Origin of the sequence: Cerasibacillus quisquiliarum (assembly GCF_014202495.1) — a bacterium.
Classification (GTDB): domain Bacteria; phylum Bacillota; class Bacilli; order Bacillales; family Amphibacillaceae; genus Cerasibacillus; species Cerasibacillus quisquiliarum.
Window position 1 is genome coordinate 173,015 of record NZ_JACHHA010000005.1, and the last position, 47,964, is coordinate 220,978.

General features: G+C 35.5%; 41 protein-coding genes, 3 pseudogenes and 2 riboswitches. Of the genes and pseudogenes, 16 read left to right on the forward strand and 28 right to left on the reverse strand.

Translation table 11 applies throughout. From position 1 onward, the window contains the following. Positions 1–395: 395 nt before the first annotated feature. Positions 396–950 carry a beta-class carbonic anhydrase gene (locus HNQ35_RS08000; RefSeq protein WP_146936302.1) on the forward strand — a complete coding sequence of 185 codons (555 nt, stop codon included), beginning with the start codon at positions 396–398 and terminating at the stop codon, positions 948–950. A gap of 793 nt (positions 951–1,743) precedes the next feature. On the opposite strand, the gene murG is transcribed toward HNQ35_RS08000, so the two are convergent. Then, entirely contained in the window at positions 1,744–2,817 is a 1,074-nt protein-coding gene (gene murG, locus HNQ35_RS08005; protein WP_146936304.1) for an undecaprenyldiphospho-muramoylpentapeptide beta-N-acetylglucosaminyltransferase, read from the reverse strand. A 122-nt stretch (positions 2,818–2,939) separates the two neighbouring features. Here murG and HNQ35_RS08010 point away from each other — a divergent pair, with 122 nt between their 5' ends. Further along, positions 2,940–4,307, forward strand: a complete 1,368-nt coding sequence (locus HNQ35_RS08010) for an MATE family efflux transporter (RefSeq protein WP_146936306.1) — start codon at positions 2,940–2,942, stop codon at positions 4,305–4,307. Between the two features lie 45 nt (positions 4,308–4,352). On the opposite strand, the gene odhB is transcribed toward HNQ35_RS08010, so the two are convergent. From odhB to HNQ35_RS08045, 7 genes are all read right to left on the reverse strand, one after another. Then, positions 4,353–5,594: a 2-oxoglutarate dehydrogenase complex dihydrolipoyllysine-residue succinyltransferase gene (gene odhB / locus HNQ35_RS08015; RefSeq protein ID WP_146936308.1), complete on the reverse strand. Its 1,242-nt coding sequence runs from the start codon at positions 5,592–5,594 to the stop codon at positions 4,353–4,355. Next, positions 5,591–8,440: a 2-oxoglutarate dehydrogenase E1 component gene (locus HNQ35_RS08020; protein WP_146936310.1), complete on the reverse strand. Its 2,850-nt coding sequence runs from the start codon at positions 8,438–8,440 to the stop codon at positions 5,591–5,593. The genes odhB and HNQ35_RS08020 overlap by 4 nt, the downstream gene beginning before the upstream one ends. A gap of 526 nt (positions 8,441–8,966) precedes the next feature. Beyond that, positions 8,967–9,440: a tRNA (uridine(34)/cytosine(34)/5-carboxymethylaminomethyluridine(34)-2'-O)-methyltransferase TrmL gene (trmL, locus tag HNQ35_RS08025; RefSeq protein WP_146936312.1), complete on the reverse strand. Its 474-nt coding sequence runs from the start codon at positions 9,438–9,440 to the stop codon at positions 8,967–8,969. 48 nt (positions 9,441–9,488) lie between these two features. Then, complete coding sequence (locus HNQ35_RS08030) at positions 9,489–10,364, reverse strand: amidase domain-containing protein (RefSeq protein WP_146936314.1); 876 nt, start codon at positions 10,362–10,364, stop codon at positions 9,489–9,491. A 54-nt stretch (positions 10,365–10,418) separates the two neighbouring features. Further along, positions 10,419–10,949, reverse strand: a complete 531-nt coding sequence (locus tag HNQ35_RS08035) for a methylated-DNA--[protein]-cysteine S-methyltransferase (protein ID WP_146936316.1) — start codon at positions 10,947–10,949, stop codon at positions 10,419–10,421. 42 nt (positions 10,950–10,991) lie between these two features. Then, positions 10,992–12,128, reverse strand: a complete 1,137-nt coding sequence (gene queG, locus HNQ35_RS08040; RefSeq protein ID WP_146936318.1) for a tRNA epoxyqueuosine(34) reductase QueG — start codon at positions 12,126–12,128, stop codon at positions 10,992–10,994. A 101-nt stretch (positions 12,129–12,229) separates the two neighbouring features. Further along, the gene (locus tag HNQ35_RS08045) at positions 12,230–12,919 is read right to left on the reverse strand and encodes a Crp/Fnr family transcriptional regulator (protein ID WP_146936321.1); all 690 of its coding nucleotides are present in this window, start codon (positions 12,917–12,919) and stop codon (positions 12,230–12,232) included. Between the two features lie 261 nt (positions 12,920–13,180). On the opposite strand from HNQ35_RS08045, the gene dat reads away from it, so the two are divergent. Beyond that, the gene (dat, locus tag HNQ35_RS08050) at positions 13,181–14,050 is read left to right on the forward strand and encodes a D-amino-acid transaminase (RefSeq protein ID WP_146936323.1); all 870 of its coding nucleotides are present in this window, start codon (positions 13,181–13,183) and stop codon (positions 14,048–14,050) included. Between the two features lie 29 nt (positions 14,051–14,079). Here the strand turns inward: dat and HNQ35_RS14240 are convergent. Beyond that, positions 14,080–14,385: pseudogene (locus HNQ35_RS14240) on the reverse strand (IS5/IS1182 family transposase); the annotation flags it as partial. 589 nt (positions 14,386–14,974) lie between these two features. Here HNQ35_RS14240 and HNQ35_RS08055 point away from each other — a divergent pair. Beyond that, positions 14,975–16,966 carry a S9 family peptidase gene (locus tag HNQ35_RS08055; RefSeq protein WP_221261449.1) on the forward strand — a complete coding sequence of 664 codons (1,992 nt, stop codon included), beginning with the start codon at positions 14,975–14,977 and terminating at the stop codon, positions 16,964–16,966. Positions 16,967–17,124: 158 nt separating this feature from the next. Here HNQ35_RS08055 and HNQ35_RS14580 read toward each other — a convergent pair. The 4 genes and pseudogenes from HNQ35_RS14580 to HNQ35_RS08070 form a co-directional block, all read right to left on the reverse strand. Next, a pseudogene (locus tag HNQ35_RS14580) lies at positions 17,125–17,315 on the reverse strand (hypothetical protein); the annotation flags it as partial. A 377-nt stretch (positions 17,316–17,692) separates the two neighbouring features. Next, entirely contained in the window at positions 17,693–18,646 is a 954-nt protein-coding gene (locus HNQ35_RS08060) for an alpha/beta hydrolase (RefSeq protein WP_246118054.1), read from the reverse strand. A gap of 113 nt (positions 18,647–18,759) precedes the next feature. Next, entirely contained in the window at positions 18,760–21,030 is a 2,271-nt protein-coding gene (locus HNQ35_RS08065; RefSeq protein ID WP_146936329.1) for a YhgE/Pip domain-containing protein, read from the reverse strand. Positions 21,031–21,366: 336 nt separating this feature from the next. Next, the gene (locus HNQ35_RS08070) at positions 21,367–22,194 is read right to left on the reverse strand and encodes a cytochrome c oxidase assembly protein (protein ID WP_170226612.1); all 828 of its coding nucleotides are present in this window, start codon (positions 22,192–22,194) and stop codon (positions 21,367–21,369) included. A gap of 403 nt (positions 22,195–22,597) precedes the next feature. On the opposite strand from HNQ35_RS08070, the gene HNQ35_RS08075 reads away from it, so the two are divergent. Next, a complete protein-coding gene (locus HNQ35_RS08075; RefSeq protein ID WP_246118055.1) occupies positions 22,598–23,278 on the forward strand; it encodes a pentapeptide repeat-containing protein in 681 nt (226 codons plus the stop codon). A gap of 152 nt (positions 23,279–23,430) precedes the next feature. Next, positions 23,431–23,475, forward strand: a riboswitch (PreQ1 riboswitch). 9 nt (positions 23,476–23,484) lie between these two features. Then, positions 23,485–23,973 (forward strand): QueT transporter family protein, encoded by a 489-nt coding sequence (locus HNQ35_RS08080; protein WP_146936335.1) that lies wholly within the window; start codon positions 23,485–23,487, stop codon positions 23,971–23,973. Positions 23,974–24,696: 723 nt separating this feature from the next. Here HNQ35_RS08080 and HNQ35_RS08090 read toward each other — a convergent pair. From HNQ35_RS08090 to HNQ35_RS08105, 4 genes are all read right to left on the reverse strand, one after another. Then, the gene (locus HNQ35_RS08090; protein WP_146936337.1) at positions 24,697–25,479 is read right to left on the reverse strand and encodes a sulfite exporter TauE/SafE family protein; all 783 of its coding nucleotides are present in this window, start codon (positions 25,477–25,479) and stop codon (positions 24,697–24,699) included. Between the two features lie 66 nt (positions 25,480–25,545). Then, positions 25,546–26,676 carry an MBL fold metallo-hydrolase gene (locus HNQ35_RS08095; RefSeq protein WP_146936339.1) on the reverse strand — a complete coding sequence of 377 codons (1,131 nt, stop codon included), beginning with the start codon at positions 26,674–26,676 and terminating at the stop codon, positions 25,546–25,548. Between the two features lie 21 nt (positions 26,677–26,697). Then, positions 26,698–27,021 (reverse strand): rhodanese-like domain-containing protein, encoded by a 324-nt coding sequence (locus HNQ35_RS08100; protein ID WP_146936341.1) that lies wholly within the window; start codon positions 27,019–27,021, stop codon positions 26,698–26,700. 232 nt (positions 27,022–27,253) lie between these two features. Further along, positions 27,254–27,601, reverse strand: coding sequence for a winged helix-turn-helix transcriptional regulator (locus HNQ35_RS08105; RefSeq protein WP_146936343.1), 348 nt, complete (start codon positions 27,599–27,601; stop codon positions 27,254–27,256). Between the two features lie 133 nt (positions 27,602–27,734). On the opposite strand from HNQ35_RS08105, the gene HNQ35_RS08110 reads away from it, so the two are divergent. Next, the gene (locus HNQ35_RS08110) at positions 27,735–28,073 is read left to right on the forward strand and encodes a DoxX family protein (RefSeq protein WP_146936345.1); all 339 of its coding nucleotides are present in this window, start codon (positions 27,735–27,737) and stop codon (positions 28,071–28,073) included. A 357-nt stretch (positions 28,074–28,430) separates the two neighbouring features. Here the strand turns inward: HNQ35_RS08110 and HNQ35_RS08115 are convergent, their stop codons facing one another. After that, the gene (locus HNQ35_RS08115) at positions 28,431–29,894 is read right to left on the reverse strand and encodes a sodium/proline symporter (protein ID WP_146936348.1); all 1,464 of its coding nucleotides are present in this window, start codon (positions 29,892–29,894) and stop codon (positions 28,431–28,433) included. A 109-nt stretch (positions 29,895–30,003) separates the two neighbouring features. Then, positions 30,004–30,939 carry a nucleoside hydrolase gene (locus tag HNQ35_RS08120; RefSeq protein ID WP_146936350.1) on the reverse strand — a complete coding sequence of 312 codons (936 nt, stop codon included), beginning with the start codon at positions 30,937–30,939 and terminating at the stop codon, positions 30,004–30,006. A gap of 271 nt (positions 30,940–31,210) precedes the next feature. Between HNQ35_RS08120 and HNQ35_RS08125 the strand changes: the two genes are divergently transcribed. The 5 genes from HNQ35_RS08125 to serA all read left to right on the forward strand — a co-directional run bounded on the left by HNQ35_RS08125 (position 31,211) and on the right by serA (position 36,710). Beyond that, entirely contained in the window at positions 31,211–32,539 is a 1,329-nt protein-coding gene (locus tag HNQ35_RS08125; RefSeq protein WP_146936352.1) for a cytochrome ubiquinol oxidase subunit I, read from the forward strand. A gap of 24 nt (positions 32,540–32,563) precedes the next feature. Further along, on the forward strand, positions 32,564–33,589 hold the full coding sequence (locus HNQ35_RS08130) for a cytochrome d ubiquinol oxidase subunit II (protein WP_146936354.1): 1,026 nt from the start codon (positions 32,564–32,566) through the stop codon (positions 33,587–33,589). Positions 33,590–33,606: 17 nt separating this feature from the next. Further along, positions 33,607–33,714, forward strand: a complete 108-nt coding sequence (cydS, locus tag HNQ35_RS14505) for a cytochrome bd oxidase small subunit CydS family protein (RefSeq protein WP_371862296.1) — start codon at positions 33,607–33,609, stop codon at positions 33,712–33,714. 225 nt (positions 33,715–33,939) lie between these two features. Further along, a complete protein-coding gene (locus HNQ35_RS08135; RefSeq protein WP_146936356.1) occupies positions 33,940–35,088 on the forward strand; it encodes a pyridoxal-phosphate-dependent aminotransferase family protein in 1,149 nt (382 codons plus the stop codon). 35 nt (positions 35,089–35,123) lie between these two features. Next, positions 35,124–36,710 (forward strand): phosphoglycerate dehydrogenase, encoded by a 1,587-nt coding sequence (serA, locus tag HNQ35_RS08140; RefSeq protein WP_146936358.1) that lies wholly within the window; start codon positions 35,124–35,126, stop codon positions 36,708–36,710. 101 nt (positions 36,711–36,811) lie between these two features. On the opposite strand, the gene HNQ35_RS08145 is transcribed toward serA, so the two are convergent. The 3 genes from HNQ35_RS08145 to HNQ35_RS08155 are packed head-to-tail and all read right to left on the reverse strand — an operon-like array spanning position 36,812 to position 39,579. Next, the gene (locus HNQ35_RS08145) at positions 36,812–37,594 is read right to left on the reverse strand and encodes an HAD family hydrolase (RefSeq protein ID WP_146936360.1); all 783 of its coding nucleotides are present in this window, start codon (positions 37,592–37,594) and stop codon (positions 36,812–36,814) included. A 34-nt stretch (positions 37,595–37,628) separates the two neighbouring features. Further along, on the reverse strand, positions 37,629–38,336 hold the full coding sequence (locus HNQ35_RS08150) for a CBS domain-containing protein (RefSeq protein ID WP_146936362.1): 708 nt from the start codon (positions 38,334–38,336) through the stop codon (positions 37,629–37,631). A 28-nt stretch (positions 38,337–38,364) separates the two neighbouring features. Beyond that, positions 38,365–39,579 carry an RtcB family protein gene (locus HNQ35_RS08155; protein ID WP_146936364.1) on the reverse strand — a complete coding sequence of 405 codons (1,215 nt, stop codon included), beginning with the start codon at positions 39,577–39,579 and terminating at the stop codon, positions 38,365–38,367. 125 nt (positions 39,580–39,704) lie between these two features. On the opposite strand from HNQ35_RS08155, the gene HNQ35_RS08160 reads away from it, so the two are divergent. The 4 genes and pseudogenes from HNQ35_RS08160 to HNQ35_RS14245 all read left to right on the forward strand — a co-directional run. After that, entirely contained in the window at positions 39,705–41,096 is a 1,392-nt protein-coding gene (locus tag HNQ35_RS08160; RefSeq protein WP_146936366.1) for an NAD-dependent succinate-semialdehyde dehydrogenase, read from the forward strand. A 137-nt stretch (positions 41,097–41,233) separates the two neighbouring features. Beyond that, a complete protein-coding gene (locus tag HNQ35_RS08165) occupies positions 41,234–41,458 on the forward strand; it encodes a DUF2642 domain-containing protein (RefSeq protein ID WP_146936368.1) in 225 nt (74 codons plus the stop codon). 28 nt (positions 41,459–41,486) lie between these two features. Continuing rightward, a complete protein-coding gene (locus HNQ35_RS08170; RefSeq protein ID WP_146936370.1) occupies positions 41,487–42,380 on the forward strand; it encodes a manganese catalase family protein in 894 nt (297 codons plus the stop codon). Positions 42,381–43,258: 878 nt separating this feature from the next. After that, positions 43,259–43,499: pseudogene (locus tag HNQ35_RS14245) on the forward strand (IS5/IS1182 family transposase); the annotation flags it as partial. An 8-nt stretch (positions 43,500–43,507) separates the two neighbouring features. Here HNQ35_RS14245 and HNQ35_RS08175 read toward each other — a convergent pair. The 6 genes from HNQ35_RS08175 to HNQ35_RS08200 all read right to left on the reverse strand — a co-directional run. Next, entirely contained in the window at positions 43,508–44,239 is a 732-nt protein-coding gene (locus HNQ35_RS08175) for an ABC transporter ATP-binding protein (RefSeq protein ID WP_146938847.1), read from the reverse strand. Continuing rightward, positions 44,220–45,005, reverse strand: coding sequence for an ABC transporter permease (locus HNQ35_RS08180; RefSeq protein ID WP_146938848.1), 786 nt, complete (start codon positions 45,003–45,005; stop codon positions 44,220–44,222). Before HNQ35_RS08180 ends, HNQ35_RS08175 begins: the two co-directional genes overlap by 20 nt. Before the next feature lies 1 nt (position 45,006). Next, positions 45,007–45,297: a thiamine-binding protein gene (locus HNQ35_RS08185; RefSeq protein WP_146938849.1), complete on the reverse strand. Its 291-nt coding sequence runs from the start codon at positions 45,295–45,297 to the stop codon at positions 45,007–45,009. A gap of 14 nt (positions 45,298–45,311) precedes the next feature. After that, positions 45,312–46,322 (reverse strand): ABC transporter substrate-binding protein, encoded by a 1,011-nt coding sequence (locus HNQ35_RS08190; protein ID WP_146938850.1) that lies wholly within the window; start codon positions 46,320–46,322, stop codon positions 45,312–45,314. A 93-nt stretch (positions 46,323–46,415) separates the two neighbouring features. Continuing rightward, positions 46,416–46,526: riboswitch (TPP riboswitch) on the reverse strand. A 61-nt stretch (positions 46,527–46,587) separates the two neighbouring features. After that, positions 46,588–47,262 carry an ABC transporter ATP-binding protein gene (locus HNQ35_RS08195; protein WP_146938851.1) on the reverse strand — a complete coding sequence of 225 codons (675 nt, stop codon included), beginning with the start codon at positions 47,260–47,262 and terminating at the stop codon, positions 46,588–46,590. After that, on the reverse strand, positions 47,237–47,964 hold a 728-nt coding region (locus HNQ35_RS08200; RefSeq protein WP_183330132.1), incomplete at its 5' end, for a hypothetical protein. The genes HNQ35_RS08200 and HNQ35_RS08195, both read right to left, overlap by 26 nt.

The window sequence follows — 47,964 nt, forward strand, 5'->3', positions numbered from 1 at the left end:
GGTCACAGATGTATGAAACCGAGCATCATAAAAAAGCAGTCACCCACTCTATCTTGCTGGTATTTTTTATAAAATTATTCGTTTCATATCGTAGTACAATCATCTGTATAACCTTCTTTCTAAAAACTTATGTCATAATATGCATTTTAATATATATTTTCTAAAATGACAATCGTTTTTAAAAAATTATTATAAAGAAAGAATGTTCACGATATATGTTTTTCTTATTGGTTTTCACTATGGTGAAATAGTATAATAAAAGAACTAAGTTACTAATTAATCAGTGGCGACTTCTAGGATTTCAAGTAATTTTCAAGAAAATGTTTACCTGCAGTGGAAAATAACACGTCCCATTAAAAATCATAGGTAAAAAGACTATACGAGGGGGAGTACTAATGGTACATTTAGACGATATGCTGGCATATAATGAAAAATTTGTAGCTGGAAAAAAATACATACCTTATGAAACGAATAGCCGACCTAATAAAGAGATGGTCATCTTGACTTGTATGGAATCACGTTTAATCGAATTACTTTTAAGAGCGTTAAATCTTAAAAATGGCGATGTGAAAATGTTAAAAAATGCTGGTGCAATGATTAGAAAACCTTATGATACAATTATGAAAAGTATTCTCGTAGCGATATATGAACTTGGCGCTAAAGAAGTTGTAGTTATTGGTCATTATGACTGTGGCATGTCTCAAACAATTCCATCCGAATTAAAAGAAAAAATGATCGTGAATGGAATTAAACAGGAAACTATTCAAACAATTGAACGTTCTGGCATCGATTTTGAAGAAGAGTTTAGTGGGTTTGAGAGTGTTGAAGATTCTGTTAAGCAAAGCGTCTCTATTATTCGCCATCATCCATTACTTCCTGAATACGTTAAAGTCCACGGACTTGTCATTGATCCAAAAACAGGAAAAGTTGATGTCATAACACGTGAATAATTCTTTATAAATTATATGTTATGTAACATGGTGTCATTGGATGAAGCAATTATAACCATACGAGAAGCTATACATCTTTCAAATTTAGAGCATTATATTTTATTAAGAAATATGTTATGTCGTTTCATCCGAACGCTTATAAAAAATAGACTTATTTAGCACTGGGTGATCCTATTAGATGCCGTCTAAAATAAACAGCATATTATTGAACAAGCTCTCATTCAAAAATAATGAGAAATTATATTAACATATAATCTTATAAAACATGTAAGAATTAAAAAAGCGGCCTTAGACTCTTACATAAGATCTAAAACCGCTTAAATCATTTATTCACTGTCTACTTGACAGAGGACACTCTGTTTCATTTACTTAAACAACAACTACTTATATCCTTAAATCATGGATACTGAATGTGTGGTTGCATCCCAAGATGAATATATTCATGATATTATTCCTATCGCACTTCGACAATATTTATCAACGTAATGCCGATTACTATTGATGACTATTTTCCATCGATACCGTTACAACCCCCATCATGTTCAGCTTCAGTCACGTTTCAGTCTAGTCAACTAGATTTGAGATGATATTAATATTTATAACCATATTAAATAAACGGGGCGCTTTCTGATAAAATTAAGGTTATTAAATAACCACTATTAGATATGTGCTCTTGTTTAAAAATAATATATGACTATAAAATAAACATTTTAGCATTAATCTTATATAGCTATTACATGGGATTAAACACCTATAAACTCCTTCACATATGATTATAATAAACTTTTTTCTTTTATTTTTTTGCCTGTTCTTTAATAATCTCAATCACTCGGTCACGTGATTCACGACTACGGTATGATGCTTGATGATCTTTTATAATCGGTGCTTCTTTTTGGAGCTTTAATAAACCAGTTAGTAATGTTTCTTCTGTTAAGTCTTCTTCTTCTAATACATGCGCAAAATGTTTCTTTTTAAATGAAGCCGCATTAATAATCTGATCACCACGACTCGCTTGTCTAGAAAGTGGAATGAGTAACATTGGAATTTGTAAAGCAAGAAATTCAAAGATTGCATTTGCACCAGCACGTGACAACACAAAGTCAGTAATAGCTAATAAATGATTTAATTCTTCATTAACATATTCATATTGAACATAACCATCTGCTTTTATTGTGTGGTCCTTTTTCCCGTTTCCACATATATGTATGATTTGAAAATGCTCTAATAATTCATTTAAACTTTGTCTAACAATTGTATTTATTTTTTCTGAGCCTCCGCTACCACCCATAATGAGTAATATCGGTTTTTCCTTTGTAAATCCTGTTAATGTATATCCTTTTGCTTTATGACCTTTAAAGAGTTCATCACGAATAACAGCACCTACATATTCACTCTTCTTATCTGGTAAATAATCCATCGTTTCGGAGAATGTAGCTAAAACCTTATTAGCAAAAGGAAAAGCTAGCTTATTTGCTAATCCTGGCGTATAATCAGATTCATGAATAACAGTTGGAACACGGCGTAAACGAGAAGCAAAGATAACCGGTACCGAAACAAAACCACCTTTAGAAAAGATAATATTCGGCTTAAGCTTCCCTATAATCCGCCATGCTTCATATGTTCCTTTTAGTACTTTAAATGGATCTTTAAAATTTTCAATTGACATATAACGTCTCAATTTCCCTGTTGAAATTGGATAATAAGTGACGTCTTCTAACGGTTCTATTAACTGACGTTCAATCCCATTAATCGAACCGATATAATCAATTTCCCAACCTTCTTGTTGGAAAACGGGAATCAATGCTAAATTAACAATGACATGCCCTGCTGTTCCACCACCAGTAAATATAATTCGTTTCTTTTTCATAACACGTTTCTCCTCTTCTTGATACACTAAATATATATTATACCTATTTTCTTAAGAGATTTGTAATCCTTTTCTCTTATAAATCTATCGTAACAAATACAAGTTGGAAAAGGGAGATCTTCATGCATGAAACAACAACATTGAAAGAAAAAGTAAAATTATTCGGCTATATCTTAATTCCAATATTAATTACACAACTTAGTATGTACTTAATGAATTTCTTTGATACGATTATGTCTGGTAAAGCTGGAGCTGTTGATTTAGCAGGAGTTGCGATCGGTTCTAGTCTCTGGGTTCCGATTTTCACAGGAATCAATGGGATTCTACTTGCAGTTACACCGATCATCGCTCAGTTAGTCGGAGCAAATAAAGAAAACGATATTCCTAAAAAAATGCAACAAGCACTATATTTAGCCATCACTTTAGCCATCATTGTCATTATAGGTGTCGGAGTATGTATTAATCCCATCCTACAAATGATGGATCTTGAAGAAGGAGTTCGATATACAGCTAAGTATTATTTAATATCATTACTAACAGGCATCATTCCTTTATTTATTTTTAACACGTTGCGAAATTTTATAGATGCCCATGGAAAAACGAGGATTTCCATGGTTATTATTTTAATTTCATTACCTTTAAATGTTGTATTTAACTATATTTTTATTTTTGGTAAGTTTGGTGTGCCAAGGTTCGGAGGAATTGGTTCTGGAATTGCAACAGCCATCACTTATTGGCTCGTATGCATCATTGCAATTGGTACAACGATTAAAGTTAAGCCTTTTAAACAATACCATATATTAGAAAACTGGCAACGACCATCCTTTATTGAATGGGGAAGGCAATTAAAAATAGGTGTACCGATTGGCTTTGCATTGTTTTTTGAAACGAGTATTTTCTCTGCCGTTACTCTGTTTATGAGTACCTATAATACACAAACAATTGCCGCACATACAGCAGCAATGAACTTTGCCTCTTTATTATATATGATACCTTTAAGTGTTGGTATGACTCTTACAATTGCAATCGGCTATGAAGTTGGTGCAAAGCGCTTCAAGCATGCACGTACCTATGGATATATAGGAATAAGCGGTGGTATTTTTATCGCTATATTTGCTGGTCTGATATTATATATATTTAATGATCCCGTTGCAAGGCTTTACCATACCGATCCAGCTGTCATAGAATTAACAAAGCAATTTATTTACTATGCCATCATTTTCCAATTTGCTGACGCTTTTGGAGCACCACTCCAAGGAGCACTTCGTGGTTATAAAGATGTCAATATGACACTTATTATGGCGTTTATTTCTTATTGGATTATTGGTTTACCTAGTGGTTGGTTATTAGCTCATTACACATCATTGGAGCCATTTGGCTATTGGGTTGGTATTATTATTGGTTTAAGTGCAGGTGCTATCACTTTATTCGGACGCCTCTTATATATCCAAAATAAAATGGCTATTAAACATAAGAAGATGAATGCGTAAGCAAAAAGCTTCGGCTCACCTTAATGTGGACCGAAGCTTTGATTATTACCCTTCTAATAATAGGTCATATGGATCTTCAAGCATTTCTTTAATACGTACTAAGAAGCGTACTGCTTCACTACCATCAACAATACGGTGGTCATATGATAATGCAAGATACATCATTGGACGTACTTCAATGGAATCATCTGGCATAACAACTGGACGTTTTTGGATAGAATGCATACCTAGTATTCCTACTTGTGGCGCATTTAAGATTGGTGTAGACATCATTGATCCAAATACACCGCCATTTGTAATGGTAAATGATCCGCCTTGTAATTCACTTAAACTTAATTTATTATCACGTGCTTTTGCAGCTAATCGTTTAATTTCTTTTTCCACCCCTGCAAAATCTAGGCGATCTGCATCGCGAACAACTGGAACAACTAACCCTTCTTTAGCTGCAACAGCAATCCCGATATCATAAAACTGTTTAATAACGAGTTCGTCACCTTGGATTTCCGCATTGAGAAGTGGGAATTCTTTCAATGCACCGACAACTGCTTTTGTAAAGAACGACATAAAACCTAATTTCACACCATGTTTTTCAACAAATTTTTCTTGACGTTCTTTACGGAGTTTCATAATATTTGTTAAATCAACTTCATTAAATGTCGTTAACATCGCTGCTGTATGTTGCACATCAACAAGTCGTTTTGCAATTGTCATACGACGGCGAGACATTTTTTCACGAATCACTGGTTTGTCAAATTCTGTCTTTTCCGCTTTTGCAGGCGCTTTTTTAGCAGATGCTTTAGGCTGAGTATCTGCTTTATGTGCTGCCTCCACATCTTCTGGGCGAATACGGCCAAGTGGGTCACGTGGACTTACTTTGGATAAATCAATATTTAACTCACGAGCACGCTTTCTAGCAGCTGGTGTCGCAATGACATCAAGCTTATCAGCTTCTTCTGCTTGTTCTTCTTGAACCGTTTCTTCTTGTTTCGGCTCTTCTGCTTTCACTTCTTCTTTCGGAGCTGCTTCTTTAGCAGGAGCTGCACCAGCTTCAGCACTTTCATCTACTTTAGCAATCACATCTCCTACTTCTACGTCTTCACCTTCTGGAACTAAAATTTCTGTGATGACCCCTGCATAGTCAGTATTAACTTCAACATTAACTTTATCTGTTTCAAGCTCAAGTACAGGGTCACCCTTCTCGACACGATCGCCTTCTTTGACAAGCCATTCAGATATAGTACCTTCAGTAATCGACTCAGCTAACTCTGGAACGATAATTTCCTTCATTTGGATTCTCCTCCTATAGTTGGGTTAATTGCTTGTTGTACAACTTGGTTTTGTTCTAATTTATGAATATTTGGATCACCAACAGATGGTGAAGAACGCTCAGGACGACCAACATAGCGCAAGATTTGTTTATCTTGTAATAATTCACGTAAATATTCGCTTACAAAACTCCAAGCTCCCATATTCTTTGGTTCTTCTTGAACCCATACAATCTCTTCAAGATTAGGTAACTGTTTCAATTCTTTTTCTAGTTCTTTCTTAGGGAACGGATAAATTTGTTCTAAACGAAGCGCGCGTAACCAATCAAATTTCTCATCAGAACGCTCTATTTCTTGCTCAATATCAACCATTACCTTACCACTACCAATTAAAAGACGCTTTGCATTTTTCTTACTTACTTTAAGGTTCGGCTGATTACGTAACGCTTCAAACTTACCGTTTACAAACTCCTCAGCTGGTGATGCAATGCGCTGATTACGCAGCAGACTTTTCGGTGTCATTAAAATTAATGGACGAGCTTGTTCTGTTCCTTTTAATGCAGCTTGACGACGCATTAGGTGGAAGAATTGTGCTGTTGATGTCACATTAGCAACAATCCAATTATTTTCAGCTGATAACTGTAAATAACGCTCTAACCGTGCACTTGAGTGTTCTGGTCCTTGTCCTTCATATCCATGTGGAAGTAACATGACCATATTAGAAATGTCTCCCCACTTTGCACGTGCTGATGAAATGAATTGGTCAAAAATAACTTGTGCCACGTTAGCAAAGTCACCGAATTGTGCTTCCCAAATAACAAGTGTTTCTGGAGATTGTATACTATATCCATATTCAAATCCGAGAACACCTGCTTCAGATAATGGGCTATTTCCTATATCAAATGAAGCTTTTGCTTCCGCTAGTCCGTGCATTGGACAATACGTTTCACCTGTCTCAGCATCATGTAAGACGAGATGACGATGTGCAAATGTACCACGTTCAGAATCCTGTCCCATAAGACGGATTGGAATACCATCTTGCAAGATTGAAGCATATGTCAACGCCTCAGCTGCTCCCCAATCGGCTTTATTCCCTTCATCAAGTGCTTTTTTACGACGCTTTAATATACGATTCAAGCCTTTGAATTGATTAAACCCTTCTGGGCGTTCTAGTAATCCTTCATTTAAAGCACGTAATGTTTCTAGTGGTACAGAAGTATCAATCTCTTCTAAATCAGCTTGTAATGCAGCAGGTACTTTTGGCTCTTCAGCAACAACTTCATTTTCTTTCATATTGTCATAAATCTCACGTAGCCCAGACTCTATTTCATCTTTCATTTGGATAAACTGCTCTTCTGTAATGATTCCCTCATTTGATAGCTTTTCAGCGAAAATGGTTGCGACTGTTGGGTGTTCGTCTATCGCTTTATAAAGAGTTGGCTGTGTTGCTCTTGGTTCGTCCATTTCATTATGACCGTAACGACGATATCCGACTAAATCAATTAAGAAGTCTTTATTAAATTTCTGACGATAATCATATGCTAGTTTAATCGCTGATAAACAAGCTACTGGATCATCAGCGTTGACATGAATAATCGGAATTTCAAAGCCTTTTGCTAAATCACTAGCATAGCGTGTTGAACGGCCGTCTTGTTGATTAGTTGTGTAACCAACTAAGTTATTAGCGATAATATGAATGCTCCCACCAGTTGAATAATGTGGTAAATTACTTAAGTTTAAAGTCTCTGCGACAATTCCTTCTCCTATAAATGCTGCATCTCCATGAATAAGGACTGGAATCGCTTTATTCATATCTTGCTTTGAATAACCACGTTCAGACCTGTCTTCTTGGGCTGCACGTGCAAAACCGTTAACAACTGGATTAACAAATTCCAAATGTGATGGATTATGAGCCATTATGATACGTGTTGTCGTTTCATCGCCATTTTCTACATCTCTGACAGCACCGAAATGGTATTTCACATCACCACTCCAGCCATAGTTAATCCCTTTAGAACCTTCTGATGGAACAAGTTCTTTGTCTGGTGAATGATGGAATTCAGAAAAAATGACATCCATTGGCTTACCTAGGACATGTGCTAAGACACTTAGGCGACCACGATGTGCCATTCCCATCATAATATTTTCAATCTTATCTTCTGCAGCATATTTAACAATGCGATCAAGCATTGGAACCATAGCTTCTAAACCTTCAATTGAAAAGCGCTTTTGTCCGACAAATGTTTTTTGTAAAAAGTCTTCAAAACCTTCGACTTGTGCTAATCTTTTTAGAAGTTGTTCTTTTTCTTCTTGAGATAATTGCACTTGATTTTTTCGTGTTTCAATCTGATCAAGTAACCATTGACGTTCTTCGTCACTATTAACATGGTCATATTCATATGTTATTGTACCAGAATATATTTTTTTCAATTCTGTAACGACATCTAATCCATGACGCACGTGATTAGGTGCTTCTTCCCAAAGGAATTGAGCTGGAATATTTCTTAAATCTGTGTCTGTTAAATTATAATAACTCGGATCGACTAAATGTGATTTGCGATCTTTTTCACGTAAAACCGGGTATATATCTGCTTCTAAATTTCCATAACGACGAATCGCTTCAACAAGCTTCATTGCAGCTGTTATTTTCTTAATATCGCTATGAGATGGAGCTTTTGTAATTTGTCCGTCTTGTTCATCATGTTGCCTCCACACTGGGGCTCCGTATTGGTCAAATAATTCTTTAATAGATGGATCGACGAGCTCCGCATTTTCTAAATATAGTTCATACTGTTCTTCAATATACCCCATGTTTGGGCCATGAAACCTTTCCCAGAATCTTAGCGTAGATTCTTCACTTTGTGCCACATCCTATACCCCCATTAGAAGTTAACTTTCTCCGTAGCTATACGGCTTTCATACTCCACAGTCTATTATAGATATAGAGTGCTTCTTCATCAACTAATATACCTTATTTCATTAATCGATACAATCATTACAAAAGTTAGATTTCTATTTGTTTTGTTACTTCACAAATCATTTTGTATAAGATAAGGTATTTTACGTTGAAAACAATAAAAAAGCGTTTGAAAATTTTTCTGATTTATGGGATAGAATCCTTTTCCATTTTAACCGTCTTAATTCACAATTCACTAATTTTCCGTTATAATAGAGTATGAATCAAATGGTTTAATATTGCTCATCATAAGTTTTAAGGACGAATACATATCGACATAAGGAGGCATTTGCAATGAAAATTTCGCTTATTTTAGGAGTTGTAGCTGTGTTTTTAATTTCTATTTTTTCAGCTGGATATGAAGCAAAACCAGGAGTTCCGAAAGATAACCAATAAAAAAAGCCGCCATAGTCTAGTCGTCATGGCGGCTTTTTTCATTTATTTTACACCTGGAAAGCCTTGTTGTCGTAACACTTCATAAACAATAATGGCAGCCGTATTCGATAGATTGAGTGAGCGCACTTGATCATTCATATGAATACGCAAGCATCTGTCTTCTTTTCCAACAAGCAATTCTTTCGGTATTCCTTTTGATTCCTTACCAAAAACAAAAAACAACTCATTATTAGAGTCACTATAATCATAATCCGTGTAATACTTTGTTCCGAAGTTTTCAATATAATAAAACTGACCGTTCGGATAAGCACGATACAATTCATCAATCGATTGATGCTCCACAACGTCAACACGGTCCCAATAATCTAGACCTGCGCGTCGGACCATTTTATCTTCTAATGAAAATCCAAGTGGATGAATCAAATGAAGTGTCGTATCTGTTGCTAAACATGTTCTCGCAATATTTCCCGTGTTTGCAGGGATTTCTGGCTGATAGAGCACAACATGTAAGCCCACTTCTCATTACTCCCTTACTTTTATAATCATTTAAACGATATTATTATATCATGATTCTGTAAGATGAAAAAACTTATATTTAATTTGTGGTGTCCACGCGGTAGAGTCTTCATACGACCAATAGCGATGACGACTATTGATAGTATGTGCATTAACAAGAGGCATATTGTAAGCATCTTTTTTGACGACTATCGTCGTATGATCCCACCTACCGTCCCCTTGAAAATCGTAACATATGACATCACCTGGAATTAATTGTTCAGGTGATGACTTTTCAATCCCTCTAATTCCTTGAGATGCACCACTTAAATACCAGCGCATACTATGTGCTACAGCCCAACTATAACTCCAATTATCATGACTGTACCACCAGCCTTGATTTCTAACAGGTTCTCCCCACATCGGTGCACCACCAGCATACAAACATTGAGATACATAATTTGTGCAATCTACATCAAATTGACGAAAATCAGGATGATAACTATTCCACCACCTTTCTGCATATTGAACAGCTTTTAATCGATCATATGAATAAAAACGAATCCTATCTTTCTGATTTTTTCTATTATGTATTAAATCTAATGACGGTTGTTTTTCATCTGTAATAGATAAATGACTCAATAGTGGTTCATGAATCGTTTTCCCGCTCTTTTTCCTAACATAACGATACGGAATAACAAGCTCCTCAGCATAAATCAATTCATGTTGCTTAATTAAAAAGACAATATGTAATAAATAATGTAGAGATATATGATAAGCATCAATTAAGCGGCGATAAATATGTGCTTTTCCATTTATTTTAATGATGTCAGCCTTCCGCTCTTTATATGATTGCCTTTTACGTATAAGCCAATTCGGCATACACGCTTCCCGATTGGACTGCGAAGATAAAATATCCTTCCAATACTTTTCCCATATATACATAAAAATCTCCCTCCATTTATATCATATGGAGAGAGATTCAGATATATCATATTTTTATATCTTTTTTAACATCTTTTGTTCATGTTGCAATAAATAGCGTTTTCTTTCAACTCCACTATCATAACCGACTAATTTCCCGTTTTTACCAACTACCCGGTGACATGGTATAACAATTGATAGTGGATTCTTGTTTAATGCGCGACCAACAGCTCGACTGCCTTGTGGTCGACCAATCATTTTAGCGATATCCTGATATGACAATGTTTGGCCATATGCAACCTCTTTTGTGAGTGTCTCCCAAACTTGTTTTTGAAATGGTGTACCGTAGACTTTCCACTCAAATGAAAAGGCTAATCTTTCACCAGAAAAATATTCATTTAACTGTTCAATGACTTCATGACATGTTTCTGGATAATGAAGAAACACAGCGTTCTCAATATAACGTTCTGTCCAATTCTGAAGTTGTAATTCAAGTTCCTCAAATGTACCATAATCGATACGAAGGACTGTGTTCCCATCATTTATGATTAACATGGGGCCGACCGGCGTATCGATGTCTGCAAAGTATAATGTTGTTTGTTCCACAAAAGCCCCTCATTTCGTTCGAAAATCATATCGTCTATAAACTTAGTCGTTTCTTCTAAATTGTAGACCTTTTTCCATCTCATAAATAACACGTTCATCTGTTTCGTAGGCAATCGCTTCTTCTATTGCCGCAAAAGCCTCTTCTGTGCCAATCTTACCTAATGTCCAGGCAGCGGTTCCGCGTATCTCAGGTCGAACATCTTCACGCATAACTTCAATTAAATCTTTTACAGCGGTTTTATCTTTGAAATGCGCTAATGCAAGGATCGCATTTCGCTGAATTGGCTTTTTACCACGCCATGACCCTGACATGGAACCGAATTTCTCACGAAAAGTTCGATTAGATATTTTTAATAATGGTTTTAAAAGTGGTTTTGCCACTTCAGGATCCGGTTCAAATTCAGTCTGGTGATGAAAATCAACATGGCGATTTCTCGGACATACTTGTTGACATGTATCACAACCGTATAATCGATTACCGATTTTGTCGCGGAATTCATCGGGCAAAAACGTTTTTGTTTGTGTTAAAAAGGCGATACATCGCTGTGCATTAAGTTGTCCACCTTGGACAAGTGCTCCAGTTGGACAAGCATCAAGACATTTACGACAATCACCGCAACTATCTTCTATTGGTTTATCTGGTGTAAACGGAATATTCGTAATGAGTTCACCTAAATAAACATATGAACCAAATTCTGGTGTAATGATTGAGCAGTTCTTACCACTAAATCCGATGCCTGCTCGCTCAGCCACCGCACGATCTGATAATTCCCCAGTGTCAACCATCGATTTAGTAACCGCATCAGGGACTTTCTCTTTAATATAGTTCGCTAACTTTTCAAGTCGTTCTCTTAAAACGACATGATAATCCACTCCCCATGATGCACGACAAAAAATACCTCGGCGGTTTTCCTTTGTTCCACGAGGTGCATTTTTCATACGTGATGGATAGGCAACTGCAATAGCAATGATGGATTGTGCTTCAGGTACAAGTCTTCTTGGTTCTGTTCGTTCTTCAATCGTTCCTTTTTCAAAACCTGACTGATAGCCTAATTCTTGTTGTCGTCTGAGTCGTTCTTTTAACTCAGTAAAGACATCAGCTGTCGTAAAGCCTATTTTATCAATCCCAATTTGTTTACTATACTGAATGACTTCTTTTTTCAATATGCTGATATCCATATAGGACAACCTCCTAGCACTTACCATCTTACGAAACAATTGAGAAGTTATCAATAGTATATCATTCTTCATTTACATTGTATGAACGATACGATTTCATTTTATAGCACACAATTTTTTACCGCACACGTTTCACAAGCTAATAATTGTGTCAAATAATCTATATCTTGAATAACATATTGTTTATTTATATTTGTAACGATTCCGTTTTCCTTCCATTTATTAACTATACGGCTAACTGTTTCTCTCGATACCCCGATATGTTTACTAACATCCTTTAATTTAATTGGCTCAGTAATTGAAATTCCCTCTGACGAAATTACCCCATACATATTAGAATAGCGAATAAAGATTGATGCAATTGCCCCTTCTGTTCCGAAGGCGAGGTAATCTCGTATTTTTGCCTTACTAATTTCAAGTTCTTCAGTTAACCATTTTGTAAATTCTAAACCTATTTTACCATTTTGTTTTATCAAGGACTCGATATCTTCCTTTTGTAATACATATAATTTGCACCGCTTTGTCGCTTTTGCCGTATTTGTATATTTTGTTCCAGTAAATACACCTGTTTCTCCAAATGCATCTTGTTTACGTCGAATAAATATCGTTATTTCTTTATCATCACTAATATTTTTAAAAATACGGACTTCTCCTGATTCAATAAAATATAAATGATGTGCTGGATCTCCTTCTTTATAGACCGTGTCACCTTTTTCAACGATATATATTTTACTCTTCAGTATAATTTTATCTCGATCGGCTGGTTCAAATCGTTGAAGTAATGCAACCAATTATTTCGCCACCCTTCTACCTTCTACTTCAACTATATCACCGATAAGTATAACCATATATAACAACTTTTCGAATTTTATTTAGTCACAGACATCATCATCTGTGGAATACAATATAACGAGTATATTTACATTCCATATGTATCCGTATATAATAGCCTATAAAAGTAGCCATGTTTTAGGAAGTCGTATGAAGCTTGCTTTCACCTAGTTTAAGAAAGCCTCATATTGACGACAGAGAAAATAAAGGGGGAATCAACGATGGGAGTGTATCCTGTAGTCTTATCACAAGCTAAATTTGTACATCGCGACAGTCTTAAATATCCATTTGAAGAGCGCGGACTACAATTTGGTGACGGAATCTATGAAGTGATTCGAATTTATCATGGAAAATATTATTTGTTAATGGAACATGTCGAACGGCTTTATCAATCTGCTGAAGCAATTAAACTTAATTTACCTTACCCCAAACATGAATTGATTGAGCTATTGGATGATTTATTACAAAGAAATAATATGACAGAAAATGGGAAAGTATATTTACAAGTCACACGTGGATCAGCACCACGCGATCATGTCTTTCCACAAAATGTTACTGCAAATATATATGCCTATATTAGTAAACAGGAACGGCCTCTGGAGCAGCTTAAACATGGTGTTTGTGTTATAACGGAACGTGATATCCGTTGGGAAAAATGTTATATAAAAAGCTTAAACTTACTTCCTAATGTTTTAGCAAAACAAACAGCTAACGAAAAAGGATGCTATGAAGCGATTCTCCATAAAGATGGCCTTGTAACAGAGTGCAGCTCTTCTAATGTATATCTCGTAAAAAACGGACAAATTTATACACATCCTATAACAGAAAATATTTTACACGGCTGTGTGAGAATGGCTGTCGAAAGATTTAGTAGCGAATTAAATATTCCATTTATTGAAAAAGCTTTCACATTAGATGATATAAAAACCGCCGATGAAATGTTTCTAACAAGTAGCACATCGGAAGTACTACCAATTGTAAAAGTTGATAATATTCAAATTGCCGACGGAAAGCCAGGACCAATTAGCAAAAGACTTCAAGCAGCATACGAAAAAGATGCATTAATCCAAATAGAAACTGTGGGCCAATAAATTTAATATAATAAGACGAAAACCAGTGTTTAAAATCTTTTGTAAATAAGATTCAACAAATCAATATAAATGGAAGAGGCTGGGACAAAACCAGTCTTAAATGAGAAAAATTGCGGAATCAACATTAAAACGTTGTTTCCGCAATTTCTTTTTTGTTTCGGATTGTTAGGATTATTATTATTTTGGATTTTGGCGGTATACTTTCTTAAGTTTACCGCCATTAAGGCAAATGCTCATTCATTTTCTACTTTCGTTTTTTCTCTGACCGAAAATTGAGAGAATGACAAATTAGCCTTCAGGAATCCAAAAACTGGTTCAACATTTAATTTTGTTTTTTATATTTTTCATAATCAATTAGATGATAAAATACAAAAAATCCATACTGGGAACGAGTAAAGTTCTCTACTCCACATGATTACGCCTAAATCTTAGAATCCATGCGGAGTAGGTAGTTCCACCCCTCATGGTTACACGCAAATCTTCAAAACCATGCAGAGTGGTTAGCTCTACCCCTCATGGTTACGCTCAAATCTTAGAATCCATGCATAGTAGCTAGCTCTACTCCACATGATTACACGCAAATCTTTAAAACCATGCAGAGTAGTCCTTTCTACTCAACATAATTTCATCCAAAAGTTCAAACGATAGTGAATAATTCCAGACAATAGTATAAACAAACCTCAGCTTGCTCTATTGATCATTCACGTACTGTCATGATCATTAGGAGAAGGAGACTGGGACATAAAGAAAAGTGAACAAAAAAATAGTTTTTTCATCATCAGAGGTTTTGTCCCAGCTTCTTTTTCTTATGAGACACAGTTATATTCTTGCTTATTTTATCTAGGAGATTGATTCGTTAATCGAAATAGTTTAAAATAATAAAACATTGTTTCATATATTTATATTTTTGAAAGGGGAATTCTAATGTCTAAACGTTCAGTACAAGTCGATGATTTTACTTCACTACAAGTTTTAAGCGATCCACAGTTTGCTATGAATGGTCAAGATTTCTTCTATGTATCTACTACGATTAAAGATAAGAAAAATTATGAATCTCATATTTATCGATACAATCAACAAAAACAATCACAATGGACATACGGACATCATCAAGATAGTCATCCACGCGTTTCACCTGATGGAACAAGACTTGTTTTCCAATCCAATCGATCGGGAACAAACCAAATATGGCTCATGTCACTATTAGGTGGTGAAGCAGAACAACTGACGACATTAACTCATGGGGCAACCAATCCAGAATGGTCAAAAGATGGAAAGACGATATTCTTCTCGGCGCTTCTAGACAATGATGATGATGTTCAATCACAAAGAGAACTAACTAAAGAGGAAAAAGAAAAAAAACAAAACGAGAAAAAGAAACAGCCACTCATTGTAAATCGCCTAAAGTATAAATCAGATGCACGAGGTTTCCATGATGATAAATCAATGCAAATTTTAGCGTATGATTTACAAACAAAACAAATCACGCCATTAACTTGTGGTGGACACCATCATTATTTTCAAGATGTATCACCAGATGGTAACACCGTGCTATTTACTGCTAACTTAAATGAAAATGAAGACGAAGAACTTTATCTTGATCTGTATACACTCCATATTCCAACAAGGAAGATAACGAAAATTAATCAGCAAAAGGGTAGTTTTTATCAAGCAGCCTTTTCACCAACTGGCAAATATATCGCTTGTTTCGGACATGACTTTAAATATATGGGAGCCACATTAACTGACCTATATATCTTTGATCTAAATAATCAGACCGAAACATGTCTGAGCTATCAATGGGACATCCAATTAGGGGATGCTATGATAGGTGATACCCGTTTAGGCGCTTCACAGACTGGACCTGTTTGGAATAAAGATGAAACAGCATTATATTTTATCGCAACAGATCATGGTGCAACCGGTTTGTATAAATCAGACTTAAACGGTCATTTAGAACCAATCTATCATAATCACTCACATGTATTTGGATTTTCTTATGACTCGAAATCTGATGCATTTATCTTCGGAATGAGCACACCAACTGATCCAGGAAATTTTTACTATATAAAAGAGAATGGAAAGATGAAGCAGCTAACAGATGCGAACAAGGATTATTTAAATCGTGTCACATTATCTGAACCTGAAGAGATACAGTTTACAACATCAGATGGCTGGCCGATTCAAGGGTGGTTACTTAGACCGTACGGATTTAAAGAGGGTAAGAAATATCCATTAGTCCTTGAAGTACATGGGGGACCACACGCGATGTATGGGCAAACATATTTTCATGAGCTACAACTCCTTGCAGCTAAAGGTTATGTCGTTCTTTACACGAATCCGCGCGGCAGCCATGGCTATGGTCAAAAGTTCGTCGATGCTTGTCGTGGAGATTACGGTGGGAAAGATTACAGGGATTTGATGGAAGCAGTCGATTATGCACTTAAAAGTTATTCTTTCATCGATGAAACAAGAATGGGCGTAACTGGTGGTAGTTATGGTGGATTTATGACAAATTGGATTGTAAGCCATACGAATCGATTTAAAGCTGCCGTTACACAACGTTCCATCAGCAATTGGCTTAGCTTTTATGGCGTTAGTGATATCGGCTTCTTCTTTACAAAATGGGAACACGGCTATAATTTACTTGAAAACCCAGAGAAACTATGGGATTTTTCACCGCTAAAATACGCAAAAAATGTGGAGACACCATTACTTATATTACATGGTGAACAAGATTTACGTTGTCCTATTGAACAAGCTGAACAACTGTTTATTACTTTAAAACATTTAAAAAAGGAAGTCGAATTTGTTCGCTTTCCAGGTGCTAATCATGAATTAAGTCGTAGTGGGGAACCACAATTGCGCATTGAACGACTAAATCATATTTGCCGTTGGTTTGAAAAGCATTTATAATCCATAAGGCGTATGACTAGAGTCTAAGACAAAATCTTTTATCAAAGAAAGAGAACGACGTACATATACATCTTTTAAATATACGTCGTTTTTAGTGAAAAACTGATAAAGCCTCCGACGCCAGAACATGACGATTATTACCGACCTTTTGCTCACGATTAAAAATGTGTGCATAAATCACTTACTGAAACCTTTAAAGGACAAAGAAAGGGATCGGACAAAAGAGTTTTAAATGAGAAAAATTGCGGAAACATTTCAATGTTGTTTCCGCAATTTCTTTTCTGTTTCGGATTTTGGCGATATATTTTCTTAAGTTTAACACCATTAATGCAAATGCGATATCATTTTCTTGAAGTTTCACTTACAAATCCATACCAACAGATGCTTTTTTATGGCTGAATTTTGTCTCAGTCTCTTTGTTATATTCTATTAAATGATAAAATATACAAAAGTCCAAATTGACAACGAGTAAAGTTCTCTACACCACATGGTTAAGCGTAAATCTTTAAAACCATGCAGACTAGATAGCACCACTCCACATGGTTGAGCATAAATCTCCGAAGCCATGCAGAACAGATAGCTCTAATGATCATTCACGTACGGTCATGATCATTAGAAGAAGGAGACTGGGACAGAAGGACAAAGTGAACAACAATAGCTTTTTCATCTTTCAGAGGTTTTGTCCCAACCGCTTATCAATTCATTCCTTAAATTCTTATATATGAATCAATCGTTTACATACTTGCTTAAAAATGTTTGTATGTTTTGTATATACGATTCTTTTTCTAATACAAAAGCTTCACCATGATTAGCATGTGGAACAGTCCACACGATATGTGGGCTAGATGTATGTTCTGCCAACTCTCGTGTCATATCAGTTGGTACGAATGTATCATTTTCTCCATGAATATATAAAATGGGTACTTGAGCTTTTGTTACTTGTTTCAATGCTGATGCTTCTTTCAATGTATAATCAGCTTTTATATCCGTTATAACACTTGTTAAGTCTAGTAAAGGAAAAGCAGGTAAATGAAACATTCGATCCATTTGGTATTCGAACAATTGATATACATCAGAATACGGACTATCAGCAATCATTGCTTTTACTTGTGGTGGGAGTGTTTCACCACTAGCCATTAAGACGGTCGCTGCCCCCATTGATAATCCATGATAAATAATGTCCGTATCTTCCCCTAGTTTATCAATTAATAGATCCGTCCAACCGATTAAATCAAGCCGATCGTGCCATCCAAACCCATAATAAGCCCCTTCACTCTCTCCATGACCTCTTAAATCAGGCATAAAAATATGATATCCTAATTGTTCATAATAGTATTGACCAAACAATCCCATCTGTTTTCCATGACCTAAATAACCATGTGCAAAGATGACTAATTTATTTGTTGGTTGTTTCGCTTCTAGAAAATAACCTTTAAGCTTTAAGTCATCAAAGGATGTCAGCGTCATATCTTGGAACGATTGTTTTTGTACCCAGTTGCGCCAATCACCTGCTATAAACTCTTCCATCGCTTGGGCGGAAACCTCTAAATCCTCGTTTCCTTCAAGAAACTTCTTTTCCCCTCTTTGAATAGCTAAATAGTAGAAGTAATAACTTGAACTAATAAGTATAATAAATACAATACATCCTAATATAAATAAGCGTTTTCCCCAGATTTTCACAATTAACACTCTCCCCATATCTGTTATTCTATTATAGCAGTAAATGAATAATCATTGAGATGGGAGTTTTTTGAAATGAAAAAGCTGGAAACAACACCGTTTCCAGCTTTTTATTATGGAAATAGACCAGATTCCTGAGATTTCTTCTTTAATTCACGTGAATGTTTATTAATCGGCTCTTTTAAAAATGCTCCAAAAACAAGCGCTAATACAGCAAAAACAGCTAAAAATAACATATCATGTATGACACGCTCCCAAACGATACCACCAATCGCTTCCCGCATAAGACCAACCGCATACGTAAATGGTAAGAATGGGTGAATCTTTTGGAAGAATTCTGGTAATAAAACGACGGGATATGTGCCACCAGATCCTGCAATTTGGAGTACAAGCATAACGATTGCCCCTGCTTTTCCGATATCACCTAATACGGAAACAAGTGTATAAATAATTGTCATAAAAACGAGACTTGTATATAAGCCGAATACGACAAACATAACTGGATTCTCTGCCTGCACACCGATTGGATATAAATCTCCTACAGTTACAATTAAAGTTTGTAACAATGAAATAGACCAAAAAGTATATAACCGACCAAAATATGCTTCCCGAAACGTATAACTCTCAATTCGCTCTCCTTCTGTTGTCACAACAGAAATAAGTAGTAAACCACCAACCCAAATAGCTAAAACAGTATAAAACGGTGTCATTCCTGTACCATAATTTTCGATAGGAAATACTTTGTTTTCATGAAGAACGACTGGTTCAGCGAAGAAGCTTTGCTCAGCTTCGGGATCATTTTGTAATAACTCAATAATGTCAGCCAAGTCTGCTTCCTCGTTTAACTTTCTTAGTCGATTCGCTAAATCAGTTACTTTTTTATTAATTGCAGGAAAGCGGTTCATTGCTTCGTTTAAACCATCTTTTCCTTCTTTTAATTCTTTCTTCACTTTACTCAACATTTGATTCACTTCAGGAAGTGTCGCTTGTACGTCATTAATCACCGTTTCTGCCTTATTTAATGTTTGATGACCTTGTTTTAACACTTGATTCACTTTGGGCTCTACTTTTTCTGTAAAGTCTTTCGAAAAGGTGTTAAGGTGTTGATTCGCATCTTTTGTTAATTGGTGAACCGTAGATAAGGTCTTTTCTAGTTGTGGTTTTTCTGAATTCATATCATCTTGTAAGTGCTTAACATGTATTTGCATTTGTTGTAACTGATTTTTAAATTTTTTAAAATCCTCAATGATTTCATCTATCGATAGTTGATCTTTTGTTTGTAACAAATCAATAATCTGTTCAATCGTTTTCGATTCTTGTGATCCTTTACTAAACTGTTCTTTTAAAGCTGTTAAGTCTTTTTCAAGAGCCGTATGTTGTTCTCGTAAATGTTGTTCTGTTTCACTTTTCGTTTCAAGAATTTGAATCAAACTATCTAACTTTTCCATACCATCTGAAAGTTGTTCATCAATAGATTGTGTTTTTTCTTTAACCTTTTTTAAGTCAATCGGCTTTTCTGTTATCTTTTCAAAATAATGATTTAATTGGTCTACTTCTTTTTGAACGTCTTGAACCATATTCGTGATAGTTGGAGTTAATGTCTGCCAATGCTCATCAACGGTGTGTAATGTTGTTTTTGCATTTTTTATTTTTTGAAGGCTTTCTTTAGTTATTCTATCGATCTCTGGTAAAGCCGCCTCAGCTTTTCCAAGCATTTTATCAGCTTGTTCAGCATCTGAATATGTCTGATCGAGCTTCTTTTTAATAGACGGCATCTTCTCTTCTAGTGTAAAAACATATTCTTCAAATTGTTTGATATTTGGTAAGTCCTTCTCAAGCTCTATGCCAATCTCGTTAAAAATGTCAAAAATTACACCGTTCACCGTGGAAACGAATTGACTACTAATATTTTCCGCAATCACACTGGCACCTTTTCCAGTAATCTTAGGAGCAATAGCATTAATTTTCTCATTCACATAATAATCAATATGGGCCTTCTCAGGTTGATCTGATACAACCGACCCTAATTTTTCTGACAAATCTTTCGGAATGATAATGACCGCATATAAATCACCATATTCCAACTCATCTAATGCTTCTTCTCGCTTTAGAAAATGCCAATCGAAAGATTCGTTCTTTTTTAATGTAGCGATTAGTTCTCCACCGACATCGATATCGTTTTCCCGAATAGTTGCTCCTTCATCTTCATTAACAACTCCAACAGGAATTTGGTCTGTTTGACTATATGGGTCCCATGATGCTTTGATATTAAACCAAGCATATAAAGACGGTAAGACAATTAGTCCACCTATGACAACTGCTACAACCCAGTTGGTCATAATGTTTTTCCAATCTTCTAAAAAAATATGCCAACTATTTTTCATATAAACCGTCCTTTTATTTAATTCTTTTTAATAAGCATGCCTTATTTTGCCATATTTATCAATCATAATTACAAAATAAATAGGATGAGCGCTTCTTATGACACTTATATTTATTAAAACATGATTCTTTTAAAATAATACAAACTCAGATCAGTAGCATTAAACTGTTTTTAAATGAACGAATTCAGTTATGAAACAAGCTTGTTCTCTTAATTGTTCTCAGTATAATCAACAATGAATGTTAATTGAACACTTTTTAATGAATGACTAAAGTCATTTTCGCACAAAAAAAAGCACTCTTATGCGGCTAAAGAGTGCTTAAAATATTATGTTTCATTATTCTCTATTCAATCGGGGTTCAATTATGGAAACAAGAATCATCGTTATCACAAAGATTATCACTTCACCAATTAATAATATTTTTCCACCTAATTGTTGCTCCATATGAGGTTTATTCGGTAACAATGTTTCATAAAATGAAGCTGGTAAAGGTTCTTCATCTGGTGGGAAACAAGCTTCTAATGCCTCAACGAAAACTCCTAAATCTGAATATGTTTGATATAAATTATCTGTTGAAAACATTAGAAATAAACTGACGGGAACGAGTGCAATCATGCTAGCTCCTAAGTAAATTATTTTTTGTTTTTGATTTAAGCGAATCCGTGTAACAACTGGAATCCAAAATAAAATAGCCAAAAAGAATAAGCCAAACATATAAAAATAGTTTACATAAATATCCATTCTACCTGCATCAAAAACTGAAGGTAAATGGAACAGACTAATTGCTAATAAAAATATAATGAATACGAAATACGGATTTGTTAAGATTTGGGCAATTTTTTTAGCAATAGGAAATTTCATGACACGGTGGATAATTTCGGTTTTAAATCCAATAATTAATAAAGGCGGTGCTACTAAAAAGAATAGTAAAAGCTGAATAATATGGGTACTAAATTGAATTCGAGCAACGATATTTAATGGACTGCCAATTGCAATATATGCTACCGCTACACCAACAATAAATACGACCGATTTCCACCATGTATGGTTCTTTCCATTCGGTAAAATAAATAAATATAAAATAATTGTAAAAAATGCAAGTAGTAAAATACCACCATTCCAAACAGATGAGACATGTAGTTCATCTAATAATAATTTAATCAATCGAGTTTCCCCCTTACCTATCCAAACACATACTTGTAATCTTAGTGTAGCTTAAAATATGTAAGAGAAAGGGGATTAAATATAACAAAATCATGAAACTTATAAAAAAAATGAGCTTCTGTCACAAATTGGACTTGAATATGACTATCAGCTACCCTAATGAAAATATTAAAACGCTAAAAACCATCATGTGAATATACCCAAAAAGAGGGTTACTAACAGATAATAAGTCATCAAGTTAGATTAAAAAATATCTACAAAACAAAATAATCCACAACTAAAACTGAACCATGTCATGTCCATTAATCTCTTTTCTTTATACAATTATTATATTATACTAGATACAACAAAAAAGACAGATAATTAAGTATATTAAGTTATAAATATGAAAGTAGGCGTAAATGTGCAAAAACCAAGACTTCCACACGATTTACCTATACAAACATTTAAACGAATAGATGATCCATATTATTCTTTATGTATGTTCAAAAGTGAAAGCATTTGCGATGAAACGATTCAACCAATTTATTTTCATCAAGTCGTCTTTAAACATGTTTCTTTCAATAATGTAGTGTTTTCTAATATTGATCTCATGGATGTCATTTTTGACCACTGTGATTTATCAAATGTGGATTTTAGTGGCGGTATCATTCACCGTGTCCATTTTAAAAACTGCAAAATGCTTGGGATGAATTTATCTGAAACAACATTTCATCATGTTAGAGTAGAATCATGTCAAGCTAATCTCAGTGCCTTTGGATTTTCTCGTTTAAAACATGTTGTATTTGACGAATGTTTCTTAGAACAAAGTGACTTCTATGAATGTACGTTTAATAAAGTAGAATATCACCAATGTCAATTAAACGAAGCAAACTTTGCAAATACGTCATTAAATGGCGTTGATTTAAGCACGAATTCTTTTGAGAGGTTAACAGTGAGTTTACCGGAATTAAGCGGATGTACCGTTTCATCAGAACAAGCAATTGGTTTTGCAAAATTGATTGGTTTAAAGATAAAGGAGGATGCATCATACATGAATAAAGAAAGTGGTCGAGACATAACTAGCATCCAACAATTAGATTGATATAAACGCTTGTAAACTGAATCGATAGACTATACTTAAGAGGATTTCTTGTCGTACGATTTATATGTATTTGATATTCATAAAAAGATCATCATCCGCTTGAACTTTTGACATATACATTATAATTCGATTATACTTATTTATTGTGAATAATCACCGTGGTTCGAAACCATCCCACGTAAAAAAACTAAGGGAGAGAATAGAATATGAAATCAAAAACACTTGTAACAAATGCACTTGTGGCCGCACTTTACTTCGCTGTAACGGCACTTGTAGCGCCATTTGGATTCCTAAATATCCAACTTCGGCTGTCCGAATTATTTAATCATCTCATTGTTTTTAACAAGAAGTATTTCTTCGGAATTATACTCGGTGTCTTTATTGCTAATTTAATTTTGTCACCGACAAAGGCAGATCTTGTATTCGGTGTCCTCCACACAGCGCTTTCTTTAGGAATGACAATGTTATTTGCTCAATTTGTTAAAAACAAAGTAAAACTTATGTTCATTAATACCATCGTTTTCTCATTTAATATGTTTATCATTGCATACATGTTAAAAGTATTTGTAGGATTGAAAGATGGTTTTCTCATTCTATGGTCTACATTAGCACTAAGTGAATTTGTGACGATGGGATTAGCCATATTTATCGTTTACTATATTAATAAACGACTCAAACTAGAACAATTTGTATAAACAAAGCATCCAATAAGTCCAGAACAGACTTATGGATGCTTTTTTATATGAAGCACTTACTTTATTTTCTTATCATTTATGTCATAAAAAACAGAATTCACTTAACGTCCAAGTGAATTCTGTTATATTAATTAAACAAGCCACATTTGCCGTATAAACGAGTAAAAAAAGTTTTAAACCACCACTTCGACCAAGTGGGTGTTCGCAGAAGCTTTCCTGCCTTCCGCTCAATCACGGCACGGCATTAGAGCTTCGATTTAAAACTCCCTATACTAACAATAGAGGTTAAAACTTATTTATATACGTACAATGTAGCTAACTGTATTGTACGGCATTTAAATTACAAAATCAATATTTTTTAAGTGCTAAAAATAACCATTCATCTAACAACGCATATTTTTAAACTAACTGACTCAAGCGAACTTATTCATCATGATTTTTATTTCGAGCTTTCTATTTGTTAATCATTTATTTAGATAAGACACTTCTCTTTCGGTCAAATTACTTACTAAATATCACGTCTTAATTTTAGAAATCTCTCTTGTCAATATGCTCATGATTCTCTTAAAGTAAAGCAGTGACCATTTTTTATCAACTTTTTACTTAATAATTTGTTCGTTTGGAAATATATTTAAAACGGACAAGGATTTTCAGAGTGATTTGGGCTAATATAAAATTGGCGATGAAAATGAAGCCTTTATAGTTAATGACAAAATAGATCATTTAAATGATTTCGACCCAAATTTTTATCGCAGTTGCTAAAATTAATAGAGCAAGTATCGATTGTAAAATCTTTGTATTCATTTTTTGTCCTGCTTTTGCTCCTAAAGGCGCAGCTATGAGGCTTGCTACAATCATAATAAGAGCTGGAACATAAAGTATTTGTCCTGTTAATACTTTTCCAGTTGTCGATCCAATTGATGAAATAAATGTGATAGCCAAAGACGATGCAATAGTCATACGAGTTGGAATCTTTAGAACAACTAACATAATAGGAACAAGAATAAATGCACCTGCTGCACCGACAATACCAGCTCCAACACCAACAATAAAAGCGAATAAAGCGGCTAACCATTTATTAAAAGTAACCTCATCTAACGGAATATGATCAATTCCTTTTTTAGGTACAAACATCATGATAGCTGCAATTGTAGCTAACACACCGTAAACGAAGTTAATAACTGTTTCTGTTAGAAATTGAGAGCCATAACCACCAATAAAGCTACCTATTAAAATACTAATTCCCATATAGAATATGAGTGATTTATTTAAATAACCACCTTTTCTATAAGCCCAAACACCACCGATCGTAGCAAAAAATACTTGAATCGCACTAATACCTGAAACTTCATGTGCTGAAAGTGTCTGAAGTCCTAATAGAGCAGGAACATATAAGAGAAGGGGATATTTAATAATTGATCCTCCTATGCCTACCATACCTGAAATAAACGAACCAATGAAACCAATTAAAAAAATAACAACAACAAATAGTAAACTATACTCCATCCTGTCATCCCCTAAAATAGAGAGGGACCTCCCAATTGGAAGTCCCCTTTAATTTTAATACATCCATTAACCTTCAACAGCACAACGGTTGGGACCAGATTCCATTTCGCGTTGTTTTTCTAATTCGGGATATATTTTTCCCATATTTGTTTGACGAATATCTTGATATGCATTTGGTTGTGGTGGGAGATTTTCTGTTACTAATTTGCGAAATGCTTCTTCATCTTCAACATTAAGACCTGAATTAGTTACAAATAGGTCTCCTAAACGAGCATAGACTGAACCATCTTGATTTAATTCTTCAATAAAGGAAAAATGTGCTGGTAAAACAACGAGATCATCTGACAACTCTTTATAACGGGTATAAAGTGTATGACGTAAATCATTAACCCAATCCGTAGCCTTACCAGCTAAATCTGGTCGTCCTATTGATTTAACGAATAAAATATCACCTGTTAATAAATACTGATCGTCAATAATTAATGAGGTACTTCCAATTGTATGCCCTGGTGAGTAAATTGGTTGAACTTTTACGGTTGTATTTCCAACATAAATATCCTTTCCTTCTTCTAACGCCTCGTATTCATAAGTCACTTCAGTCGCATCCTTCGGTGGGAGATAGTAAGTTCCACCAGTTTGCTCTGCTAACTTTCGACCACCTGAAATGTGATCAGCATGTAGATGTGTATCAATAAGGTGTTTAATCGTTACATGTTTGTCGTTTGCAAAAGCTATAAATGTCTCAGTCATACGTACTGGATCAACAATTGCTGCTTCACCACTTGATTCAATAAAATAAGATAGACATCCTTTACCTAAGCGAACAAATTGATAAAGTGTTCCACCGTCTTTTAAATCACCAATTTTGACTGGCTCTAAATGTTCACTCCATGCCTTCATACCACCTTCTAAATTATATACATTTGTATACCCAGATTCTTCCAACTTTGCTGTAATTTCCGAAGATGTTCCCCCCTTGGCACAAACAACAACAACCTCTTCATCTTTCTCAAGACGACCATCTAGCTTTTCCAAATTTTCTACTAAACTGTAATACGGTTCATTAATATGTCTAACAGTTACTCCTTCAATTTTCCAATTATTAAAGTTTTCCTGAGAACGAATATCAAGAACAAGCAAATCCTCATTGTTAATAATCTTTTTTGCTAATTGACTAGCCGTAATAATCGTTGACATTCATCTTTCCCCACTTTCATCTTATTTTTCGACCCCATTTTCTATTGGTCCGTCCCAAGCAATCATACCTGGCACAATATTGAATACATGTTTGAAACCATAATGCATAAGCAGATGAGCTGCATAATCACTACGGTTTCCAGTTCGACAAATAATATAAATTTCCTTATCTTTCGGTAATTTAGATAGACTGGATTCTAATTGACCTAAAGGAATATGAACTGATTTAGGGACATGAGCATATGCATATTCATGGTCCTCTCGAACATCTAAAACAAATAAATCAGGTTGCTTTTTATATTTTTGCTTAAATGTCTCTATTGAAATAATATAATCTTGTGTCATGACATCTCTTCTCTCTACATAATATTAATTTAAATGTACACATTAATATGCGCGCGCATAATTTTAAATTAAATACATATAGGGGTATATTTTAGGGCGTAGAAAAGTTACCACTATTAGTAACTTGTTTACGATATTAAAGCAGTTTGGTTTATTTGTCAACAAAAAAACACCCCAAAAGTTAAATTTTTCACTTTAACTTTTGGGGTGCAGTACCGATCGTTTTTTTTATTTATCCTTCTGCAATATCAATATTATGTTCTACCATGTATTTTTTATGGGTTGTTCCCCACTCTTGCATCGATTGCAAGAGTGGAATAATTTCCTTACCATATTCTGTTAGAGAATATTCAACCTTTGGAGGAACTTGTGGATAAACTTTTCGATTAACAATTTGATGATGTTCTAATTCACGCAATTGTGATGTGAGCATTTTTTGTGTGATCTTAGGAATCGCTCTTTTCAATTCATTAAAACGCAACGTTCCCTTCTCCATGAGATGAAATAAAATAATTGGTTTCCACTTACCAACCAATGCTTCAATTGCAACCTCAACACCATGACAAGTCTTATCTTGCATCAATACCACCTCTCGTCCCAATAGTATCCTTTATGATACTATAACACTTTTAAGTGCCTACTTACAAAAATATACTATTTATTGCATAATAGTTATGAGGTAATTACAACTAAAATAAAGGAGCGATTTATTTATGCACATTGTTGCAATTATACTACAAATCATACTAGGGTTAGGATTTATTATGTTTGGAGTCATGAAATTTACCTCAAAAGAAATGGTAGAAGGTTTTAACCATTTTGGCTTACCACAATGGTTAAGAGTCGTGACTGGTTTATTAGAATTACTTGGTGCAGCTGCATTGTTAATCGGAATTTGGGTGCCAGCACTTGCAGTAATCGGAGGAGTCGGTTTAGCGATTATTATGTTTTTTGCTGCACTCACTCATATCCGAGCGAAAGATCCAATCCAACAAGCATTTATGCCTGCATTATTACTCATTTTATCAGCTGTTGTAGCTATACTAAACTAAGTAACAAACGGCCTTTACTCCTTATTGAAAAGAGAAAGGCCGTTTGTTCTATTTTGAACACCACTTTTATGATTATCAATGTTTTTTAAATTCCTTGACAATGTGTTAAGGTATTGCCTGATGATTTATCAAAGCAAATTAGGCGGCTTCATAATATAGCAGTGATATGAGTCATAAAGGGTTCAATGATATATTAGTCAGTGATAAATAGATAAAGTTCACTCACATTGGCCTATTCAAAGTGAAAATTAAGCTTTGAATGGTAATGATTACACCATTAATAAAGAAGATCCACCCCCTAGAAAGACGAGATGTTTATATGAATCGTTAATACTCGTCATGTCATACGCATATTTTTTATCCATTTTGTCCTATGCCTAAATCTTTTTTCTCATGGTTACGATTTGGATACAATAAACTAAATATCACACCAAAAATACTAGCAATGAAAAATGTCGTAAATCGAGACGTTATCATTTCATCCAATGGTGTACTAATCCAAATAACAGTAAATACAAAACCTGAAATAATCGTAGCAATTAATCCCACGCTAGAATAACGTTTCCAGAAAAACGTTAGAAGGATTGCCGGTGATAATGTTCCACCTACGCCTGCCCAAGCCCAACTGACAACAAGGTACAATAACGAATCAGAGAATAACGCAATAAACATACCTGTTACTCCTGCAAAAAACACCGTCATTCTTGAAATAAGTAGTAACTGTCGATCAGAAATATTCAACCCTAATGTTTTATGAATAATATCTTCACTTACTGAACTCGTAACGACCATTAATTGCGAATTTGCTGTTGTAATAATTGCTGCCATTATGCCAGCCAATAAAAGTCCAGAAATCCACGGTGGCATTAAATCAATAATCATTTGTGGTAAAACCGTCTCCACATCGGTAAAAGAATCTTGTTTATACATCGCAATAGCCGCTAATCCGATTAAAAATGCTCCTGTATAAGCAAGTAATGTCCAAATAACAGCTATCCAAATACCTTGTTTAGCTTCTTTTTCATTTTTCATCGCCATAAACCGTGCACTTAATTGTGGTTGACCGCCTAGATAACCAAAAAACCATGAAAAATGATTGAAAAACAAAACACCAATGGCAAAACCTGTCGCCCCACCTAACCAAGCATCAAATGACGGTCCAGCCATCGTTAGAGAATCAGCAATGGACAAATCATTTGACCAAATATAAATGAGAGCAACAATTGGTAGAACACATAACGTTACTAGCATCATAATACTTTGAATCATATCTGTCCAAACGACAGAAATAAATCCACCAAATAAAGCTGTCGCGATAATAACGAGTGTTGCAATCATAATACCAGCAGTCTCATTTATCCCAAAAGTCGTCAAAAATAATTTACCTGCTCCTGCTAATTGTGCTCCTACATAAAATACGAAAAAGCTAGCAATCAAAACCGTCGTTAACCAACGAATGATTTTTGCTTTATCACCGAATTTTGTTGCTAAATAATCAGGTAATGTAAGAACATGGTATTTTTCTCTTTCTTTCATAAATTTTCTAGATAAAAATACCCATGCAAAAATAATTCCAGAGGCTATCCCAGCTGCCACCCAGATGCCTGACAAACCAGTTGCAAAAACAAAACCTGTATACCCTAATAATAGCCAAGCTGATTCCCCTGTCGCCCGTTCAGAAAAAGCTAATGCCCAACCTGGTAGCTTCTTTCCACCTAAAATAAACACATCATGACTCATCTTCGTTCGACTCGTAAAATAACCTACTACAATTATCAATAAGAAATACAAAATAAACTCCGTCAATACAACATAATCCATTTATCTCCCCCCCTTTATGTAATCGCTTACATTATATGATATCAAAAACACCTATTATTCATATGTTTGAATAAAAGGTGTTTTATACTTAATACCGAAAATAGTAAAACTATTTTCTCTGACCTAATGTTTCTAAAAACAATGTTACGAAGCGCTCCGCATCTACATCAAGACATACTTCCATATTCGGGTCTTGTTGTAAGAGATTGCGAAAATCACAAATCGTCTGTCCATAGCTTAAATCACTTTTCGTTTCAACATCGACATAGTGGGATGCTGTTTTTACAAGTGTTGGATCAAGAACAATGCCAACTGTTAATGGATCATGTAAAGCACAGCCATCCATTCCAAGTGTTTCTTTACTATAACTCCTATAAATTTCTGTACTTTTTAATACAAAATCATAGTACCGTGTTCCTTTTAACTGTTCGATATGTTCACGTGTCAAAAATGTTTGTGTCGTCACATCAAGACCGACTAATTTTAAACGAAATCCTGCATGAAAAACAACCTTTGCCGCCTCTGCGTCAGCAAAAATATTAAATTCAGAAGTCGGCAATGTATTACCGTAACCCGCTTTAGAAACGAGCCCACCCATAACAACCACCTCTTTAACAAGGTTTGGTAATTCTGGTTCTTTATTAAGAGCTAATGCTAAGTTTGTTAATGGTCCGACCATAATTAATGTTACTTCACCAGGATACTTTTTTACTTGTTCAATCATAAAGTCTGGTGCAGATAACTCTGGTTCTTCTTCACTAACTATCACTTCATCTAAAGCACCACCAATTCCATCAGAACCGTGTACGGCATATTCATGATGTGATGCTCTAACAAGTGGGCGACTCGCCCCACGATATACTTTCCAATCTTCTTTTCCCATGAGTTTAAAGATTTTTTTCGTATTGTGCATCACTTGATCGATTGAAACGTTGCCATTAACAGCCGTAACCCCTAAACAATCTAATTTTCCACTTTCAGCTGCAAATATGATCGCTAAAGCATCATCAATCCCTGTATCAACATCAATAATCACTTTGTTCATATATATGTCTCCCTTACTATCATGATACATCTTCTCTATTTTAACCCGTCTATATGAAAAATGATAGTTGAAATGTTTTTCACGTATTTGGGTACGCTAAATGATAATAAAACAATATGAAAAAGAGGTTATAAAATGTACAAAAATCAAGAAAAGCGATTAATATGGTTATCATTTATTGTAGCCTTCATTATGTTTATATCGATAATCGGAAAATTTATTAATTCATAATCGATATATATTTATTTTATCATAGAAAGGAATGCTAATTGTGATTAATGAAGATGCTGTTTATTACAGTCGAATATTAACTGAATTGACCCTGTCATTCCATATTATATACGCAACAATAGGAGTCGGAATTCCGCTTTTTATTATGATTGCACAATGGATAGGTATTAGAAAAAATGATGAACATTATATATTACTCGCCAGAAGATGGACGCGAGGGTACGCCATTACAGTAGCAGTAGGTGTTGTAACAGGTACAGCTATTGGTTTGCTCCTTTCATTGCTTTGGCCTAAGTTTATGGAAGTAGCGGGACATATTATTGCACTTCCTTTGTTCATGGAAACTTTCGCTTTCTTTTTTGAGGCTATCTTTCTAGGTATTTATCTCTATACTTGGGACCGGTTTGCCAATCAATTTAAACATCTACTATTACTCATCCCAGTTGCCATTGGTTCATCAGTTTCTGCTGTCTTTATTACAACTGTTAACGCTTTTATGAATTCACCGCGGGGATTCGATTTAGTAAATGGAGAGTTAATGAATGCCAACCCAATTGTTGCGATGTTTAACCCTTCCATGCCTACAAAAGTATCCCATGTCGTAGCGACAGCATTTATGACGTCCGCTTTTATCTTAGCATCCATTGCAGCCTATCGAATCTTACGTGGCTCTAAACATGTATACCATCGAAAAGCACTCCATTTAACATTAACAACCGGACTTATTTTTTCCGTCTCCTCGTTAATTATTGGAGATTTATCAGGGAAGTATTTGGCTCAGTATCAACCAGAAAAATTAGCTGCTGCTGAATGGCATTTTGAAACACAAAAAGAAGCTCCACTTCTCTTATTAGGCTTTTTGTCTGATGACGGTGATGTTCGTTTTAGTATAAAAATACCATATGCTTTAAGTATTCTTGCGCATGGAAGCCCAACTGCAGAAGTTACTGGACTTGATCGAATTCCAAAAGATGAAAGACCGCCACTCTACATCCATTACCTATTTAATATTATGGTTGGGATTGGCACACTCTTAATTATCGTGCCACTGTTATATTGGATTGGTATAAAAAGAAAATGGACTTGGATTAAAAACAAAACATTTATGTGGTTACTCGTACTCGGTGGCCCACTTAGTATGATAGCGATTGAAGCTGGTTGGTGGCTTAATGAAGTCGGACGTCAACCATGGGTGCTATATGGAGTCATGCGAACAGCTGAAGGTGCAACAACAAGTGAACAAGTTGATCTTATGCTTTGGATGTTTTCCGCACTCTATATGATGTTAGGAATTGGTTCAGTCATTGTATTAACACGAATGTTCAATAAAAATCCAATTGAACGTGAACTAAAAGAACGGTACACATAACATTTTAAAGGACGGTGCTTAATCATGGACTTAGAAATCATCGGTATTCTCGTTTTATGGACATTTTTATTTGGCTATACGATGATTGCTTCTATTGATTTTGGAGCTGGTTTTTTCAATGCTTATAGTGAATTCACTGGAAAAGAACATATTTTATCGTCAATTATTCAACGCTATTTATCACCGGTTTGGGAAGTAACGAATGTTTTCTTAGTTTTCTTTTTTGTCGGGATTGTTGGTTTTTTTCCGAGGACAGCCTTTTATTATGGAACAACCTTGCTCGTACCTGTCGGAATTGCCATCATATTATTAGGAATACGTGGGGCTTATTATGCCTTTGCAACATATGGAAAAACGAAACAAAAGCGATACACCTTCCTTTATGGTGCATCTGGATTACTACTACCTGCTTCGCTTTCAATTGTTTTTACAATTTCTGAGGGTGGATTTGTTTCCATCAATCACGGCGAACCCCGATTAGATTATTGGGCATTATTCACAAGTCCATTAACATGGGGGATCGTTATCTTAAGTATTACAGCGCTTCTCTACATTTCAGCTGTTTTTTTAACATGGTACGCTGACCAAGCAAAAGATAAACGAGCAAGTCAATTATTAAGAACATATGCATTGACATGGGCTTTTCCAACGATTATTGCTGCTGTTGGAATTATTTATATATTACGTTCACACAATCCGATACATTATGAGAATTTATTACAACTTTGGTGGATGTTCGCTATATCGTTTATTTTCTTCCTTGGCACTGTTTGGCTACTTATTCGAAAAATAAACTATGGTTTAGCATTTACTTTACTAGTTGCTCAGTTTGCTTTTGCTTTTTACGGCTATGGATTCGCACATTATCCATATCTACTTTATCCACACTTAACCATTTACGATAGTTTTACAAATAAAGCAATGGCCATTTCACTAATAAGTGCATTTATTGCAGGACTTGCTCTCCTAATTCCTTCATTATATTTATTACTCAAACTCTTTCTGTTTAATAAAGATTATGTTCATGGTCAAGCAAGTCGTCACTATTAACAATATGAGGTGATATTATGACTGAATTTCTCATTTTTATTGCTCCATTTATTGTTTTAATTGTCTCCATTGTTTTAGCTTTTATTGTAGCATTTAAAGACCCCATTCACTTTGACGAAGAATAATACAGCAATCATGAATGCTGTATTTTCTTTTGCCTATTATCATTTGCCATCACACTATTTGTTTCTATGTAACACACATTTTTTAGTAATGTTTACGCAAGTTTACCATTTTAATCAAATGATCACAAAAATTGCATCATAACAGTTATACTATTATTATGATGATATCAATAAAGATAAACATTTTCGAATAAACATTCAATCTATTGGAGGAGAATGACAATCATGTTACCTGATCAACAATTTTTACGAATTCCTGGTCCGACACCGATTCCACCAAGTGTGGAACGTGCAATGAGTCGTCCAATGATTGGACACCGTAATCCTGAAACTGCCGAACTTTTAGAAAAGATTAAGCCTGGCTTACGAGCCATTTTTGGTACAAAACAAGACGTTTTAATCTTGGCTGGAAGTGGAACTGCTGGGCTAGAAGCAGCTGTTACCAATGCTGTAAAACCGAATGAAGAAGCCCTTGTCATTGTAACAGGTGCATTTGGCGATCGCTTTCATAAAATATGTCAAGCACACGAAATTAAAGCGCATCGCCTAGATATCGATTGGGGAGAGGCCGCTTCTCCAGATCAAGTGAAGACATATCTTGAAAAACACCCGCAAATTAAAGCCGTCTTTATGACATATTGCGAGACATCAACAGGTGTATTAAATCCGATCGCACATATTGCAGAAGTTGTTAAACAATATTCTGATGCACTTACAATAGTAGATGGTGTATCATGTGTAGGTGCTGTCGAAACAAAAATGGATGAATGGGGCATCGATCTATTTATAACTGGTTCTCAAAAAGCATTGATGCTTCCACCAGGATTGACGTTTTTAGTAGCAAGCGATCGTGCCTGGAAAGTAATGTCAGAAAATGAACGTCCTAGGTTCTATTTTGATTTACAAACTTATCGCGATAAATTAGCTCAAAACTCAACACCTTATACACCTGCATTATCACTTCTATTCGGCCTAGAGCAAGTATTGAACTTAATGAACGAAGAAGGCCTGGATGAAGTGTACAAACGTCATCTACTGATGAAAAATATGACTCGTCATGCATTTAAAGCGCTCGATCTACCACTCTTAACAAGTGACAAAGACGCTTCGCCAACTGTTACAGCTGTAAAACCTGTTGATTTTTCTGCAGATGATTTACGACAAATTGCTAAAAAAGAATTTGGCATGTCACTAGCTGGTGGACAGCAACATCTAAAAGGGAAAATATTCCGCGTCGGTCATATGGGTTACTCATCACCTGCTGATGTTTTACAATATATTAGTATTATTGAATTAGCATTAACAAAAGTTGGAAAAAGTATTGAACTTGGTAAAGGTGTTCAAGCCGCACAAGAAGTTTATTTAAAACAATAAAGTATAAAATGATATTTTTTTCAGGAGGATTTAACTTGACTTATCACATACTTATTGCAGACCCACTAAGTGATGATGGTATTCAACCATTACAAGAACAAGAAGATATGCTCATTGATATGAAGACAGATTTAACAAGTAATGAATTACTAGAACAAATTGGGAAATATGACGCCCTTCTCGTTAGAAGTCAAACACAGGTAACACGGGAAATTATTGAAGCGGCGAAAAAATTAAAAATTATTGCACGTGCTGGTGTTGGAGTCGATAATATCGACCTTAACGCCGCTACTGAGAATGGCATTATTGTCGTTAATGCTCCGAATGCAAATACGAATTCAGCTGCCGAACATACAATTGCTATGATGATGTCATTATCACGTAAGATTCCACAAGCATATTTATCACTTAAAGGTAAAAAATGGGAAAGAAGTAAATACGTAGGTGTCGAATTAAAGGGAAAAACTCTCGGAATTATTGGACTCGGACGTATTGGCACAGAAGTTGCCTATCGAGCGAAAGGTCAACGAATGAACGTCATTGCCTATGACCCATTTTTCACGAAAGAAAAAGCAGAGAAAATGGGGATTAGCTATGGAACGTTAGAAGAGGTACTACAGACTGCTGACTTTATCACTGTTCATACACCATTATTAAAAAATACGAAACATCTATTAAATAAAGAAGCATTCGCTATGATGAAAGACGGTGTACACATCATTAACTGTGCACGTGGTGGTATTATTGACGAGAAAGCATTGTATGATGCAATCGTTTCAAATAAAGTAGCTGGCGCTGCTCTTGATGTATTCGAAGAAGAACCTGCCATTGATAACCGGTTACTTGAATTACCTGAAGTGATTGCCACACCACATCTTGGTGCAAGCACAGTTGAAGCTCAAGAAAATGTAGCGATCGATGTAAGTCATGATGTCGTCAGCTTTTTACATGAAGGTGTCGTACAAAATCCTGTAAACTTACCTTCTGTTCCGAAAGAAATAATGAGTAAAATTGAACCGTACTTCTATCTTGCAGAAAAGCTTGGTAAATTTTTGAGTTATTTAACTGACGAAGTCATTGATGAAGTAAATATTTATTATTCAGGTGAACTTGCGAACATGGAAGTTGCTCCTTTAACACGTAATACAGTTAAAGGCCTCTTAAAACGTTATTTAGGTATTCATGTCAATGATGTCAATGCTTTATACTTAGCTGAACGCAAAGGCATTGCCGTCCATGAAAACAAAACATCCCTTACAAAAGGCTTTACAAACTTATTAACAATTGAGATCACATCTAAATCAGGCAAACGCAGTGTGGCTGGTACATTATTAAATGGTTTAGGTGCAAGAATTGTAAAAGTTGATCATTATCGTGTTGATGTCACACCAGAAGGGCATATCGTCTTTATTTATCACCATGACCAGCCAGGTGTTATCGGTAAAATGGGGAATTTATTAGGAGAACATGATATCAACATTGCTACGATGCAAGTTGACCGAGCGGATGCCGGTGGAGATGCGATCATGCTATTGAAAGTTGATAAGCCTGTTAAGAAAAAAACATTAGACGCTTTACAACAACTTAATGAAATTAAATCTGTTAAAGCGATTAATTTATAAAAACGAACAAAAACGCAGTGAGCCTAATATGGCTCACTGCGTTTTTTAATGTTTTAAAATACTTCGCCGATCGCGTCATACATCTTTTAAACATAAGATGTTTATAAGCGCTCAATAATGGGTAATAACTCTTTCAATCTAGAAATTTCATACGTTGACTTGACATCATCTCGTTTTTTATCATGATGATTAATCCATACCGACGGCATATCCATCTTTGAAGCTCCTAAAATATCAGTCATTGGATTGTCTCCTACCATTAACGCTTCATCCGGATCAACATCTAATAAATTTAACAGATGTTCGAAAATTTCCTCACTCGGTTTTCCTTTGCCAAAATCCCCTGAAATAACAATTTGATCAAAATATGGGACCAATTCTTTTGAAAAAGATAATTTTTCATGTTGTAAATGTGGTGATCCATTTGTCAATAAAGCGAGCTTATACTTCCCTTTTAAAGCATCCAAAACTGGCAATGTATCTTCATACAAATAAATATGTTGACGCCTTTCTTTCGGAAATGTTTCAGCTAATTTTTGTCCTAACGCTTCATCATGAACACCTAGTTTTGCCAATCCTTTTGTCCATGCATCTTTACGATATTCAGGCACGATTTGTCGCAGTGCTTCAAAATCTTCGCCTTCATCTTTAAATTCTCCCCAAAAAGCCTCAAAAACACCGATTCCTATATTTTTTACAAATGGATATGTTTCATACGTTGGATAAAGTTGTTTCGCTTCCTCTCTCACAACTTCTTCTAAACGTTCTGGATTAATATGACATTCTTCTTTAGCCAGATGGCATGTCTCTTCAAATGCTTTTTTGACGCTTTTTTCATCCCAAAGCAATGTATCATCTAAATCAAAAATAATCGCTTTAATCATTTATGTGACTCTCCCTATATTGTATATCAATTATTTATTGACTATTTGCTGCCGTATCAATAATATCTCTCGGTGTAATGATGCCTAGTAATGATTCATTTGCATGACCGTTTTCAGTTATTAATAATGCATCTATCCGTTTTCCTTTTCCAATCACACTTTTAAAGCGGTCTTCTGCTTCATACACTGTTGCTGTTTTTTTAATAAAGCCAGATGTATGGGGCTCTTGAAATACCATGACTTCTCCGACAGTCGTATAACTTAGTGATTTAAAGTCATGACTCATTTGATTAGCTAGCCAATGTGCCAATCCTTTTTCAGATAGGACACCGATAAATTGATTTCCCTGATAGATTGGAAACTTAGATAAATCTTTAGTCTTTATGATATATAATAAACTTGATAATGGATCTGATTCCTGGAAAACATAAACTTTTCGTTTAAACATCGGGTAGACCAATTGCGGCTTTGTAATTTCTCGTTCTATCCATTCAATTTGTTCAACAACGGATAAATGTGGCTCCGCTATGGCATAATCAAAATCAACACGATTATGGACAATGGCATTTCTTAGCTGGGCAAATTCTAATAAATCATCACGATAGCGTTTTAATACAGGATGATATTTACTCGTTATTTTTACCAGTCGGGAAAAACCGAGATCATTCTTATCAACCATTGTCTTTAATACTTTTTCAATTTTATTAAATGCTATAATAAAACGGTCTGAGTTTTTGACCATTACTGAGCCTCCGTCCGAAAACATATCATTAATCCATTAAAACTCCGATTGGCTTTAACACATGTAAGATATCAATTGTCCCTTCATGTGCTTGGAGAACATCTTTTAGCTTACGATAAACAAATGGACTTTCGTCAGTACCACCACCACGTAATTCAACACCATATTTACGAACAGCTTGTTGCATATCTTGCTCGGAAATAACGCCTCCTTTACGCTTTTTTGTCCGCCAATTCATACGTCCTGCGGCTTTTGTACGGCTCATAATTCGTCCCGCACCATGAACCGTGCTATAAAAAGCTTGACGGCTCTTTTCCGAATCCACACCTTGCAATATGACCGAAATATCCCCCATACTTCCACCTACAAACCCGAGTTGACCTGGTAGAGCAGGTGTTGCTCCTTTTCTAACAACGATATATTCTTTTCCAAAATGTGTTTCTTTCCACGCATAATTATGGTGATTATGCACTTCCTGAACGATTTTAGCACCAAGAATATGAGCTACTTGATTAATCACGATATCTCGACCAGCATAAGCATAACGACCTGCTAATTCCATCGCTGAAAAATAAAGCTTCCCAAGTTCACTATCCATATCAAGTAAAGTTGGCGGTTGTTCCATAGATTCACGTGGTGCTGGATCTAAAAACTTTAGTCCCTTAGCCAAGTTTAAAAAACCTGTTGCAGTCCGGTGACCAAGACCACGGCTTCCGAAATGATTCCCGATCCACACGTCTTCTGTCTTTTCATCTATTAATATATCAACATAATGATTACCCGAACCAGCCGAGCCCAATTGTTCTCTTGCCATTGCTTTTAATTGATCATGTTCATGTTGACCTAACTCTTTATAAACATCCCATGCCGAATCGTTAAAGATATCATGGTCTCCCCATTTCGAATTAGCCCCCACACCAACTCCAAAAGGAATCGCCGCTTCAACTTCATCCATAATTTCGGGTATATGTGATTTTACATCATCATATTTTAAGTTCGTCTTAACTGCTTTGTTTCCACATGCGATATCGTAGCCAACTCCTGAAGGTGCTACTTGATTGTCATATACAATAACACCCCCAACGGGTTGGCTATATCCATAATGACCATCAGCACACATGACACCACCTACGACCTGACCAACTTTTAAACAATTCTCAAATTGTCTTAACGTGTTCGCATCATGTTCTCCGAAGATAACCTTTTCCACCGTTTCTGACCCCCTCTTCTCTAAATATATCATAGCAAGTTTTAATCACTTTGAATAGTCGTTCAAAGTGGAGGTAAACATATTAAACGAAAAAATAAATATCGCATGATAAACTGGAATAAGAGATAGAAGATAATCTATAAAAGGAGCGATTCATCATGGCAAAGATACAAATTAAGAACCCCGCCACTGGGGAAATCGTTGATGAAATTAAGTCACATACTGAAGAAGAGATACATTTAGCTCTTGAAAAAGGTAATCAAGCGTTTAAATCATGGTCACAAGTAAATGCCCATGAACGTTCACGCTTACTAAAAGTGTGGGCAAATAAGATTCAAGACGAAAAACAAGACATCGCTCGTTTAATGACGATGGAAAACGGAAAACCTCTTCATGAATCACTCGGAGAAGTTGACTATGCTACAAGTTATATTGATTGGTATGCCGAAGAGGCAAAACGTATTTATGGACGTACGATTCCATCTCACACGGAAACGAAACGAATTATCATATCAAAACAACCAATCGGTCTTGTCGCAGCGATAACACCTTGGAACTTTCCAGCAGCAATGATGACACGTAAAGCCGCTCCAGCATTAGCAGCTGGTTGTACATTTATCGTTAAACCAGCTATTGAAACACCATTAACAACGATGCGACTTATCAAATTGGCACATGACAGTGGCATACCAAAAGATGTCATCCAATATGTGAATGGACGTGGCAAACAAATTGGTGACATCTTTACAAAGAGCCCACTCGTTCGGAAAATAACCTTTACGGGCTCAACACCTGTTGGAAAATCATTGATTAAACAAAGTGCTCATACAGTTAAAAATGTCACAATGGAGTTAGGTGGACATGCGCCACTTATTATTCACGAAGATGCTGATATCGATTTAGCTGTGGAGCAAACAATAGCTTCAAAATTTCGTAATGCTGGACAAACTTGTGTCTGTGCCAATCGCCTTATTGTCCATGAAAAAATCAGTGACGCTTTCTCCAAAAAACTAACTGACCATGTAAGCAAACTGAAAGTCGGTAATGGACTTAACAAAGAAACGGATATAGGACCTATCATTAACAAAAAAAGTTTTGAAAAAATTTCTCAACAAATTAAAGATGCTATTCATAAAGGGGCAACTGTCCTAACAGGTAATAACTATCATGTGAATGAAGAGAAAGGATACTATTACGTTTATCCAACGGTCTTACAAGGAGTCACTGATAAGATGATAATAATGCAAGAAGAAACGTTCGGTCCAGTCGCACCAATTACTACATATGAAACACTTGAAGAAGCTGTTCATATTGCCAACAATACACCATTCGGTTTAGCCGCTTATTTCTTTACGAATGATTATCGCATCGGCACATATTTCCACGACCATTTAGATTTTGGAATCATTGGTTGGAATGATGGGGCACCATCTGCCGCACACGTCCCATTTGGTGGTATGAAAGAAAGTGGACTCGGTCGTGAAGGTGGTATCGAAGGAATCGAACCGTATTTAGAAACAAAATATTTATCAATTGGGAATGTGCAATAAATATCATCATACATTTACAAAAGGTATGGAAGTCACTTAACTTCCATACCTTTTTTCATATTCATCTTTTATAAAAGCACATTCGCCTATTCCTAGACATATGATATGACGACAATCTTTGTTAGGAGTGATTAAAAGTGGAACAAGAAAGACAATCTGTCCAATTTACTCATCCATTTGATCCTTATTTTTATCGTTCATTAAATCATCTTCAAGGAAAAAACGTCGCCATTCAAACAGTGAGAAACCCGATTCAAGGTATATTAAAAACAATTACACCAGACCATGTTGTGCTTGAAGTAAGTGGTGTTAATTTTTACATTAGAAATCAAATGATTGTATGGGTCACACGTGCTAAATAGCGACTGCTTAAAGAAAGGAGTGAACAACATGTTTAAACGTGTAAACAAGTTATTAATTGAACTTCCTGAACCAGAATACGGTGATGCCAATGCAGCGGCTGCTGTACAAGAATTACTCGGTGGAAAGTTCGGAGAAATGTCGACTTTAAATAACTATATGTTTCAATCATTTAATTTTCGTGGAAAACGAAGATTAAAACCTTTTTACGACCTTGTTGCAAGCATAACTGCTGAGGAATTTGGTCATGTTGAGTTAGTATCTAATACAATCAATCTCATTCAAAAAGGGACAACATTTGAAGCGGATCCTGATTTAACACCTATGCATAATGCGAAGGATAAACGTAATACACATGCGTTTATAGCAAATGCACAGACAGCTATTCCAGGAGATTCAATGGGGCATCCCTGGAATGGGAGCTATGTCTTTTCTAGTGGTAATTTACTATTAGATTTACTACACAACTTCTTTTTAGAATGTGGTGCACGTACGCATAAGATGCGCGTATACGAAATGACCGATCATCCAACTGCTCGTGAAATGATTGGTTATTTACTCGTTAGAGGTGGCGTCCATATACTGGCATATGCTAAAGCGATTGAAATCATAACAGGTGTTAATGTAACTAAAATGCTTCCAATCCCAGACTTAGATAATCGAAAGTTTGATCATGCACGGAAATTTGAAGACCAAGGGGTTGGAAATGTCTTATTTACTTGGAATGATTCAGGAGATTATGCCGACATACGAAAAATATGGAAAGGTACCAATCCCGAAACTGGCGAGCGCCTTATTGTTAAAGAAGGGACACCTAAAGGAGCACCTATTCCTGATTTAGATGAGTTACCAGAAGAATTCGCTCCAGGTATTGGTCCAGAAGAATATAAACAGATTGCGAAGCGTTTAATGGAAAACATATAATTAAGCAATAAAACGAGGGTGGGGCAAAACCTCTGAAAAATGGAAAAACTATTCTTGTTCACTTTTTCCTTATGTCCCAGTCTCCTTCTCCTAATCATAATGACAGTACGTGAATTATCAATAGAGCGAGCTGTTCTGCATGGATTCGAAGATTTATGCGTAACCATGCGGAGTGGAACTAACTACTCTGCATGGATTCGGAAGATTTATGCTTAACCATGCGGAGTGGAGCTAACTACTCTGCGTGGATTCGAAGATTTATGCTTAACCATGCGGAGTGGAACTATCTACTCTGCATAGATTCGAAGATTTATGCGTAACCATGCGGAGTGGAACTATCTACTCTGCATGGATTCGAAGATTTATGCTTAACCATGCGGAGTGGAACTATCTACTCTGCATAGATTCGAAGATTTATGCGTAACCATGCGGAGTGGAGCTATCTACTCTGCATGGATTCGAAGATTTATGCTTAACCATGCGGAGTGGAGCTATCTACTCTGCATGGATTCGAAGCTTTATGCTTAACCATGCGGAGAGGAGCTAACTACTCTGCATGGATTCGAAGATTTATGCTTAACCATGCGGAGTGGAACTATCTACTCTGCGTGGATTCGAAGATTTATGCTTAACCATGCGGAGTGGAACTATCTACTCTGCATGGATTCGAAGATTTATGCTTAACCATTCGGAGTGGAGCTAACTACTCTGCATGGATTCGGAAGATTTATGCTTAACCATGCGAAGTGGAACTATCTACTCTGCATGGATTCAAAGATTTATGCTTAACTATGAGAAGTAGAGAACTTTACCCGCTTCCAATTTGGATTTTTTGTATTTTATTATCTAATAGATTTTAACAAATATAAAAAACGTAAATAGATGTTGAACCAGTTTTTGGATTCCTGAAGGCTAATTTGTCATTATCTCAATTTTCGGTCAGAGGAAAATCGAAAGTAGAAAATGAATGAGCATTTGCATTAATGGCGGTAGACTTAAGAAGTATACCGCCAAAATTCGAAACAAAAAAGAAATTGTGGAAACAACATTTCAATGTTGATTCCGCAATTTTTCTCATTTAAAACTGGTTTTGTCCCAGCCCCTTTCTCTTATGATTAATTGAGACCTTATTTCTGCATTTTCTCATACACTTTCTTTTTAAAGTGTAAAAATTCCTCTGTTAACAATAGTCCTTCATGGCGTGGACGTGGAAAAGGAATAACGAATTCGTGTTTAACAGTCGCTGGACGTTCAGACAAGATAATAATCCGATCAGATAAAAAAATCGCTTCTTCAATATTATGCGTCACAAATAAGATTGAGCGGCGATATTCACTCCAAACATCCATTAACCACTTCTGCATATCAAGGCGCGTAAATTCATCAAGAGCAGAAAACGGTTCATCAAGACACATGAATTTTTGCGGACTAAGTAATGCACGTATAAAAGAGACACGCTGTTGCATTCCACCTGACAGCTCATGTGGATAATGATGTTCATAACCTTTAAGTCCTGCACGTTCAATCATTTGTAGAGCTATTTTTGTATCATATGGACCTTGAAGTTCAGCACCAAGGACAACATTTTTTAAAATATTTCGCCACGGAAGTAGTGCTGGTGATTGTGGCATATAACTTATCGAACCACGACGTCCATTTATTTTTACTTCATTTAAATAAATATCTCCATTATCCGGAAGACTAATGCCACCAATTAAACGAAACAATGTGCTTTTACCACTACCAGACGGACCAAGTATTGATACGAATTCGCCATCATTTACAGTTAAGGATAGGTTCTTTAATACAGCATGATTTCCGAATGATTTATTGATTTGTTTAATGATTAAATGACTCATGGGCATTCCCTTCTTCTATTGGTTTCCAACGGACGAGCTTTTTTTCAATATAAACGATAAGACTAAAGAATAATAAACTTAGAATAATGACTAAGATGATAGCGACAAATACCCGATCTGTCCGAAAAGAAGACGATGCGAGTGTCATATAAACACCAATCCCTTTATTCGCACCTAACCATTCAGAAATAACTGCTCCCATAACACTATATGTCGCCGATATTTTTAAACCAGAAAAAACAGCTGGTAAGGCATGTGGCCATTCAAGTTTCTTAAAAATTTGCAACTTAGAAGCACCTGCCATTTGCATATAGTGAAGCAAATCGCGATTCGTCTGTCTAAAACCGTCTAATGCAGCAATTGTAATTGGAAAAAAGCATACAAGTGTAATAATAATTACTTTCGGTAACATCCCGAAGCCAAACCAAATAATAAGTAAGGGGGCAGAAACAATAACCGGAATATTTTGCGATATAATGAGTACAGGATAAAAAGCGTCTCGCATAAATGGAATTAGGTACAATAATATAGCGACAATAATGCCGATACTTGATCCGACTAAAAATCCAACAACCGCTAATTGCACGGTTGATGAAATATGTTTAGAATACTGACCCCAACCATTTATCGCTTCATTCCATATATCGCTTGGTGGTGGTAAGAGCCATGTTGGTATTTCGAATGCTTGACAAGCGACTTCCCAAACGATGATGAAAAGGATGATGACCGATACTGGTCGCCATCCTTTTTTAATTAATTGTTTCATATTATCGATACTTCTCCGTTAATTTATCCATAGAAGCACCATTTGGTTCATATAAAATTTTCACTTGTGAAATAACATTCGAACTACCCAGTTCCACCATTCTTTCATTCATTCGTTCAACGATTGCTAACAATTCACTTAAATTTCCTTCCATCGTTGTCTCAAGTGGATTCACTTGATATTTAACACCAGATTTTTCAATGACCTCAATAGCGCTATCAACATATGGAATGACATCTTCATCATTTTTCGTCTTTGGTATAATTTGTATACTAACAAGTGCGTTTGCCATGATGGTCACCTCTTTTATTTTGGTAAAAATTCATTTGTAAATGCTTTTTCACTATCTAATTCTTTATCAAGTAAATCATTTTCTAGCATCCATTCTGCATAGTTTTCCCATACTTCTAGTTTTTGTTCGCCCCAACGGTCGGCATCATCTTGATATTTATCTTTTAGCCACTCTTGACTAGCTTTTACTAATTCCGCGTCAAGATCTGGTACCGCATCAATTAAAATATTTGCCGCTGCTTCAGGGTTTTCTATTGCAAATTCATACCCTTTCGATACAGCACTTAAAAACTTTTCTACGGTTTCTGGATTTTTTTCAATTTGTTCTTCACTTGTAGCAAGTACAGGTGTGTAATAATCAAGCTTATCCGAGAAATCGGTTAAATAGAGCATCTCTAATTCTTCCTCACGAAGTTCTGCTTCAATTCCAGTCCAACCATAGAAAATCCAAGCAAAATCAATATCACGTTTAACAGCAGTGAAATAATCCGCTGTACCGATATTAACGATATTTAACTTATCCATATCTCCACCGTCTTGTTTCATCAATGTTGATAAGACAGCTTCTTCTACAGGGGAACCCCAGCCACCATATGTCTTTCCTTCAAAATCTTTCGGTGATTTTATATTTTTATCAACTGGTGCAGCAAAGCCAGATGTATTATGTTGAATGATGGCTGCAATCGAAACGAGTGGAATATCTTGAACTCTTGCTTCTGTAATACTCTCTTGGTTACTAATTCCAAAATCAGCTTGTCCCGATGCGATCAATTGGTCAGCTCCAGCTTCACCTGGTAACATGATCTCTACGTCTAAGCCTTCTTCTTGAAAGTAACCTTTTTCCTTAGCGACATATAGACCTGTATGATTTGTATTCGGTGTCCAATCTAAAACAACTTTTACTTCTGTTAACTCGTCTTTCTTATCTGTTGTTGGATCGTCAGATGTTTTTCCGTTTGTATCATTATTACCACAAGCTGTCATAATAAATAATACAATGATAAGTATAGCAAATAGTCTCTTCATGTAAATCTCCCTTTTTCGATTCAATCGTAGAGAGTCGTTTCCGTTCATTAAAAAACCCCTAGATAATCTAGGGGCATGAACACATATATGGACATAATGGTGTCACATGTTCCCTTCGCTGGTATTAACCAGATCAGGTTCAAAGAGTTCGTATCTTACGGATACAATCTCAACCAGCAAACACTGGTACCCCTACATTGAATCTTATTATTGTTTTCATCATAACTATGCCATATCGGTGATTAAATTTCAAGATGAAGCTTCTTCAATTCATGATACGATTCACAATTTCGCCATTTCTTAGTTCAAATTGAAAGTCACCATATTTTGTCAATTCTAAATCATGTGTGACAAGGACAATCGTTGCGCCTTTTTTATGGATATCTTGTAAAATTCCCATCATCTGATCACGATTTTTAAGGTCAAGATTTCCTGTTGGTTCATCACATAATATGAGCTGTGGGTCATTCATTAAGGCCCTAGCAATGGCTGTTCGTTGTTTTTCTCCACCAGATAATTGTGATGGCATATGATTTTTCCTATTATTAAGACCGACCATGTCAAGCAGTGTTTCGGCCTTTTCCTTAACATTAGCTTTCGCTTCGTATGGTAATAAAGGAATCATCACATTCGTAAGCACATCGAACTGATTGAACAATTGAAAGTCCTGAAAAATATAGCCGATATATTTCCGACGAAAAGAGCGACGTTCTGCTTCAAGTGCTGTCATCGCATCAAGTTCGCCAATTATCACTTGTCCATGATCAGCCTGCTCAATAGCTGATAAAAGCCTTAATAATGTTGTTTTACCAGAACCAGATGGACCAGTTATCGTAAGCCAACTCCCAGATTCAATGGTTAAATCAATATCTTTTAAAACGTTAATTGTTTCGACACCTGTTTCATACGATTTATTAACATGATGAAGCTTGATGTCCAATTGTAGCGCCTCCTTTTACTTCTGTTCGATGTAAGGTATAAATCGCCCCCCCAAGAGTCACAGCCAAAATGAGTAAAAATCCAATGATACCTGATATAAATGTTATTAGCGTCATCTCAATAAATATAAACATAATGATAAAGCTTACCATCCACCCGAAACCTATCGATAATCCAGCCCATATAAGTACTTCTTTTATAAAATAGTTCCGGATTGCTTTTTTCTCCCAACCGAGATATAGAAAAAGCTTAATTTCTAACTGACGTGTTTCCCACATACGACTAAGTGATTGATAGACTGTCGTTAAACTTAACACATATAACAAGACGATAACGAGGTAAAACAACCCCTCAACTTCTCCATGTACATAAGCACCGAGTCTTGTGAGTGTCGTATTTGCGACCGTTTGTATTAGGAAGAATGGTAGAAAACATGTCAAAAGCGTCATTAGAAACAACTGAATACATGCGGCAATAATGCTTGATTTATAAAAATAAATATTTTGCATAACGACCGTTTTACCTTGTTTCTTAGGACGTCGTATTTTCTTTTTCTGTACGAAGCTGGCTAATACAAGTAAAAGTAGAAAGATAATACTCATCACAGATGATAAAATAAGTGGTAACCAGTCATTGATATACATACCATAAACGGTAAAGCCAATCATCACGAGAGTAATAGGAATGCCTAACATCGTTATCC

Excerpts from the sequence above, each read along its gene's own strand:
- HNQ35_RS08000 (WP_146936302.1), top strand. The coding sequence starts at position 396 with ATGGTACATTTAGACGATATGCTGGCATATAATGAAAAATTTGTAGCT.
- murG (WP_146936304.1), bottom strand. The coding sequence starts at position 2,817 with ATGAAAAAGAAACGAATTATATTTACTGGTGGTGGAACAGCAGGGCAT.
- HNQ35_RS08010 (WP_146936306.1), top strand. The coding sequence starts at position 2,940 with ATGCATGAAACAACAACATTGAAAGAAAAAGTAAAATTATTCGGCTAT.
- odhB (WP_146936308.1), bottom strand. The coding sequence starts at position 5,594 with ATGAAGGAAATTATCGTTCCAGAGTTAGCTGAGTCGATTACTGAAGGT.
- HNQ35_RS08030 (WP_146936314.1), bottom strand. The coding sequence starts at position 10,364 with ATGTATATATGGGAAAAGTATTGGAAGGATATTTTATCTTCGCAGTCC.
- queG (WP_146936318.1), bottom strand. The coding sequence starts at position 12,128 with ATGGATATCAGCATATTGAAAAAAGAAGTCATTCAGTATAGTAAACAA.
- dat (WP_146936323.1), top strand. The coding sequence starts at position 13,181 with ATGGGAGTGTATCCTGTAGTCTTATCACAAGCTAAATTTGTACATCGC.
- HNQ35_RS08055 (WP_221261449.1), top strand. The coding sequence starts at position 14,975 with ATGTCTAAACGTTCAGTACAAGTCGATGATTTTACTTCACTACAAGTT.
- HNQ35_RS08065 (WP_146936329.1), bottom strand. The coding sequence starts at position 21,030 with ATGAAAAATAGTTGGCATATTTTTTTAGAAGATTGGAAAAACATTATG.
- HNQ35_RS08080 (WP_146936335.1), top strand. The coding sequence starts at position 23,485 with ATGAAATCAAAAACACTTGTAACAAATGCACTTGTGGCCGCACTTTAC.
- HNQ35_RS08090 (WP_146936337.1), bottom strand. The coding sequence starts at position 25,479 with ATGGAGTATAGTTTACTATTTGTTGTTGTTATTTTTTTAATTGGTTTC.
- HNQ35_RS08095 (WP_146936339.1), bottom strand. The coding sequence starts at position 26,676 with ATGTCAACGATTATTACGGCTAGTCAATTAGCAAAAAAGATTATTAAC.
- HNQ35_RS08100 (WP_146936341.1), bottom strand. The coding sequence starts at position 27,021 with ATGACACAAGATTATATTATTTCAATAGAGACATTTAAGCAAAAATAT.
- HNQ35_RS08105 (WP_146936343.1), bottom strand. The coding sequence starts at position 27,601 with ATGCAAGATAAGACTTGTCATGGTGTTGAGGTTGCAATTGAAGCATTG.
- HNQ35_RS08110 (WP_146936345.1), top strand. The coding sequence starts at position 27,735 with ATGCACATTGTTGCAATTATACTACAAATCATACTAGGGTTAGGATTT.
- HNQ35_RS08115 (WP_146936348.1), bottom strand. The coding sequence starts at position 29,894 with ATGGATTATGTTGTATTGACGGAGTTTATTTTGTATTTCTTATTGATA.
- HNQ35_RS08120 (WP_146936350.1), bottom strand. The coding sequence starts at position 30,939 with ATGAACAAAGTGATTATTGATGTTGATACAGGGATTGATGATGCTTTA.
- HNQ35_RS08130 (WP_146936354.1), top strand. The coding sequence starts at position 32,564 with ATGGACTTAGAAATCATCGGTATTCTCGTTTTATGGACATTTTTATTT.
- cydS (WP_371862296.1), top strand. The coding sequence starts at position 33,607 with ATGACTGAATTTCTCATTTTTATTGCTCCATTTATTGTTTTAATTGTC.
- HNQ35_RS08135 (WP_146936356.1), top strand. The coding sequence starts at position 33,940 with ATGTTACCTGATCAACAATTTTTACGAATTCCTGGTCCGACACCGATT.
- HNQ35_RS08145 (WP_146936360.1), bottom strand. The coding sequence starts at position 37,594 with ATGATTAAAGCGATTATTTTTGATTTAGATGATACATTGCTTTGGGAT.
- HNQ35_RS08150 (WP_146936362.1), bottom strand. The coding sequence starts at position 38,336 with ATGGTCAAAAACTCAGACCGTTTTATTATAGCATTTAATAAAATTGAA.
- HNQ35_RS08155 (WP_146936364.1), bottom strand. The coding sequence starts at position 39,579 with ATGATATATTTAGAGAAGAGGGGGTCAGAAACGGTGGAAAAGGTTATC.
- HNQ35_RS08160 (WP_146936366.1), top strand. The coding sequence starts at position 39,705 with ATGGCAAAGATACAAATTAAGAACCCCGCCACTGGGGAAATCGTTGAT.
- HNQ35_RS08170 (WP_146936370.1), top strand. The coding sequence starts at position 41,487 with ATGTTTAAACGTGTAAACAAGTTATTAATTGAACTTCCTGAACCAGAA.
- HNQ35_RS08175 (WP_146938847.1), bottom strand. The coding sequence starts at position 44,239 with ATGAGTCATTTAATCATTAAACAAATCAATAAATCATTCGGAAATCAT.
- HNQ35_RS08180 (WP_146938848.1), bottom strand. The coding sequence starts at position 45,005 with ATGAAACAATTAATTAAAAAAGGATGGCGACCAGTATCGGTCATCATC.
- HNQ35_RS08185 (WP_146938849.1), bottom strand. The coding sequence starts at position 45,297 with ATGGCAAACGCACTTGTTAGTATACAAATTATACCAAAGACGAAAAAT.
- HNQ35_RS08190 (WP_146938850.1), bottom strand. The coding sequence starts at position 46,322 with ATGAAGAGACTATTTGCTATACTTATCATTGTATTATTTATTATGACA.